General features: G+C 75.0%; 57 protein-coding genes and 2 pseudogenes. 27 read left to right on the plus strand and 32 right to left on the minus strand.

Translation table 11 applies throughout. From position 1 onward, the window contains the following. Positions 1-202 (minus strand): annotated as a pseudogene (locus ABL57_RS05210) (lytic transglycosylase domain-containing protein); the annotation flags it as partial. An 83-nt stretch (positions 203-285) separates the two neighbouring features. Between ABL57_RS05210 and ABL57_RS05215 the strand changes: the two are divergent. Beyond that, positions 286-786, plus strand: coding sequence for a DUF456 domain-containing protein (locus ABL57_RS05215; protein WP_047802395.1), 501 nt, complete (start codon positions 286-288; stop codon positions 784-786). A 103-nt stretch (positions 787-889) separates the two neighbouring features. Here the strand turns inward: ABL57_RS05215 and ABL57_RS05220 are convergent, their stop codons facing one another. The 6 genes from ABL57_RS05220 to ABL57_RS05245 all read right to left on the minus strand — a co-directional run bounded on the left by ABL57_RS05220 (position 890) and on the right by ABL57_RS05245 (position 5,130). Further along, positions 890-2,254 (minus strand): molybdopterin molybdotransferase MoeA, encoded by a 1,365-nt coding sequence (locus ABL57_RS05220; protein WP_053004759.1) that lies wholly within the window; start codon positions 2,252-2,254, stop codon positions 890-892. Continuing rightward, a complete protein-coding gene (locus tag ABL57_RS05225; RefSeq protein WP_053004760.1) occupies positions 2,254-2,550 on the minus strand; it encodes a DUF6457 domain-containing protein in 297 nt (98 codons plus the stop codon). Before ABL57_RS05225 ends, ABL57_RS05220 begins: the two co-directional genes overlap by 1 nt. Before the next feature lie 38 nt (positions 2,551-2,588). Continuing rightward, a complete protein-coding gene (locus ABL57_RS05230) occupies positions 2,589-3,182 on the minus strand; it encodes a molybdenum cofactor guanylyltransferase (RefSeq protein ID WP_047802396.1) in 594 nt (197 codons plus the stop codon). 4 nt (positions 3,183-3,186) lie between these two features. Beyond that, entirely contained in the window at positions 3,187-3,456 is a 270-nt protein-coding gene (locus ABL57_RS05235; protein WP_047802397.1) for a MoaD/ThiS family protein, read from the minus strand. Positions 3,457-3,461: 5 nt separating this feature from the next. Further along, on the minus strand, positions 3,462-4,619 hold the full coding sequence (locus ABL57_RS05240; RefSeq protein WP_047802398.1) for a GTP 3',8-cyclase MoaA: 1,158 nt from the start codon (positions 4,617-4,619) through the stop codon (positions 3,462-3,464). Positions 4,620-4,800: 181 nt separating this feature from the next. Next, on the minus strand, positions 4,801-5,130 hold the full coding sequence (locus ABL57_RS05245) for a hypothetical protein (protein ID WP_047802399.1): 330 nt from the start codon (positions 5,128-5,130) through the stop codon (positions 4,801-4,803). A 63-nt stretch (positions 5,131-5,193) separates the two neighbouring features. Here ABL57_RS05245 and glp point away from each other — a divergent pair, with 63 nt between their 5' ends. Beyond that, positions 5,194-6,423 carry a gephyrin-like molybdotransferase Glp gene (gene glp / locus ABL57_RS05250; protein ID WP_047802434.1) on the plus strand — a complete coding sequence of 410 codons (1,230 nt, stop codon included), beginning with the start codon at positions 5,194-5,196 and terminating at the stop codon, positions 6,421-6,423. Positions 6,424-6,547: 124 nt separating this feature from the next. Continuing rightward, a complete protein-coding gene (locus tag ABL57_RS05255; RefSeq protein ID WP_047802400.1) occupies positions 6,548-6,931 on the plus strand; it encodes a hypothetical protein in 384 nt (127 codons plus the stop codon). A 4-nt stretch (positions 6,932-6,935) separates the two neighbouring features. Here ABL57_RS05255 and ABL57_RS05260 read toward each other — a convergent pair whose 3' ends face one another. Continuing rightward, positions 6,936-7,802 (minus strand): alpha/beta fold hydrolase, encoded by an 867-nt coding sequence (locus ABL57_RS05260; protein WP_082157242.1) that lies wholly within the window; start codon positions 7,800-7,802, stop codon positions 6,936-6,938. Continuing rightward, entirely contained in the window at positions 7,795-8,262 is a 468-nt protein-coding gene (locus ABL57_RS05265; protein WP_047802401.1) for a pyridoxamine 5'-phosphate oxidase family protein, read from the minus strand. Before ABL57_RS05265 ends, ABL57_RS05260 begins: the two co-directional genes overlap by 8 nt. A 169-nt stretch (positions 8,263-8,431) precedes the next feature. On the opposite strand from ABL57_RS05265, the gene moaC reads away from it, so the two are divergent. From moaC to ABL57_RS05290, 5 genes are all read left to right on the plus strand, one after another. Continuing rightward, the gene (moaC, locus tag ABL57_RS05270) at positions 8,432-8,929 is read left to right on the plus strand and encodes a cyclic pyranopterin monophosphate synthase MoaC (protein ID WP_047802402.1); all 498 of its coding nucleotides are present in this window, start codon (positions 8,432-8,434) and stop codon (positions 8,927-8,929) included. After that, positions 8,926-9,549 (plus strand): MogA/MoaB family molybdenum cofactor biosynthesis protein, encoded by a 624-nt coding sequence (locus ABL57_RS05275; RefSeq protein ID WP_338130220.1) that lies wholly within the window; start codon positions 8,926-8,928, stop codon positions 9,547-9,549. Before moaC ends, ABL57_RS05275 begins: the two co-directional genes overlap by 4 nt. Continuing rightward, on the plus strand, positions 9,546-9,998 hold the full coding sequence (locus tag ABL57_RS05280; RefSeq protein ID WP_047802403.1) for a molybdenum cofactor biosynthesis protein MoaE: 453 nt from the start codon (positions 9,546-9,548) through the stop codon (positions 9,996-9,998). The genes ABL57_RS05275 and ABL57_RS05280 overlap by 4 nt, the downstream gene beginning before the upstream one ends. 5 nt (positions 9,999-10,003) lie before the next feature. Continuing rightward, positions 10,004-11,194: a molybdopterin-synthase adenylyltransferase MoeB gene (moeB, locus tag ABL57_RS05285; RefSeq protein WP_047802404.1), complete on the plus strand. Its 1,191-nt coding sequence runs from the start codon at positions 10,004-10,006 to the stop codon at positions 11,192-11,194. Positions 11,195-11,308: 114 nt separating this feature from the next. Next, the gene (locus tag ABL57_RS05290; RefSeq protein WP_047802405.1) at positions 11,309-11,767 is read left to right on the plus strand and encodes an SRPBCC family protein; all 459 of its coding nucleotides are present in this window, start codon (positions 11,309-11,311) and stop codon (positions 11,765-11,767) included. A gap of 58 nt (positions 11,768-11,825) precedes the next feature. Here the strand turns inward: ABL57_RS05290 and ABL57_RS05295 are convergent, their stop codons facing one another. Together ABL57_RS05295 and ABL57_RS05300 are read right to left on the minus strand one after the other, a co-directional pair. Continuing rightward, complete coding sequence (locus ABL57_RS05295; protein ID WP_047802406.1) at positions 11,826-12,278, minus strand: VOC family protein; 453 nt, start codon at positions 12,276-12,278, stop codon at positions 11,826-11,828. Continuing rightward, positions 12,260-12,700: a VOC family protein gene (locus tag ABL57_RS05300; RefSeq protein ID WP_047802407.1), complete on the minus strand. Its 441-nt coding sequence runs from the start codon at positions 12,698-12,700 to the stop codon at positions 12,260-12,262. Before ABL57_RS05300 ends, ABL57_RS05295 begins: the two co-directional genes overlap by 19 nt. Before the next feature lie 196 nt (positions 12,701-12,896). Between ABL57_RS05300 and ABL57_RS05305 the strand changes: the two genes are divergently transcribed. Next, positions 12,897-13,826 carry an NADP-dependent oxidoreductase gene (locus ABL57_RS05305; RefSeq protein WP_047802408.1) on the plus strand — a complete coding sequence of 310 codons (930 nt, stop codon included), beginning with the start codon at positions 12,897-12,899 and terminating at the stop codon, positions 13,824-13,826. A 114-nt stretch (positions 13,827-13,940) separates the two neighbouring features. Here the strand turns inward: ABL57_RS05305 and ABL57_RS05310 are convergent, their stop codons facing one another. Beyond that, on the minus strand, positions 13,941-14,612 hold the full coding sequence (locus ABL57_RS05310) for a hypothetical protein (RefSeq protein WP_047802409.1): 672 nt from the start codon (positions 14,610-14,612) through the stop codon (positions 13,941-13,943). A gap of 181 nt (positions 14,613-14,793) precedes the next feature. Between ABL57_RS05310 and ABL57_RS05315 the strand changes: the two genes are divergently transcribed. From ABL57_RS05315 to ABL57_RS05325, 3 genes are all read left to right on the plus strand, one after another. Next, positions 14,794-15,591 carry an SDR family oxidoreductase gene (locus ABL57_RS05315; protein WP_047802410.1) on the plus strand — a complete coding sequence of 266 codons (798 nt, stop codon included), beginning with the start codon at positions 14,794-14,796 and terminating at the stop codon, positions 15,589-15,591. A gap of 277 nt (positions 15,592-15,868) precedes the next feature. Beyond that, positions 15,869-17,149: a glycosyltransferase 87 family protein gene (locus tag ABL57_RS05320; RefSeq protein WP_053004761.1), complete on the plus strand. Its 1,281-nt coding sequence runs from the start codon at positions 15,869-15,871 to the stop codon at positions 17,147-17,149. After that, positions 17,142-18,365: an MFS transporter gene (locus tag ABL57_RS05325; protein ID WP_047802411.1), complete on the plus strand. Its 1,224-nt coding sequence runs from the start codon at positions 17,142-17,144 to the stop codon at positions 18,363-18,365. The genes ABL57_RS05320 and ABL57_RS05325 overlap by 8 nt, the downstream gene beginning before the upstream one ends. A gap of 24 nt (positions 18,366-18,389) precedes the next feature. Here the strand turns inward: ABL57_RS05325 and ABL57_RS05330 are convergent, their stop codons facing one another. The 5 genes from ABL57_RS05330 to ABL57_RS20610 all read right to left on the minus strand — a co-directional run bounded on the left by ABL57_RS05330 (position 18,390) and on the right by ABL57_RS20610 (position 22,085). Next, complete coding sequence (locus ABL57_RS05330) at positions 18,390-19,142, minus strand: PIG-L deacetylase family protein (protein ID WP_047802438.1); 753 nt, start codon at positions 19,140-19,142, stop codon at positions 18,390-18,392. A 59-nt stretch (positions 19,143-19,201) separates the two neighbouring features. Continuing rightward, positions 19,202-19,819 carry a signal peptidase I gene (locus ABL57_RS05335; RefSeq protein WP_053004762.1) on the minus strand — a complete coding sequence of 206 codons (618 nt, stop codon included), beginning with the start codon at positions 19,817-19,819 and terminating at the stop codon, positions 19,202-19,204. Continuing rightward, on the minus strand, positions 19,816-20,781 hold the full coding sequence (locus ABL57_RS05340; protein ID WP_047802412.1) for a hypothetical protein: 966 nt from the start codon (positions 20,779-20,781) through the stop codon (positions 19,816-19,818). Before ABL57_RS05340 ends, ABL57_RS05335 begins: the two co-directional genes overlap by 4 nt. Positions 20,782-20,797: 16 nt before the next feature. Next, positions 20,798-21,400: a hypothetical protein gene (locus ABL57_RS05345; RefSeq protein ID WP_047802413.1), complete on the minus strand. Its 603-nt coding sequence runs from the start codon at positions 21,398-21,400 to the stop codon at positions 20,798-20,800. Positions 21,401-21,494: 94 nt separating this feature from the next. Further along, positions 21,495-22,085 (minus strand): alternate-type signal peptide domain-containing protein, encoded by a 591-nt coding sequence (locus tag ABL57_RS20610; RefSeq protein WP_053004763.1) that lies wholly within the window; start codon positions 22,083-22,085, stop codon positions 21,495-21,497. A 383-nt stretch (positions 22,086-22,468) separates the two neighbouring features. On the opposite strand from ABL57_RS20610, the gene fdhD reads away from it, so the two are divergent. The 4 genes from fdhD to ABL57_RS05370 all read left to right on the plus strand — a co-directional run bounded on the left by fdhD (position 22,469) and on the right by ABL57_RS05370 (position 26,608). Next, positions 22,469-23,332, plus strand: coding sequence for a formate dehydrogenase accessory sulfurtransferase FdhD (gene fdhD, locus ABL57_RS05355; protein ID WP_047802414.1), 864 nt, complete (start codon positions 22,469-22,471; stop codon positions 23,330-23,332). A gap of 40 nt (positions 23,333-23,372) precedes the next feature. Continuing rightward, positions 23,373-24,107, plus strand: coding sequence for a glutamine amidotransferase (locus ABL57_RS05360; protein WP_047802415.1), 735 nt, complete (start codon positions 23,373-23,375; stop codon positions 24,105-24,107). A 68-nt stretch (positions 24,108-24,175) separates the two neighbouring features. Beyond that, positions 24,176-25,273 (plus strand): CPBP family intramembrane glutamic endopeptidase, encoded by a 1,098-nt coding sequence (locus ABL57_RS05365; RefSeq protein ID WP_152683290.1) that lies wholly within the window; start codon positions 24,176-24,178, stop codon positions 25,271-25,273. A gap of 9 nt (positions 25,274-25,282) precedes the next feature. Next, positions 25,283-26,608, plus strand: a complete 1,326-nt coding sequence (locus ABL57_RS05370; protein WP_047802416.1) for a M18 family aminopeptidase — start codon at positions 25,283-25,285, stop codon at positions 26,606-26,608. Between the two features lie 123 nt (positions 26,609-26,731). Here ABL57_RS05370 and ABL57_RS05375 read toward each other — a convergent pair whose 3' ends face one another. Beyond that, positions 26,732-28,183, minus strand: coding sequence for a glyceraldehyde-3-phosphate dehydrogenase (locus ABL57_RS05375; protein WP_075871209.1), 1,452 nt, complete (start codon positions 28,181-28,183; stop codon positions 26,732-26,734). A 203-nt stretch (positions 28,184-28,386) separates the two neighbouring features. On the opposite strand from ABL57_RS05375, the gene ABL57_RS05380 reads away from it, so the two are divergent. The 4 genes from ABL57_RS05380 (at position 28,387) to ABL57_RS05395 (ending at position 32,245) form a co-directional block, all read left to right on the plus strand. Beyond that, positions 28,387-29,316 (plus strand): carbohydrate kinase, encoded by a 930-nt coding sequence (locus tag ABL57_RS05380; RefSeq protein WP_047802417.1) that lies wholly within the window; start codon positions 28,387-28,389, stop codon positions 29,314-29,316. 120 nt (positions 29,317-29,436) lie between these two features. Continuing rightward, positions 29,437-30,318, plus strand: a complete 882-nt coding sequence (locus tag ABL57_RS05385) for an HAD family hydrolase (protein ID WP_238985983.1) — start codon at positions 29,437-29,439, stop codon at positions 30,316-30,318. A gap of 10 nt (positions 30,319-30,328) precedes the next feature. After that, positions 30,329-31,153 (plus strand): glycerophosphodiester phosphodiesterase family protein, encoded by an 825-nt coding sequence (locus tag ABL57_RS05390; protein WP_047802418.1) that lies wholly within the window; start codon positions 30,329-30,331, stop codon positions 31,151-31,153. Positions 31,154-31,192: 39 nt separating this feature from the next. Next, positions 31,193-32,245, plus strand: coding sequence for an enoyl-CoA hydratase/isomerase family protein (locus ABL57_RS05395; RefSeq protein WP_047802419.1), 1,053 nt, complete (start codon positions 31,193-31,195; stop codon positions 32,243-32,245). A gap of 18 nt (positions 32,246-32,263) precedes the next feature. On the opposite strand, the gene ABL57_RS05400 is transcribed toward ABL57_RS05395, so the two are convergent. Then, positions 32,264-32,818, minus strand: coding sequence for a hypothetical protein (locus ABL57_RS05400; RefSeq protein ID WP_047802420.1), 555 nt, complete (start codon positions 32,816-32,818; stop codon positions 32,264-32,266). A 256-nt stretch (positions 32,819-33,074) separates the two neighbouring features. On the opposite strand from ABL57_RS05400, the gene ABL57_RS05405 reads away from it, so the two are divergent. From ABL57_RS05405 to ABL57_RS05415, 3 genes are read left to right on the plus strand one after another with little or no spacing between them, the layout of a single operon-like run. Beyond that, positions 33,075-34,424 carry a phosphoribosyltransferase gene (locus ABL57_RS05405; protein ID WP_203225557.1) on the plus strand — a complete coding sequence of 450 codons (1,350 nt, stop codon included), beginning with the start codon at positions 33,075-33,077 and terminating at the stop codon, positions 34,422-34,424. Beyond that, positions 34,421-35,746: an erythromycin esterase family protein gene (locus ABL57_RS05410; protein WP_047802421.1), complete on the plus strand. Its 1,326-nt coding sequence runs from the start codon at positions 34,421-34,423 to the stop codon at positions 35,744-35,746. Before ABL57_RS05405 ends, ABL57_RS05410 begins: the two co-directional genes overlap by 4 nt. A 32-nt stretch (positions 35,747-35,778) precedes the next feature. Further along, on the plus strand, positions 35,779-36,207 hold the full coding sequence (locus ABL57_RS05415) for a universal stress protein (protein WP_047802422.1): 429 nt from the start codon (positions 35,779-35,781) through the stop codon (positions 36,205-36,207). 50 nt (positions 36,208-36,257) lie between these two features. On the opposite strand, the gene ABL57_RS05420 is transcribed toward ABL57_RS05415, so the two are convergent. The 5 genes and pseudogenes from ABL57_RS05420 to ABL57_RS05440 all read right to left on the minus strand — a co-directional run bounded on the left by ABL57_RS05420 (position 36,258) and on the right by ABL57_RS05440 (position 40,936). After that, entirely contained in the window at positions 36,258-38,162 is a 1,905-nt protein-coding gene (locus tag ABL57_RS05420; RefSeq protein WP_053004765.1) for a heavy metal translocating P-type ATPase, read from the minus strand. Beyond that, positions 38,159-38,596 (minus strand): annotated as a pseudogene (locus ABL57_RS05425) (putative PEP-binding protein); the annotation flags it as partial. The gene ABL57_RS05420 and the pseudogene ABL57_RS05425, both read right to left, overlap by 4 nt. A gap of 196 nt (positions 38,597-38,792) precedes the next feature. Next, positions 38,793-38,975 carry a hypothetical protein gene (locus ABL57_RS05430; RefSeq protein ID WP_053004766.1) on the minus strand — a complete coding sequence of 61 codons (183 nt, stop codon included), beginning with the start codon at positions 38,973-38,975 and terminating at the stop codon, positions 38,793-38,795. A gap of 44 nt (positions 38,976-39,019) precedes the next feature. Beyond that, positions 39,020-39,427: a hypothetical protein gene (locus ABL57_RS20615; protein WP_053004767.1), complete on the minus strand. Its 408-nt coding sequence runs from the start codon at positions 39,425-39,427 to the stop codon at positions 39,020-39,022. Positions 39,428-39,574: 147 nt separating this feature from the next. Further along, positions 39,575-40,936, minus strand: coding sequence for a uracil-xanthine permease family protein (locus ABL57_RS05440; protein ID WP_047802424.1), 1,362 nt, complete (start codon positions 40,934-40,936; stop codon positions 39,575-39,577). A gap of 196 nt (positions 40,937-41,132) precedes the next feature. Here ABL57_RS05440 and ABL57_RS05445 point away from each other — a divergent pair, with 196 nt between their 5' ends. Both ABL57_RS05445 and ABL57_RS05450 read left to right on the plus strand, forming a co-directional pair. After that, the gene (locus tag ABL57_RS05445; protein WP_047802425.1) at positions 41,133-42,194 is read left to right on the plus strand and encodes an iron-containing redox enzyme family protein; all 1,062 of its coding nucleotides are present in this window, start codon (positions 41,133-41,135) and stop codon (positions 42,192-42,194) included. Next, a complete protein-coding gene (locus tag ABL57_RS05450) occupies positions 42,191-42,445 on the plus strand; it encodes a CDGSH iron-sulfur domain-containing protein (RefSeq protein ID WP_238985984.1) in 255 nt (84 codons plus the stop codon). The genes ABL57_RS05445 and ABL57_RS05450 overlap by 4 nt, the downstream gene beginning before the upstream one ends. 15 nt (positions 42,446-42,460) lie before the next feature. Here the strand turns inward: ABL57_RS05450 and ABL57_RS05455 are convergent, their stop codons facing one another. From ABL57_RS05455 to ABL57_RS05475, 5 genes are all read right to left on the minus strand, one after another. Then, a complete protein-coding gene (locus tag ABL57_RS05455; protein WP_238985985.1) occupies positions 42,461-43,360 on the minus strand; it encodes an ABC transporter permease in 900 nt (299 codons plus the stop codon). Continuing rightward, positions 43,357-44,538, minus strand: coding sequence for an ABC transporter substrate-binding protein (locus ABL57_RS05460; protein WP_047802426.1), 1,182 nt, complete (start codon positions 44,536-44,538; stop codon positions 43,357-43,359). The genes ABL57_RS05455 and ABL57_RS05460 overlap by 4 nt, the downstream gene beginning before the upstream one ends. Next, positions 44,535-45,293 (minus strand): ABC transporter ATP-binding protein, encoded by a 759-nt coding sequence (locus ABL57_RS05465; protein WP_238985986.1) that lies wholly within the window; start codon positions 45,291-45,293, stop codon positions 44,535-44,537. The genes ABL57_RS05460 and ABL57_RS05465 overlap by 4 nt, the downstream gene beginning before the upstream one ends. Continuing rightward, positions 45,269-46,360 carry an acyl-CoA dehydrogenase family protein gene (locus ABL57_RS05470; RefSeq protein WP_053004768.1) on the minus strand — a complete coding sequence of 364 codons (1,092 nt, stop codon included), beginning with the start codon at positions 46,358-46,360 and terminating at the stop codon, positions 45,269-45,271. Before ABL57_RS05470 ends, ABL57_RS05465 begins: the two co-directional genes overlap by 25 nt. Before the next feature lie 128 nt (positions 46,361-46,488). After that, complete coding sequence (locus ABL57_RS05475) at positions 46,489-47,025, minus strand: DUF4242 domain-containing protein (RefSeq protein ID WP_047802427.1); 537 nt, start codon at positions 47,023-47,025, stop codon at positions 46,489-46,491. A gap of 227 nt (positions 47,026-47,252) precedes the next feature. On the opposite strand from ABL57_RS05475, the gene ABL57_RS05480 reads away from it, so the two are divergent. Beyond that, positions 47,253-47,918, plus strand: a complete 666-nt coding sequence (locus ABL57_RS05480) for a metal-dependent transcriptional regulator (protein WP_047802428.1) — start codon at positions 47,253-47,255, stop codon at positions 47,916-47,918. Positions 47,919-47,934: 16 nt separating this feature from the next. On the opposite strand, the gene pgm is transcribed toward ABL57_RS05480, so the two are convergent. Continuing rightward, a complete protein-coding gene (pgm, locus tag ABL57_RS05485) occupies positions 47,935-49,569 on the minus strand; it encodes a phosphoglucomutase (alpha-D-glucose-1,6-bisphosphate-dependent) (protein WP_047802429.1) in 1,635 nt (544 codons plus the stop codon). Between the two features lie 189 nt (positions 49,570-49,758). Between pgm and ABL57_RS22195 the strand changes: the two genes are divergently transcribed. Beyond that, positions 49,759-49,917, plus strand: a complete 159-nt coding sequence (locus ABL57_RS22195) for a hypothetical protein (protein ID WP_158041167.1) — start codon at positions 49,759-49,761, stop codon at positions 49,915-49,917. A 119-nt stretch (positions 49,918-50,036) separates the two neighbouring features. Here the strand turns inward: ABL57_RS22195 and ABL57_RS05490 are convergent, their stop codons facing one another. After that, on the minus strand, positions 50,037-51,521 hold the full coding sequence (locus ABL57_RS05490) for an amidase (RefSeq protein WP_047802430.1): 1,485 nt from the start codon (positions 51,519-51,521) through the stop codon (positions 50,037-50,039). 72 nt (positions 51,522-51,593) lie between these two features. Beyond that, positions 51,594-52,443, minus strand: an 850-nt coding sequence (locus ABL57_RS22910; RefSeq protein ID WP_047802431.1) for an aminotransferase class III-fold pyridoxal phosphate-dependent enzyme, incomplete at its 5' end; no start/stop codon positions are given.

Here is a 52,443-nt window from a genome sequence, read left to right on the forward strand (position 1 = left end):
CGGGCACGGGAGCGGTGCGGCTCGGCCCGCCGGTCCCGGCGGGGTCCGGGCCGCGGTCGGAGGTGTTGGCGTGGATCAGTCCTCCCGTGCCGATCAGCAGCAGCAGCACCGAGGCCAGCAGGAACCACGAGGAGCTGCGCGCGGGGCGCTCCTCGGGCTGCTCGGCGTCCGGGCGTGCCGGCTGCAGGACGGTGGTGGACATCCGTCCCAGGGTAGGAGCGACGGTGGGGGCAGGTCTGCGGCCTCTTGGGGGGACAGCCGGCCGCGACCGCCTACGATGAGGGCGTGACCGCCGAGATCATCGCCACCCTCATCACCGCCGTCCTGCTCGTCGTCGGATGCCTCGGCGTCATCGTCCCGGTCCTGCCGGGCTCGATCCTCATCGTCGTGGGGCTACTGGTCTGGGCGCTCACGGTGCAGGCGGTGGAGGGGTGGACGGTGCTGGTCGTCGGCTCCGTGCTGGCGGTCATCGGGATGGCCGCGAGCGCGGTGCTCACCGGCGCCCGGCTCAAGCAGCGGCAGATCCCCAACCGCTCCCTGCTGTACGCGGCGGCGGGCGCCGTGGTGGGGCTGTTCGTGATCCCGGTCGTGGGGATCTTCGTGGGCTTCTTCGTCGGCCTGCTGCTGAGCGAGACCGCCCGTCAGCGCGACCTGCGCACCGCCCTGGACTCCAGCTGGGCGGCCCTCAAGGCCGCGGGCCTGGGCATCGTGGTCGAGTTCGGCTGCGCGCTCGCCGCCTCCAGCGTGTTCGTCCTGGGCGCCCTGGTCCTCTTCCTCACCGCCTGAGCGGCCGCCGCGCGGCGAGGGAGCGGGCCCCGCGGGGAGGACCCGAGGACGGAGGAGGGCCCGGGCACCCCGGTGCCCGGGCCCTCCTCCACCCGGTTGCGGGTCAGCGCCAGGGCAGGGGCACGACCTCGACGTCCTGCCCGGCGGCCACCCCGCCCGGGGGCACCACGATGATGACGTCCGCGTGCGCGAGCCCGCGCAGCATGTTCGCGCCGACCCGGTCCCGCGGGGCGACCGTCCCGTCCTGCAGGTAGCCGGGCACCAGGGCGGTCACCTTCTGGCCCGGCAGCTCCTCGGCCGCGGGCAGAGTGCGCGTGGTCGGGGCCGGGTCGCCGTGCAGCCGGGCCAGCAGCGGCTGGGCCACCGTGAACATGCTCGTCATGGCCGCCAGCGGGTTCCCGGGCAGCCCGACGACGAAGGGCCCGTCCTCGGGCAGGCGGGCGAGGAACGTGGGGTGGCCCGGACGCTGGGCGAGGCCGTCGAGGAGGAAGACCGCCCCGAGCTCCTCCAGCGCGGAGCGCACGTGGTCGGCGTCGGAGTGGCCGGTCCCGCCGGTGGTGATGACCACCTCGGTGCGGGCGTCGAGCACCGAGGCCATGCCGGAGGGCGCCTCGGTGAGGGCGGAGAGCATGGCCTTGGCGGTGTCCTCCACGCGCCGCAGCTGGTCCACGGACCCGCCCAGCATCTCCACGAAGGTGGGCAGCTGCGGGCCGAAGGCGTCACGGACCTGGCCGGGCTCGGGGATCCCGTCCTCGACCACCTCGCTGCCGGTCAGCAGGATGGTCACGCGCGGGCGGCGGCGGACGGGGAGCATGTCGTGGCCGCTGATCGCGGCGAAGGCGATGTGCGCCGGGTTGAGCAGGCACTGCCCGTGCAGGATGACGTCCCCGGCGGCCACCTCCTCGCCGGTGCGGCGGATGTTCTGCCCGTAGGGGATGTCCTCGGCCGAGGGGGCGTGGGCGGCGATGGTCAGCACCGTGCCCTCCTCGGACAGGTGCGCGAACTCGTCCCGCAGCACCGCCCGGGCACCGGCGGGGACGAGCCCGCCGGTGACGATGCGCGTGGCCTGCCCCGGCTCCAGGTTGAGCACCGGGCGGTAGAGGTCCTTCGGGGGGATCGTGAGCATCTTGCGGGGATCGGTCTCCACGGGCTCCGGGAAGACCACGGTCCACGGCTGCGGGCCGGCCACCGCGTAGCCGTCCATGGCGGAGGAGGCGTAGTGCGGCACGGGGATCGGTGCGGTGACGTCCTGGGCGAGGACCCCGCCGAGGGCCTCCTGCAGGGGCAGCCAGTGGCTGGGGAGGGCGGTGGCCACGTCGTAGGAGAACTGCCGGGCCCGGTGCCACTCGGCGTCCTGGAGGGTCTCGACCTCCACGGGCGCGGGCGCGGGGGCGTCGTCGTCCTCGATCACGGGCAGCGCGTGCGTGTAGGGGCTGTTGGTGTCGTGGGGCAGGGGCAGTCCGGACATCAGTTCTCCTCGGGGGTTCGGCGGGCGGCGGGGACGAGGTCGCCGACGGTGCGGAGGGCGCGGCGCAGCGCGTCGTGCTCCTCCTCGCCCGCGGCGACCGCCCGGGCCACGTGGTAGCCCAGCAGGTAGGCGGTGGGCGGGACGGCCGGTCGCACGGTGCGGTGGGCCACCCGCCCGGTGAGGCCCAGCACGGCGTCCAGCGGCAGCTCGGTGTCGGGGACGTCCAGGGCGGCGCGCACCGCCGCGAGCCACTGCTCGAGCGTCTCGTGCTCCGCCGGGCTCAGGTCCTTGGGCATGCCGTGCTCCTCCCGGGCGGGGGACCGCCCGTTCGTGGTCAGGTCAGGTGGTGCCTCCGCACATCGTCCCACGTATCCACGTCCGCGGTGGCGTCCTCGGCCACGGTGACGTCGTGCAGGCGGAGGTGGCGCAGGAAGGAGAACACCGAGCGGTCCGCGGGGTCCTGGCCCGCGTAGGCCGCGCGCAGCGCCTCCGAGCGGTACAGGGCCGCGAGGGGCTGGCGGCGGCCGTCGGGCGGGACGCCGACGTGCCCGTCCGTCCCTGGCACGATCCTCGCGGCCTCCAGCAGCAGCGGGACGGCACGGGCCACCCCGGGCATGTCGCAGGCGAGGACCAGGGTCCACGGCGCCTCGGGCAGCGCCTGGAGGGCGCGCAGGCCCGCCGCGATGCCCGCGGCCGGTCCGGAGAACGGCGGGTCCTCCCGGGCGCGCAGCACGCCCGCGGGGACGGCGAGCTCCGGGGGCCCGACGACGACGATCCCGGCCGCTCCCCGGACTGCGTCGAGCGTGAGCTCCACGAGGGTGCGCCCGTCCTGCCGCAGGCCCGCCTTCGGCCGCCCGCCCAGCCGGGAGGAGCGCCCGCCGGCCAGGACGACGGCGTGGAAGACCGGGGCCGGGTCCGTGGCGCCCACCCGTTCACCCCCCGGAGAAGGGCGGCAGGACGTCGAGCACCGCCCCGGCCGGGACCGGGGTGGCCGGATCGGGGCAGGCCACGCCGTCGAGCAGGAAGCTCGACCGGGCCAGCACCTCGGCCAGCGGCGGCTGCCCCGGCGGCGGCTGCGGGTGGGCCCGGACCAGCAGGGCCTCCACGTCCCGGCGGGTGCAGGGCCGGTCGGCCGGGACCGCCAGGGTCTCGGCCTCGGTGCCGGCGGCGGCCCGGGCGGCGGCGAAGTAGCGGATCAGCACGCCCCTCAGCCCCCGATCGCGCTCATCGTGCGGGCGGGCTGGACGTAGTCGGCCGAGTCCAGGCCGGTGTGCTCCATCCCGTGCGCGGCGGGTTTGACCCACATCGCCGCCCGCCAGCGCTCGGCCAGCTCCGCGTCGGTCGCCCCGGCGCGCAGCAGCGGGAGCAGGTCGACCTCCTCGTGGGAGAACAGGCAGGAGCGGATCCTGCCCTCGGCGGTGATCCGGGTGCGCTTGCAGTCGGCGCAGAAGGGCTCCGTGACCGAGGCGATCACTCCCACGGTGCCCAGCGGCTCGTCGTCGCCACCGGAGCCCACGGCGGGATCCAGCGCGGGTTCCTGGGCGGGATCCTGCGCGAGAGCCGCGGCGGAGGGCGCGCGGTGCACGTCCCAGAGCTCGGCCGGGGCGCCGTCACGCTTCCCCGGGTGCGGGACGAGCCGGAACCGGGTGGCCAGCCGGTCGCGGATCTGCGCGGCGGTGACCATGTCCGCCCGGGTCCAGCCGTGGTCGGCGTCCAGGGGCATCTGCTCGATGAAGCGCAGCGCGAAGCCGTGCTCGAGCGCCCAGGCCAGCAGCTCGGGCGCCTCGTGGTCGTTGATCCCGCGCATGAGCACCGCGTTGATCTTCACCGGGGTCAGCCCGGCCGCCGCGGCGGCCTCGGCCCCGGCCAGCACGTCGGCGAGCCGGTCGCGGCGGGCGAGCCGGCGGAAGGTCTCGGCGTCCAGGCTGTCCAGGGAGATGTTGATCCGGGTCAGCCCGGCCCGCGCCAGGGCGGGTGCACGGGCGGCGAGGCCGATGCCGTTGGTGGTCAGCGAGATCGGCAGGTCCCGGTGCGCCGCGCGCACCCCGGCCACGACGTCCTCGAGGTCGCGGCGGACCAGGGGCTCCCCGCCGGTCAGGCGCAGCTCGGTCACGCCGAGCTGCCGCACCCCGACGCCGACGATCCGGAGGATCTCGCCGGGGGTCATCAGCTGGGCGGCGGGCAGCCAGGGCAGGCCGTCGGCGGGCATGCAGTAGGTGCAGCGCAGATTGCACTTGTCGATCACCGACAGCCGCAGATCGGTGGCGCGGCGGCCGTGGCGGTCCAGGAGCCCCGTTCCGGCCGGGGCTCCGCTCGGCGCCGGTCCCGCACTGCGGATCTGCGGAAGTCCCAGGGAAACGCTCATGTCACCGCCTCGGTGGTCGCGTCCGGCCCGCACGGTGCTCGGCGTGCCGGGATGGTCCGCCCAGTGTAATCAGTCCCCAGCATGCCGAGAATGTCCGGTGCGCCGGCCGGGTCCTCCACCGGCGGTCCGCGCCGTGTCCGCGCCGCGCCCGTCCTGCGCCTGCACCGCGCCCTGGCCGGGGTCAGGCCGGCTCCGGCGGGGCCTGCTCGTCCAGCCGCGCGAGGGCCTCCGTCCAGCGGGCCTCCCGTTCGGCCGGGCTCTGCTCCCACCAGGGCGTGCCCCGTTCGCCCAGGCCGCGCTTCGCCAGCCCGACCCGGTCCCGCACGGCCCGCAGCCGGTCCTCCGAGCCCTCCCGGCGCGCGGTGCGCACCGCCGCGCGGGCACGCCCCAGGTGGGATCTGAGCCGGACCGCGACGTCGTCCGGCAGCGCGGGATCCTGCCGCCGCCAGCGCCGCCCGTCCACCACGATCCACCGCCCGTCCGGCGTGTGCTCCACCTCCCGCTGTGCCATGCCACCGATCCTGCCAGGTCCGCCCGCCGCGTGCGCTCCGCGGCGGGCCCCTACGCTGGGGGCATGAGCAGGCACGCGCAGCACCCGGTCCGCAGCGTCGACGAGCACCGCCGTGCGGTCACCGAGGCCCTGCGCGGGATCCGCCCGCGCGGGGAGACCGTCCCCCTGCGGGAGGCCCTGGGCCGGGTCCTCGCCGAGGACCTCGTGGCGCCCCTGAGCCTGCAGCCCTTCGAGAACTCGCAGATGGACGGATTCGCGGTGCGCGCCGCCGACACCCGGCGGGCGCCGGGGGAGCAGGACGCGCGGCTCGTCATCGTCGCCCCCGTCCCGGCGGGCCACGTCCCGGGGCCCCTGGCGGCCGGGGAGGCGGCCCCCGTCATGACCGGTGCGCCGCTGCCGCCCGGGGCGGACGCCGTGGTCCCGGTCGAGGAGACGCTGCCGGGCGGCTTCCCGGCTCCCGGGACCGTGCTGCGCGTCCCGGCCGACCAGCCGGCGGGCCGGTTCGTGCGCCGGGCGGGCGAGGACCTGCTCGAGGGCACGACGGCGCTGTCGGCGGGGCAGCGGCTCACACCCGCCCGGATAGGCCTCGCCGCGGCCCTCGGGTGCGCCGCGCTGCGCGTGCGGGCCCGGCCCCGGGCCGTGGTCTACACGACCGGGGACGAGGTCGTGGCCCCGGGGGCCGAGCGCGGTCCCGCCCAGATCTTCGACGCGAACGCGGCGATCCTGGCCGCCCAGCTCACGGAGGCCGGCGTGGAGGTGCTCGCCGCCCACCTGGTTCCCGACGACGCCGGGGCCTTCGCCGCGCGGCTGGCCGCCGACGCCGCCCGGGGACCCGACCTCTTCGTCTCCTCCGGCGGCGTCAGCGAGGGCGCCTACGAGGTCGTCCGCCAGGTGCTCGGGCCCCACGGCGAGTTCGTGCACGTGGCGATGCAGCCGGGCGGGCCCCAGGGGCTCGCCCTCCGGGACGGGGTGCCCTTCGTGTGCCTGCCCGGCAACCCCGTGAGCACGCTGGTGTCCTTCGAGATGTTCCTGCGGCCGGCGCTGACGGAGACCGTGGGCGCCCCCGTCCCCCGCCCGCTCCGCACCGCGCGGCTCGCGGAGGCCGTCCGCCCGCTGCCCGGCAGGACCCAGGTCCGCCGGGGCGTCTGGGACGGCGCCGTGGTGCGGATGGCGGGCGGTCCCGGCTCCCACCTGCTGGCCGCCGCGGCCCGGGCCAACGCCCTCGTCCTGCTGCCGCCGGGGGACGCGGAGCTGCCGGCGGGTGCTCCCGTGGAGCTGCTCGCGCTCGACTGACGGTGGCCGGGACCGTCCGCCCCGCTGACTAGACTGGCCTGCGCCCCTCGCCCGGCCGCCCGGCCCGGGACCGGGGAACCCCGTGTCGACCGATCCCGTGACGACCGCTACAGAACAGGCCCTCATGAAGTCCCTTCCCGCGCCCCTGCTGCTCGCCGCCACCGCCGTGATCCAGGCGCTCGGCCGCTACGAGTACCACCAGAACGCGATCACCGTGGTGGGCCAGATGCTGTTCCCCATCTTCTTCGCCGTGCTGGCGATCTTCCTCGCCCGGCGCGGGACGGAGGGCGCCTTCGGCACCGTGCACCTCGTCCTCCTCGTGGCCGGCGCGCTCCTGTTCGTGCTCAGCCTGGTGGGCCGCAACGGCACCGTCCCGCAGCTCTACCCCTCGGTGTGGGTCTACTACACCGCGTTCGCGCTCGTGGCGGTCGAGGCGGCGCTGCGGATCGCCGGCACTCCCGGCCGGGGGCGCGGCACCCCCAGGGACGAGGGGCCCGCCCGGCGCTGAGGGGCTAGCCGGTCCCGCCGGCACGCGCCACGACGAGCGCCGCCAGCTGCTCCGGGCGGGTCTCGGGCAGGCAGTGCCCGGCGTCCAGCTCCACGAACCGGTACGGGCCGCGCACGTGCTCGGCCGTCAGCTCCGCGGCCCGGCGGCCCAGGGCGGGATCCCGGTTGCCCCACGCGTAGGTGGTCGGGACGTCGACCGGCCCCGTGCGCAGCCGCGACAGCGGCACGGCGCGGTACCAGTCCAGGGCCGCGGTCAGCGCGCCCGGCTGCCGCATCCGGGCGGCGTAGCGGGCTGCCTCGGCGGCGGGCAGGCCGGAGCGGCGCAGCAGGTCCTCGAGCCGCGGGCCCAGCGCCGTCTCCGGGAGCCGGGGCAGCTGGAAGGCGGCCACGTAGGCGGAGCGCAGCCCCTGCCCCGATCGGACCAGGGACCGGGACAGCGCCCGCGGATGCGGCACCGAGGCCACGGTGAGGGACGCCGTCCGCTCCGGACGGTGCGCCGCGAGGGCCCACGCCACGATCCCGCCCCAGTCGTGGCCGAGCACGTGCGCGCGCTCCACCCCTGCGGCGTCGAGCACCGCCACGGCGTCCTCGACGAGCAGCTCCAGCCGGTAGGCCCCGCGGCCGCGGGGCCGCGCCCCGGGGGAGTAGCCGCGCTGGTCGGGGGCCAGGGTGCGCAGGCCCGCGGCGTGCAGCGTGGGCGCGAGGCTGTCCCAGCTCGTGCGGTCCTGGGGGAAGCCGTGCAGCAGCAGCACCGGGGGGCCGTCGGCGGGCCCCTCGTCGCGGACGTCGAGCAGCAGGCCGGCCGACGGGCACCGGGCGAGCCGCTCCGGCCCGCCGGGGCGGACGGTCCCGTCGCCGACCCGCTCACTCATCCGGGGCCCGCCGCGCCTCCGACACCGGGGTGCGCCACTCTCCCGGGTCCGCGACCGGGAACCGGCGGCCGGTCACGAGACCCGGCACGACGCGCACGAAGCTGCCCTTCCGGCCCGACTGCCACGGGAACAGCGGCAGGTCCAGGGTGTCCGTCAGCTCCTGGATCTGCTGGATGCGCTCGGCCCGGCCCTTGAGCACCACGCTCCACCCCTGGGCGGAGGACGCGTCGTACCCGTCGATCTCCACCGCCACCGGGACGCCGGTCAGGGCGGCCGCGAGCTTCGTCCCCTCGGCCGAGCGGAAGACGAGCGTCCCGTGGTCCACCACGAAGTTGATCGGGAAGATGTCCGGGTGGTCCTCCACCCACACGGCGAGGCGGCCGACACCGGCGTCCCGCAGCAGCTCCCAGCAGGTGTGCACCGGCAGGTCCTCGACGTGGCTGGCGTGCTCGTCCGTCATCGTGTGCTCCTTCGCAGGTCGGCGGCATCGGCGGCGCGGGAGGGCGTGCGGCCAAGCTAGCACCGCGCCCGACCCGGAACCAGGCCCGGCCCCGGAACGGACGCGGGCCGGAGCAGTGGGCCAGAATAGGAGGACGCACCGACCGGAGACCCGAAGGGACCGCACCGAGATGACCGATCAGCAGCAGGGCCTCACGCACGTCCGGGCGGACGGCTCCGCGCACATGGTGGACGTCTCGCACAAGGACGTCACCACCCGCGAGGCCACCGCGACCGCCACGCTGCGCACCCGGCCCGACGTCGTCGAGCAGGTCTTCGCCGCGGACCTCCCCAAGGGCGATGCCCTGCCGGTGGCCCGGGTCGCGGGGATCATGGCGGCCAAGCGGACCCCCGAGCTCGTCCCGCTGTGCCACCCCCTGCCGATCAGCAAGGTGGTGGTGGACTTCGAGCGCCTGGCGGACGGGGTGCGGATCACGGCCACCGTGCGCACCCGCGGGGTGACCGGCGTGGAGATGGAGGCGCTGACCGCGGCGTCGGTGGCCGCGCTGACGCTCTACGACATGATCAAGGCCGTGGACAAGCTCGCCGAGATCGACCGGGTCAGGGTGCTCGCCAAGTCCGGCGGGAAGTCGGGGGACTGGGCACGGAACGGCGGGGACCGCGCATGAGGAGCGCCGCCGTCATCGTCGCCTCCACCCGCGCGGCCGCCGGGGTCTACCGGGACCGGAGCGGGCGGATCGCCGCGGACTGGTTCGGCTCCCACGGCTTCACCGTGGAGGGCCCCTTCGTGGTGGCCGACGGCGAGGACGTCCGCGCCCAGCTCGAGCGCCTGCTCGTGGCACGGGCGCCGGAGGACCGGCCCAGCGTCGTGGTGACCAGCGGCGGCACCGGCCTGGCCCCCGACGACCTGACCCCGGAGGTCACCCGCCCCTTCCTCGACCGGGAGCTGCCGGGGATCATGGAGGCGCTGTGGGCGGAGGGCCGGAGGACCACGCCCCTGGCGGTGCTCAGCCGCGGGCACGCCGGCGTCAGCGGGCACACCTTCGTCGTCAACCTCCCCGGCTCCACGGGCGGGGTGTGGGACGGGCTGAAGGTGCTCGAGCCCCTGCTCGACCACGTCTGCGACCAGCTCGAGGGCCACCGCGACCGCGGGCACACCGACCCCGGGCACACCGCCCCCGGGTCCCGGCACCACGCCTCCGCCCCGCAGACCCCCGAGCAGCGGGCCCGGCCGCCGCAGACCCCCGGACCGCAGCACCCCGAACCGCACGAGGAGAACGACCGATGAGCACTCCCGGACCCATCCAGGCCGACACCGCCGTCGTCGCGGCGTTCGTGACGGACGAGCCGCTGGACCACGGACAGGCGGTCTCGGCCGTGCAGGACGAGCGCACCGGCGCCGTGGTCTCCTTCAGCGGCGTGATCCGGGACCACGACGGCGGCCGTTCCGTCACGAGCCTGGACTACACCTGTCACCCCGGCGCCGACCGGGCGGTCAAGGACGTGGCCCGGGCGGTCGCCGAGGAGTTCCCGGGCACCCGGATCTGGGCGGCCCACCGGATCGGCCACCTGGAGGTCGGGGACTCCGCCCTGGAGGCCGCCGTCGGCGCCGCCCACCGCAAGCTCGCGTTCGCCGCCTGTGACGCGCTCGTCGACCGGATCAAGACCGAGGTGCCCATCTGGAAGGAGCAGTCCTTCGCCGACGGCTCCACCGAGTGGGTCGGACTGGACGCCTGAGCGCCGTGGACCTGACCCCGCTCGTCGACCCCGCCCCCGAGCTCACCGACGCCGAGCTCCGCCGCTACGCCCGGCACCTCACCGTCCCCGAGATCGGGGAGGAGGGCCAGCGGCGGCTGAAGAACGCCCGGGTGCTGTGCGTGGGCGCGGGCGGACTGGGCTCCCCGGCGCTGCTCTACCTCGCCGCCGCGGGGGTGGGGACCCTCGGGATCGTCGACGACGACGTGGTGGACTCCTCCAACCTCCAGCGCCAGGTGATCCACGGGGAGGCCGTCCTGGGCGCGCCCAAGACGGTCTCGGCCGCGGCGCGGATCGCCGACCTCAACCCGCTGGTGCACGTGGTCGAGCACCGCGAGCGGCTCACGGCGGCGAACGCGCGGCGGGTCCTGGCCGGCTACCACCTCGTGCTGGACGGCTCGGACAACTTCGGGACCCGCTACCTCGTCTCGGACGCGTGCGAGCTCGGCGGGATCCCGCACGTGTGGGGCTCGATCCTGCGCTTCGACGGCCAGTACTCGGTCTTCTGGGGCGCGCACGGGCCCACCTACCGGGACCTCTACCCGGTGCCGCCGGCGCCGGGCACCGTGCCCAGCTGCGCCGAGGCCGGGGTGCTCGGTGTCCTGCCGGGCCTGCTGGGGACCGCCATGGCGGTCGAGGCCGTCAAGCTGGTGACCGGGATCGGCGCCACCATGCTGGGCCGGGTGGCCACCTACGACGCCCTGTCCGCGCGCTGGTGGGAGATCCCGCTGGCGCCCACGCCGGGACGCCCGCCCGTGCGCTCCCTGCAGGACGACGCCGGGACTCCCCCCTGCGTGGCGCCCGCCCCGGCGCGGCCGGCGGGGGAGGGGCCGGCCGCGCCGCTGCCCACGGTCACGGCGCCGCAGCTGGCACAGCTGCTCGCCGCCCGGGAGCGCGGCGAGGCGCAGTTCGAGCTCCTCGACGTGCGCGAGCCCTACGAAGCCCGTCTCGCGGCCATCCCGGGTGCGCGGCTGGTCCCCCTGGCCCGGTTCGAGTCCGGCGAGGCGCTGGCGGGGATCGACCCGGGACGCCGGGTGCTGCTGCACTGCAAGGCCGGGGCGCGCTCCGAGCGGGCGCTGCGGTTGCTGCGGGCGGCCGGGCACGCGGACGCCGCCCACTTGGAGGGCGGGGTGCTGGCCTGGATCGAGCAGGTGGATCCCGCCCAGCGGCCCTACTGACCGTCCGGGGCGCCCCGCCGGCCCGGGTACGCGGGGAGCGGAATGCGCTGGCGGGTCCGCCCCTGCACATGCCTACGGTGGGGCCGTACCGTCCCGACGAAAGGAACATCCCGCATGTCCGAGAACAGCATCTCCGCCAGCCGCCTCATCGACGCCCCCGCCGACGCCATCTTCGACGTCCTCAGCCTCCCGTCCCGGCACCAGCAGATCGACGGCTCCGGCACGGTGGTCTCCGGCGACGACCAGCGCATCCAGCAGGTCGGCCAGGTGTTCGTGATGAACATGAACGGTGAGCACATGGGCGGCGACTACGTCATGGAGAACACCGTCTCGGGCTTCGACGAGAACAAGCTCCTGGCCTGGCGGCCGAAGCCGCAGGGCGCCGAGCTCGAGGGCTGGGAGTGGATCTGGGAGCTCGAGCCGCAGGGCCCCGGCGCGACCCTGGTCACCGAGACCTACTCCTGGGAGCACGCGACCCCGGAGGCCAAGAAGGCCGTGTCCTTCCCGCTCTTCGAGGAGGGCGCCCTGGAGGGCTCCCTCGAGCGGCTCGCGGCGGCCGTCTCGGAGGAGTGACCGGCTGATCCGCGCCGCCCGGTCGCTCCGCGGCCGGGCGGCGTGCGTCCGGCGCCGCTCAGGCGTGCCCGGAGCCCTCCAGGGGGTACTTCTGCTGCACCGCCGTCCAGTTCCCGGAGCTGGCCAGCGGGTCCATCCACACGATCTCCCAGAGGTGGCCGTCCGGGTCCTGGAAGCTGCGCGAGCGCAGGAAGTCCTGGTCCTGGGGGCGGCCCTCCGGGGCGCCGGCGGCCACCGCGCGGTCGACGAACACGTCGACCTCCTCCGGGGTCGCGACGGACAGGGACGTGATGACCGAGGCGCAGCGCCTGGTGTCCGTGATGTCCTTGTCCGCGCGGCCGCGGAACGTCAGGTGGTCGAGGAGCACGACCCACAGGCCCTCGCCGGCCACGACGGTCACGGCGTGCTGGTCGGAGAACCCGGGGTCGGGAGTCCATCCGAGTGCGGTGTAGAAGCTCCGGGACGCCGCGAGGTCGACCACCGGCAGGTGGATCAGGACGGACGGCGCCACGGCTGCTCACCCGCCCCGCCGGCCCGGACCGGCGCCTGATCCACCCACAGGACCTCCCAGTGGTGCCCGTCCGGGGCCTGGAAGCCGCGCGAGCGCAGGAAGCCGTAGTCCATGATCTCGCCCTCCGTCGCACCGGCGCGGACGGCCCGCTCGACGACGGCGTCGACCTCCGCGGGAGACTCCACGTCGATCGCGGTGACGACGGAGGAGTCGGCCGCGGTGCCGGGTGACTCCGGGCCCACCGGGTGCCGATGACGGTCCTCGCTGAGGACCATGACGTGCGCCGCGCCCCGCACCAGCATCGTGGCGCCCGCCGGGACGTTCCGGCTCGGGGGGCCCAGCTCCCAGCCGAGACGGGCGTAGAAGCGCCTCGCCCGGTCCAGGTCTGCGACGGGCAGGGCGACGTAGTCTGCCGTGATCATGATGTCTCCTCCAGAGTGCGGCTGAGCCCGGCTCCAGGATGGTCCCGGGGTGTGTGCCCCTGCAACCGTGTGACGGGGGATCGGCGTGCATGTCGCAATGGCAACGGCACGGCATCGGCACGTCGTCGCGACGTCGTCGGGACGTCTTCGGGCGGGGCTCCGGAATGGGCGCAGGACCGCCGCCGTTGGAACGGTCATGCTGGTCATCGGAGTCACGTCGTTCGGAGGGCCGGAGGCCCTCGCCGCCCACGAGGTGCCGGATCCGCACCCGGGCCCCGGCGAGGTGCGGATCCGGGTGCGGGCCGCGGCCGTCAGCCCCACGGACACCGTGCTGCGCGCCGGCGGACAGCCGCTGGGCGAGCGGCGCCCGCCGTACGTGCCGGGCATGGACGCGGCCGGGACCGTCGACGAGGTCGGCGAGGGCAGCGCCTGGCGGGTGGGGGACGCCGTGATGGCGATCGCCCTGCCCCGCGGCGAGCACGGGGGCGCCTACGCGGAGCTGCTGGTCGCCCCGGACGACTCGATCGCCCGGATCCCGGCGAACACGGACTTCGCCACGGCCTCGACCCTGCCGATGAACGGGCTGACGGCCCTGCAGATCCTCGAGGAGCTCGACCTCCAGCCGGAGCAGACCCTCGCCGTCACCGGGGCCGCCGGCACCCTGGGCAACTACGTGGTGGAGCTGGCCAAGCACCAGGGGCTCACCGTCGTGGCGGACGCCGCCGACCGGGACCTGGAGCTCGTGGAGAGCCTGGGCGCCGACCACGTGGTCGCCCGCGGCGACGACGTGGCGGAGCGAATCCGGGAGTTCTTCCCGGAGGGGGTGGACGCGCTCGTGGACGCCGCTGTGCTGAACGAGAAGGCCGCTCCGGCGGTGCGCGACGGCGGCCGTTTCGCGACCGTCCGGCACTGGGACGGGAACCCGGGCCGGGACATCACCGTGCACCGGATCAGCGTGCCGCGCGAGTACCGTTCCGGCCACAAGCTCGAAATCCTGCGCCGCTGGGTGGAGGAGGGAGTGCTGACCCTGCGCGTGGCCGGCGTCCTGCCCGCCGCGGAGGCCGCCGAGGCCCACCGCCGGCTCGAGAGCGGCGGTGTCCGGGGGCGGCTGGTCCTGAGCTTCTGACCACGGGACGGCACCGCCCGGGACCTCACTGCCCGGGACCTCACCGCCCGGGACCTCACCGCCCGGGACCAGGCCTCCGGTGCCTCAAGGTCCGGTGCCTGAGGGGCCGGTGCCTCAGAGACCGGAGCGGTACTGGTGGTCGATCCCGGCCTGGTCGACCCTGCGGTGGAAGCGCATCCCGGCGAGTCCGCCGAGGATCGCGGCGACCAGCGGGATGACCACGGCGACGACCAGGGCGACGATGCCCCCCGTGGTCAGGGCGCCCTCGCCGATCGGGATCCGCGGGAAGCCGTTGAGGTCCCGCAGGACGTTGAACTGGCCGCCCGCCACGGCGCCCACGACCGCCAGCACGATCGCGATGACGACGGCCCAGACCCACACGGCCACGCCCTGCTTGGCGCCGTCGAACCGCGCCATCCGGCCGGCCACGTAGCCGCCGGCGAAGTAGGCGACGAACAGGATCACGGCCAGGACGATGCCGCTGACGATCCCCACGGTGCCGGCGTTCTGCCCGACCTGGTCCGCGATCTCGGCCGGATCGGTGCTGGTCGCCACGCCGACGCCCGCCCCGATCGCGGTCAGCAGGGCGGTGAGCAGCACGGCGATGCCGGTCGCGGTCATCCAGCCGAAGAACGCGCAGCCGAACTTCACACCCCCGTACTGCTGCTTCTCCGCGGCGACCACGTCCTGGCGACGCCCCCGGGGCGTCGTGGCGCCCGCACCGTTCGGGACGCCTCTCCCGGCACCCTCGGGAACGGACGCTCCTGCCGGCTCCTGGTGCACCATGGCGCTCTCCTCACGTCCTATCATCAGCTTGCTTAACAGTTTCCTCCGAACGTACGGGACCCGCAACCGTCCGTCACGGACTCGACGGGGCCCGGTGCCGCCGCCCGGAATCAGTAGTAGGCTGATGGTTCCGGCAGCACCTCGGGAACAGCCCGCCGGCGGCGGGCGGAGAGGCACGACCATGGACTTCACCCCTCGCACCGCCATCGTGACCGGCTCGGACTCCGGGATCGGCCGCGCGACGGCCGTCGCCCTGGCGGCGGCCGGGATGGACGTCGGCATCACCTGGCACCAGGACGAGGCCGGTGCACAGAGCACGGCGGAGGAGGTCCGCTCCTACGACCGCCGCGCCGTGGTCGCCCGGCTGGACACCACGGAGCTCGACGGCTGCGGCGGTGTGGTGGACGACCTGGTGGAGCAGCTCGGCGGGCTCGACGTGTTCGTGAACAACTCCGGCACGGGGGCGAACGTCCCATTCCTGGAGACCTCGCTGGGCACCTGGCGCAAGGTCGTGGCCACCGACCTGGACGGGGCGTTCGTCTGCCTCCAGGCGGCCGCCCGGCACATGGTCGCCGCAGGGCGCGGCGGACGGCTGATCGCCGTGACCAGCGTGCACGAGCACCTGCCGCGGGTCGGCTCCAGCGCCTACGACGCCGCCAAGCACGGGCTGGGCGGGCTCGTGAAGACCATCGCCCTGGAGCTGGGGGAGCACGCGATCACGGCGAACGCGGTGGCCCCGGGGGAGATCGCGACCCCCATGACGGGCCAGGAGGACGAGAACCCGCAGCGCACCCATCGTCCCGGCGTTCCGCTGGGCCGGCCCGGGGACGCCCGGGAGATCGCCTCGGTCATCGCCTTCCTCGCCTCCCCGGCCTCCGCCTACGTCACCGGCGCGTCCTGGGTGGTCGACGGCGGCATGGTGCAGATGGGGCCGCAGGCCGGCTCCCACCTGACGAACGACGACTGGCGCCGAGGCTAGGCCGGCCGGGCCGGGACGCTCGAACCGCCCGGCGGCGCCGGCGGAGCCGCCACCCTCGCGGCCCCGCGCACGGGCCGACGGACCCCCGCGCCGGACGGCGCGGGCCCCTCCTGCGGCGGGCTTAGAGTAGGGACCGCCCCGCCCGCCGCACGAGGAGTCCCGCCATGCGCGCCAGCACGACCGCGACCGGTCCCGACCACCACGGGATCGTGGCCGCGGTGGCCCGCGAGTGCTCTCGCTCCCGGGCCGGCCTCCCGACCCCCGAGCCGAGGCCCCGGTGACCGTTCCCTCCGGCTCCGCCGCCGTGGCCTCCCGCCCCCGGCGCTCCGCGCCGCTCACCGGGCTGGTCTGGCTGCTGCTGGCGGGGGCCCTGGTGCGGTCCGTCTGGCTGGTCTTCGACGGCAGCATCGACCTGGACGTCTACCGGTTCGGCGGCATGGCCGTGGTGGACCGCCACGGGTTCGACGACGAGCTCTACGGGCCGGGCCTGAGCCCGGACGGCGACGGGGGCCTGCCCTTCACCTATCCGCCGTTCGCCGCCCTGCTGTTCGTGCCGCTGGCCTACCTGCCCGAGTGGCTCACCGAGCTCGCCCTGGCGCTGTTCACGATCGGCTTCGCGGCCGGGCTCTCGTGGATGCTCCTGCGCTACGCGGCGGACCGCGGCCGGCCGCTGCTGACCCGCCTGGATCCGGTCACGGCGGTGGCGGCGGGCACCGCCGTGCTGCTGTGGTCCGGGCCGTGGATGCGCAACGTCGGCCTGGGACAGATCAACGCCCTGATCCTGGCCCTCGTGCTCTACGACCTCCTGCGCACCTGCGACGACAGCCCGCTCGGCCGGGTGCCGCGCGGGTTCTGGATCGGGCTGGCCGCCGGGATCAAGCTGACTCCGCTGGCCTTCGGGCTGGTGTTCCTGATGCGCGGGCAGCTGCGGTCGATCCTCACGATGGGCCTCACCTTCGCCGCGACCGTGCTCGCCGGGTTCCTCGTGCTGCCGCGGGACGCGGTCGTGTTCTGGACCCAGGCCGTGGTCAGCGACGAGCGGGTGGGCAACCCGGCCTACGTGGACAACACCTCGCTGCAGGGCGTGCTGCTCCACCTCGGCGTTCCCGGCGGCCTCGAGCCCCTGCTGCGCTGGGGGCTGCTCCTCGTGCTGCTGGTCGGCGCCGCCCTGCTGATCCGGGTCCTCGCCGCGCGCGGGATGGTCCTCTCCGTGGTGGCCGTGAACGCCCTCGTCATGCTCTACCTGTCACCGGTCACCTGGTCCCACCACCACCTGTGGTGGGGACTCGTGCTGACCGCGCTGTGGGTGGAGGCCTGGCCCGCGTTCCTCCGGGACGGCCCGCGCCGGCTGGTCCCGGCGCTGGGCGGAGTCGCCCTGGTGGGCCTGTACGTGGGCCCGATCCGCTGGGACGCCTGGCTGCGCCCGCTCGGCGCCTCCGGTCCGGTGATCGACGTGGTGGCCACCCTGCCCTACCTCGCGCTGCTGCTGCTCCTGGCCCTCTGGGTGGTCACCGGGCTCCGGGCCGGGGTCCCGGCGGCCGGCGCCGGTCGTGGCTGAGCACGTCCCGCCGGGGACCTGGACCGGCTACGACCGCGGCAGCCGGGGTTATCGCCGGGTCCTGCTCGCCCTGCTGTGCGCCGGCGTCGCCACGTTCGCCCAGCTCTACTCCGTGCAGGGCGTCCTGCCGCTCATGGCGGCCGACCTGCGGATCGACGCCGCCCGCGCGTCCCTGGGCGTCTCGGCCGCGACCTTCGGACTGGCCGTGGGCGTCCTGCCCTGGTCCGTGGTGTCCGACCGCTGGGGTCGGCTGCGGACCATGGTGATGGCGGTCGTGGCCGCCACGGCCTTCGGGCTCGTGATGCCCTTCGCCCCGACCTTCGAGTCCGTGGTGGCGCTGCGCTTCGTGGAGGGCGTGGCCCTCGGCGGCATCCCCGCCGTGGCCATGGCCTACCTCGCCGAGGAGCTCGACCGCCGGCACGCGGCCGTCGCCGCCGGCACCTACGTGGCGGGCACGAGCCTGGGCGGGCTGGCCGGGCGCATCATCGCCGCCCCCGTGGGCGACGCGTTCGGCTGGCGGACCGGCACGGTCACCGTCAGCGTGCTGGCCGCGCTCGCCGCCGTGGTGTTCGTCCTGATCGCCCCGCGCCAGCGCGGCTTCGTCCGCCAGACCGTCCGGCTGACCGGGCCGTCCGGGCTGCTGCGCCGGCTGGGCGCCAACCTCGCGGACCGGGGCCTGCTGGTGCTGTACCTGCAGGGCTTCCTGCTCATGGGCGGGTTCGTGGCCATCTACAACTACCTGGGCTTCCACCTGGGCGAGGAGCCGTTCGGCGTCTCCCAGACCGTGGTGAGCCTCCTGTTCCTGGCCTACCTCTCCGGCACCTGGTCCTCGGGGACGGCCGGGCGGCTCGCGGCCGCCCACGGCCGGAGGTCGGTGCTCGTGAGCAGCGGAGTGGTCATGCTGGCCGGGCTGCTGGCCACCCTCGTCCCCTCGATCCCCGTGATCGTGGCGGGGCTGCTGCTGTTCACCGCGGGCTTCTTCGCGGCCCACGCGGTGGCCTCGGGCTGGGTGCCGGTGCGCTCGCGCACGGGCAAGGCCCAGGCGTCGTCCCTCTACACGCTCTTCTACTACGGGGGCTCGTCCGTGCTCGGCACGGCCGGCGGCGTCTTCTACACCGCCGGCGGCTGGTCCGGGGCGGTCGCGTTCGTGGCGGCGCTCGTCGTCGTCGCCGTCCTGCTCGTGCTGGTGGCCCTCCGGGACCCGGAGCGGGCCTGACCCGGCACCGGGCCGGGGGAGCCGTCAGTCGTCCGCGCCGCCCCACTGCAGGGGGAACACCTCGAAGGCGCTCGCGAGAGGCACCCCGGCCCGTTCGCCCACGGCCTGCGCGTTGCCGCGCAGGAACGCGTCCGGGTCGAAGTCGGCCCAGCCCAGGCCGTCCAGGTACGCCTGGTGGGCGCGCAGGGACGCCACACCGGTGTCGAAGTCGTCCGTGACGTCCACGGCGTGCCGTGCCTGCGGGGAGCCTGCGGCCCACACGGCCACGACCCCCGGCCACGGCGCCAGCCCGGACTCGACCTGCTCCGGGAAGATCCACCGGTTGCCGGCATCGCGGGCGGCGTCCAGGGTGGCGCGGCCCACCGCGATGTGGTCGGCCTGGTTGAGGTTCGTGGCGCCGTCCCAGGTGTCGCGGAAGTTGTTGGTGACCACGACGTCCGGCCGGTGCCGGCGGACCACCTCGGCGATCCGGCGGCGCAGCGCCACCCCGTACTCCAGGACCCCGTCCGGGAGGCGCAGGAACTCGACCTCGTCCACGCCCACCACCCGGCAGGACTCCCGCTGCTCGTCCTCACGCAGCGGGCCCGCCTCCGGCGGGGCCATCCCGTCGATCCCGGCCTCCCCGCTGGTCACGAGGCAGTAGACCACGTCCTTGCCCTGGCCGGTCCACCGGGCCACGGCGGCCGCGGCGCCGAACTCCATGTCGTCCGGGTGGGCGACCACCACGAGGGCGCGGTCCCAGTTCTCGGGCAGGGCGGTGAGCGGCGTCTCGGTCATGGTGCCCATCATGGCCCGCCCGGCGCCGACCGGCAACGGCCGTCCGGCCGCCGCGGCGCTCAGCCGGCGACGGACCCGGCGGTCACCACGGACAGCTGCTCCGTCCGTGCGTCCTGCGGCGGCGCCGGTGCCGCGGCCCCGGCCGGGCGCCCGCCCCGGTCCCGGGCCGCGCCGACGAGCTGCCACAGGGCGTAGCCGAACAGGGCCGCGGCGACCAGCACGACCCCGCCGCGCTTCTGCTCCGCGTCCAGCAACGTGGCGGCGTGACCGGCCCAGGGCACGTGGTACTTCACCACGCCGCGCAGCTGGGTGGCGGTGACCGGCTCCGCGTCCGGGGCGGCGTTGGCGTCGCCCTGCGTCGTGAAGCTGCGCCGGCCCTCACCGTCCACCGCGACGGCCACGATCCGGTGGGTGACGAGGGTGTCGTCGTCGGGGCGGGGCATGAACGTCACGACGTCCCCGGTGCTCAACCGCGCGGCGCCGCCCTCGCCCTCGAGGGGCTCGACGACGACCTGGCTGCCGGTCGGGACGGTCGGCTCCATCGAGCCGGAGAGCACCGTCAGGGGCACCCAGCCCAGGGCCAGGGGCACGACGACGACGGCCAGCAGCAGCGCGGACACCGCGGCCAGGAGCACGACGAGCAGCGGGTGGAGGGCCTTGCGGACCATGGCGGTCATGACGGGAGTCCTTCACAGTTGATGTTGTCGCTGGCGCCGGCGATCTTGATCGTCCAGGCGTAGGCGCTGTCCACGTGATGACCGGTCCCGGGTCCGAGCACGGCCCGGACGAGGGCCTCGTACTCCTGGTTCTTCTCGTACCCCGCGATCCGCCGAAGGTCCGTGGCCGTCAGCGGGATGTCCCGCGTGGCGGCGCCCGGCACTCGCTTGACCAGCGTGGGTGCTCCGGTGCTGCCTCTGGGGCGCACCAGGACCTGCCACTCCGTGACGGCCGGAGCGCCGGACGCGCCGCTCCAGGTCCACCGCAGGGACGCCGTGTTGTCGGCCGCCCGGCACTGCGCCGCATCCGCCGGCACCGGGGGCATGGGCGCGGTCACGGGCGGGAGATCCACCGTGAACGGCATGGTCCACGAGCGGGTCGCCGACCAGGAGCCCCCGTCGAGGGTGGTCGCCTCCACCTGGGTGACCACCTGCAGGGGCCGCCCGGCCAGGAGGCGCAGCGCGTCCTCGGCGACGTCGTCCGTGGACACCGTCAGGCACAGCTCCGCGGGCCGGTCCCGCTCGAGGGGTGCCCGGGTGCTCCCCGGGACGGCCACCGCGGCGGACCCGCCCGGCGCGACGGCGGCCCAGGTCGCCGGGGACTCCGGGGCGCCGCAGTCCGTGCCGGTGCGGTAGGCGAGGCGCAGGCCGGCCGGCGGGGCCACGGGTGCCCCGCCGTCGAGGACAGAGATCTGCACCGGCCGGTACCGGACCCCGAACCCGGAGGCGTTGGTCAGGGTCGCCGAGCTCCCGGTCCCGGCGACGTCGAACCCGACCACGCCCATGGTGAGGGCGGGCACCTCGGCCTGCCCGGTGGCGGACCAGCGCGCACGGGTGGCGCCGTTCGGCGTCGTGAGCACGACGACGACCAGCAGGAGGAGGACGGCGAGCGCATAGGCCGCGGGGGGGCGGTACTTGCTCATGGGATGCTCCCGGGGGTCAGTTCTGGACGAGGGCGACCGTCAGCGGGCCCGGCGCGAGGGCCGTGCCCTGTGCCGACGGATCGGCGGGGACGTCGTAGGAGACGGTGATGTCGTAGACGGCGCCGTCCTGGGCCGCGGTCACGGTCCAGGCGGATGGGCCGGGACCGGGGGACAGGGGCGCCGTGCCGGGGGCCGGCGCCAGCTCCACGCGTGGGGCGACCGCGCCGCCGGCCGGCCCTCCGGGGTCGACCGTGAGGGTCGCGGTGAGGTTCGTGCCCGCGAGGTCGAGGTGCGCGCGGGTCGTGACGACGACCGTGTCGCCGGGCGCCAGCGCCGGAACGGCGTCCGGGGACCCGGTGAGGTCGGTGGTCCCGCGCTGCACGGCGCCGGTCACCGGGTCGAAGTCGGTGTGCTCGAGGGCCGTCCGCGCCGGCTCGAGCACCAGGCCGAGGTTGCCGGTGCTGACGGCCTGCGTCTCGAGCGGGACGGCGTCGGACCACCGTGCCGCCGTGCCCATGCTGTTGCCGAGCAGCGTCAGGGCGAGCAGGGAGGCCGCGGTGGCCGCGAAGGCGCGGCCGGCGGCCGAGGGGCGGGGGCGGGGGCGGACGGGATGTGTCACGGGAGCCTCTGGGGGTGAGACGGAGTCTGTGAGGGTGGGGTCCCCGGTGCGGCGGCGCCGTACCGGGGACCCTGGGGCCGACCGGCCCCTGCGGTCACTGCTGCGTCAGGACGAGCTTGGTGCCGGTCAGCGACGTGTCGGCGTTCTCGCCGAAGCTGTCGGTGGTCTTGTCCGCATCCCAGGTGAACGTCGCGATGGCCTCCACGACGTGCCCGTTGTCGTTCTTGGTGATGGGGTACGAATCCTGAGTGGTCTTCGCCCCGCTGCTGAACGTGACGTCATAGGACACGTAACCGGCCTCGGCGAGCTCATCGATCTCCTTCTGCAGCTCTGCCGGGAACTGCAGCTCCAGAGCGCCTTCGAGGGTGTCCCCCTTCGCAGTCACAGTCGTCGAAGCATGCAGCTCGATGGTGTCGCCCGGAACGATCCGGTAGGTGTCGGGCTCGATCGTCCGGCCGGTCCCATCGGTCCAGAAGACCGTCGGGGTCGACATGGAGAGTTCGCCGGCGGTGATGATGTCGTCGGAGGCGATGGCCTTCTCCTCGGACCACTTGGAGAAGGTGCCGCCGCCGGCGGCGAGGAGACCGACGGCCACGACGCCGGCCAGGACGGCCTTGCCGGTGTGGCGGTTCCTGGCGCCCCGCGCGGGGGACTCGGACGGGAGGTGCTGTGCTGCAGAGGACATGGTTCCGCCTTCGTGCGAGAGGGGTGGGAGGAGAGGTGCGCGGGATCGGTGCGCGGCGCGCGGCATCCGGTGCGGGGCCCGGTGGAGCGGGGGACACCGGCCCCGGGATCAGGGGAGCCGGCGTCCCGGTGCAACGACCGCGCCCGAGGGCGCGGGTCCGCGGGACCGCGGTGGATCGCCGGGCGAACCGCCGGTAGCCCTACCGCCGGATCGCCTTGACGCGTCAACTCTAGACAAAAGTCTATGTATTCGAACAGAGTTCGGTTGTCCCCACTTCACCCGACGTTACTACTGGGTAATGAAGGCGTTCCGGCCGGTCCGGCCCCGGGCCTAGGATGCCGGGGGAGGGCTCCCACCCGGAGGGCCCGGAGCGGAGGACCCCCATGACCCGAGCATCCCAGCGACGCCGGGTGCACCGGTACACGGCCGAGGGCGACGGGGGCGGCCGCGCGGACACCCTGGCCGGGGAGGAGCCCCTGGAGATCCGGCTCCACGGCAGCCCCTTCACCGTCACCATGCGCACCCCGGGGCACGACTTCGACCTCGTGGCCGGCTTCCTCGTCTCCGAGGGCGTCGTCCGGGCGCCGTCCGAGCTCGTGCAGATGGACTACCGCAGCGGCATCGGTCCCGACGGGCAGCGCACCTACAACGTGGTCGACGTCCGGCTCGCCCCGGGGGTCGCCCTGCCGGACACCTCCATGCAGCGGCACGTCTACACGTCGTCGTCGTGCGGGGTCTGCGGCACGGCGTCCATCGAGGCCGTCACCAAGGTCTCCTCCTTCGACCCCGCGGCGGACCCGGTCCGGCTCCCCGTGCCCGGGCTGCTCGCCCTGCCGGACCGGCTGCGCACCGGGCAGAAGCTGTTCGCCACGACCGGCGGCGTCCACGCGGCCGGCCTCTTCCGCTGGCCCGCGCACTCCGCCGGGGCCGGCGACGGTCCGGCCGAGCCGGAGCTGCTGTGCGTGCGCGAGGACGTCGGGCGGCACAACGCCGTGGACAAGGTCGTGGGCTGGGCGCTGCGGGAGGGCCTGCTGCCCCTGCGCGGCACCGTCCTGCAGGTCTCCGGGCGCGCGTCCTTCGAGCTCGTGCAGAAGGCCTCCATGGCCGGTGTCCCCGCGCTCGCGGCGGTGTCGGCGCCCTCCGCCCTCGCGGTCGACCTCGCGGACGAGGTGGGCATCACGCTGCTCGGCTTCAGCCGGGGGACGTCGTTCAACGCCTACGCCCACCGGGAGCGCCTCGTCCCCTGAGCGGGCGGGGGAGCACCCCGGCGCTGGCTACGATGGGGTCATGAAGCCCTTCCTGCTGCTCGCCACCCGCGCCGAGGACGACGTCGCGGACGAGGAGTACGAGACGGTCTGCCGCTTCAGCGGCCTGCAGGAGGGTCTGCTCCACCGGGTCCGCCTGGAGGCCGGGCCCATGCCGCCGATCGACCTCGAGCGCTACTCCGGGGTCATCATCGGCGGCTCCCCGTTCAACTCCTCCGACCCTCCCGAGCTGAAGTCGGAGACGCAGCGGCGCGCCGAGTCGGAAATGCGGGACCTGCTCGACGAGGTCGTCGCCCGGGACTTCCCCTTCCTGGGCGCCTGCTACGGCGTCGGCACCCTCGGCACCCACCAGGGCGGGATCGTGGACCGCACCCGGGGCGAGGAGATCGGCGTCATCGAGGTGACCCTCACCGAGGAGGGGCGGCGGGACCCGCTGCTCCGGGACTTCCCGGGCACCTTCCACGGATTCGTGGGGCACAAGGAGGGCACGCGCACGCTCGCGCCCACCGCCGTCCTGCTGGCCACCGGCACGGGCTGCCCCGTCCAGATGTTCCGGGTCAGGCAGAACCTCTACGCCACCCAGTTCCACCCCGAGCTCGACGCCCCCGCCCTGCTGAACCGGATCGAGGCGTACAAGGAGCACGGCTACTTCCCGGTCGGCGAGGCCGAGGAGGTCAAGGACCGGATCCGCCGGGGCCCGCCCGTGACCGAGCCGGCGAAGCTGCTCGCGGCGTTCGTGGACCGCTACGCGCGCTGAGCCACGGACGGGTCCGCCCCCGGAACTGCCGCGTGTCCGCGGGGCGCCGGGGCCGATAGCGTAGGGACATGACCATGCGCGCCGCCCCGTGGAGCCCGGGCCCTCTCGACGACCACCGCCCGGAGCCCGCCCCCCGAGTCCTGCCGTACCACCGCCTGGCCCACGCCGACCCCGAGCACCGGTGGTGGAAGCCCCTCGTGGAGCTGCTGCTCTTCGGCGCCTTCTACCTGGTGCTGACGGTCGTCCTCGGCATCGTGTGGGCCGTCGGCCTGATGGCGGTGCGCGGGGAGGAGGCCATGGACGACCTCGTCCTCGACGCCACGGCCCTGGACATCATGGACCCGGCGATCTTCTTCATGCTCTTCTTCTCCCTGGTGCTCATGATCCCCGCGCTGCTGGCGGCCCGGGCGATCATGGGCCCCCGCCCCATCGGGCTGCTGCTGTCGGTCACCGGGCGGCTGCGCTGGGGCTTCCTGGCCCGCTGCCTGCTCGTGGCGTTGGGGATCTACGCGCTCGGCCACGCGGCCGCGCTCCTGCTGGAGCTGGCGACGCTCGGGGCGCCGCCCCCGCCCCGGCCGGTCGAGGGCTTCTGGTGGCTGATCGCGATGATCGTGCTCGTGGTGCCGCTGCAGTGCGCGGCCGAGGAGCTCGTCTTCCGCGGCTACCTGCTCCAGGCCGTCGGCCGCTGGCTGCGCCGGCCCGTGTTCGCCATCCTCCTGCCGGTGCCGCTGTTCACCTTCGGGCACCTGTACGACGTCTGGGGCCTGCTGGCCGTGGCCGTCATGGCGGTCGTCGCCGGGTGGCTGACCTGGCGCACGGGCGGGCTCGAGGCCGCGATCGCGCTGCACGTGGTCAACAACGTGGTGGCGACGCTCTTCGGGGCCTTCGGCCTGGCGGATCCGGACGCCCAGGAGTCCACGGGGCTGGCCCTCGCGCTCTCGGCGGCCATGCAGGTGCTCTTCGCGTGGCTCGTGGTCCGCGCCGCGCGCAAGCACGAGGTGGAGGTCACCCGCACCGTGCGCCCGCCGCGCCCGGCCGTGCTCGGCCCCGGCGCGCCGGCGTGGGGCGGGCCCGGGGCCGGCGCCTGGGTGTGCCCCGGTCCTCCCGCCTGCCCCGGCCACTGGGCCGGCCAGGCTCCCGGGACCGTGCCGCAGCGCCTTCCGTAGACTGACGCCATGGACCCCCGCCGCGCTCCCACCGCCGATCCGCTGTCCACCGCCGAGGACCTCGGCCGCTACGTGCTGGACTCGCCGAGCTCCTTCCACGCGGCCCACGCCGCGGCCGCGCGGCTGGAGGAGGCCGGCTTCACCCGGCTCGACGAGACCGTGGACTGGTCCCGGACCGGCGTGCGCGGGCGGCGCTACGTGCTCCGCGACGGGGCCCTCATCGCGTGGGCCACGCCGGCGGACGTCACCCCGGCGGCGGGCTTCCGGATCCTCGGCGCGCACACCGACTCGCCGGGTTTCAAGCTCAAGCCCCGGCCCACCACCACCGCCCACGGCTGGTACCAGGCGGGCGTGGAGGTCTACGGCGGGCCGCTGCTGAACTCGTGGCTGGACCGCGAGCTGCGCCTGGCCGGGCGGCTGGTGCTGCGCGGCGACGACGGCGCACCGGTCGAGCGGCTCACCGCGACGGGTCCCGTGGCGCGGATCCCGCAGCTGGCCATCCACCTGGACCGCGAGGCCAACAAGGGGCTGCAGCTGGACCGGCAGCAGCACGTGCAGCCGATCTGGGGGGTGGGGAGGCCGGAGGACGCCGACGTCCTGGCGCTGCTGGCCGAGCACGCCGCGGGCGGGCCCGTGGACCCGGCGCAGGTCCTCGGCTACGACGTGGTGCTGGCGGACGCCCAGCCGCCCGCCGTGTTCGGGCACGGCGGGACCCTGCTCGCCTCCGGGCGGCTGGACAACCTCTCCTCCGTGCACGCCGGGCTCAGCGCCCTGCTCCGCGAGGCCGGGGCCGTCGAGGCCGGGCGCCACATCGCGGTGCTCGCCGCCTTCGACCACGAGGAGATCGGCTCCGGCACCCGCTCCGGGGCCGCCGGACCGTTCCTGGAGGACGTGCTGGTGCGCGTCGCCGACGGGCTGAGGCGCACCGCGGCCGAGCACCGCCGGGCGCTGGCCGGGTCCGTGTGCCTGTCCGCCGACGCCGGGCACCTGGTGCACCCCAACTACCAGGGCCACCACGACCCGGTGAACCGGCCCGTCCCGGGGGCGGGTCCGCTGCTGAAGATCAACGCCGACCAGCGCTACGCCACGGACGCCGTGGGCGCCGGGATCTGGGCCGAGGCCTGCGGGCGCGCCGGGGTCGGCTACCAGGAGTTCGTCTCGAACAACCGGGTGCCCTGCGGGTCCACGATCGGGCCCCTCACGGCCGCTCGGCTGGGCATCCGCACGATCGACGTCGGGATCGGCCTGCTGTCCATGCACTCGGCCCGGGAGCTGTGCCACGTGGACGACGTCGCGGCCCTCGGCGCCGTCGCCGGGGCCTTCTTCACCGGCTGAGCCGGGCCCCGGTCCGTGGCTGGGCCATGCCCCGGTCACCGCCCGGGGCGGGTCCCGCAGACGCGAGGAGGGGCCGTGCCCGGGTGGCACGGCCCCTCCTCGCGGGCACCGCCCGGGAGCGCATCAGCCCGACAGCGCGCCCACCGCGACCCGCTCGGCCGGGAACTGCGGCATGGCGATGTCGGCCATCCGGGCGAGCACCCGCACCACCTGGCAGGAGTAGCCGAACTCGTTGTCGTACCAGACGTAGAGCACCAGCGAGCTGCCGTTGACGATCGTGGCCAGGCCGTCCACGACGCCCGCCCGGCGGGAGCCGACGAAGTCGGTGGAGACGACCTCCGGGGAGTCGGTGTAGTCGATCTGCTTGCGCAGGGACGAGTTCAGCGAGATGTCCCTCAGGTACCGGTTGACGGCGGCCTCCGACTCCGGTGCCTCCTCGAGCTGGAGGTTCAGGATGGCCATGGAGACGTCCGGGGTGGGCACGCGGATCGCGTTGCCGGTCAGCTTCCCGGCCATCTCCGGCAGGGCCTTGGCCACGGCCTTGGCGGCGCCGGTCTCGGTGATGACCATGTTCAGCGCGGCGGAGCGGCCGCGGCGGTCGCCCTTGTGCCAGTTGTCGATGAGGTTCTGGTCGTTCGTGTAGGAGTGCACCGTCTCGACGTGGCCCTGGGCGATGCCGTACCTGTCGTTGACGACCTTGACCACCGGGGTGATCGCGTTGGTGGTGCAGGACGCGGCGGAGAGGATGGTGTCCTCCGGGGTGATCATGTCGTCGTTGACGCCGCACACGATGTTCTTCAGCTCGCCCTTGCCCGGGGCCGTGAGCAGGACCTTGGCGACGCCCTTGGACTGCAGGTGCTTGGACAGGCCCGCCTCGTCGCGCCACACGCCCGTGTTGTCCACGACGATCGCGTTGTCGATGCCGTAGGCGGTGTAGTCGATCTCGGAGGGGTCGTTCGCGTAGATGAACTTGATCGCCACGCCGTTGGCGGTGATGACCTCGTTCTCCTCGTCGACGTGGATCGTCCCGTCGAACTTCCCGTGCACCGAGTCCCGGCGCAGCAGCGAGGCGCGCTTGACCAGGTCGTTGCCGGGCTTCTTGCGCACCACGACGGCGCGCAGGTTCAGCCCGGTGCCGTCGTTGCGGTTCACCAGGATGCGGGCGAGCAGACGGCCGATGCGGCCGAACCCGTAGAGGACCACGTCCTGGGACTCCGGGAGGTTCTGCGCCTTGCGGTCCACCACCGGGGCGAGCTCCTCGCGCAGGAACGCCTCGAGGTCCTGGTCCGACTCCCGGGCCAGCCGGTTGAGCTTGCCGAGGTCCACCGCGCAGGTGCCGAGGTTGAGCCCGGACATCACCTCGAGCAGGCGGGTGGTGTCCTCCAGCGGAAGCTCCTGGCCGTCGATGCGGCGGGCGAAGCGGTGCGCCTTGAGGATCTGGGTGACGGACTTGTGCACCAGCGAACGGCCGTAGACGGTCGGCACGACCTTGTTCTCGCGGTGCAGGCGGCCGACCAGGGGGACCATGAGCTCGGCGAGGGCCTCGCGGTCGGACCAGCTTTCGGGAGTGCTCAAGAATGACTCTCTTCCTCGGCCGGGGACGTCATCGTGTCCGGCCGTGACAGGCCGCGCCTCGTTGCGCGGTCTCGGGTGCGCGCGCCGCTGCGGGTCGCGCACGGTGCCACCGCCCATTCTAAGGGCACCGCGGCGCCGGGACGGGGCCGCGTTACGGCCCCGGACGCCGGTGCGGCGGGAGCCGCGGGTGCTACCGTGAGGACATGCTGACGGTGATCGGTGAGGCGCTCGTGGACGTGGTCTCGAAGCGCGGACAGGAGCCCCGCGCGCACGCCGGGGGGAGCCCGATGAACGTGGCTGTGGGCCTGGCCCGCCTCGGGCACCGGGTCCAGTTCCTGGGTCGCTACGGCGAGGACGAGTACGGCGCCCAGGTCGAGGCCCACCTGCGGGACAACGGCGTGCTCCTGCCGTTCGAGGCCGACGCCCGGCCGACCTCCGTGGCCGAGGCCGTCATCGGCGACGACGGCGCCGCGACCTACGACTTCCAGCTGGACTGGTCCCTGGACCTCGGCGACGAGCAGCTGGGCGAGCTGCTCCGGGACACCACCCTGCTGCACGTCGGGTCGATCGGCGCGATGCTCGAGCCCGGGGCCTCGAAGGTTCGCCACGCCGTGGAGCTGGCCCAGGCCACCGCGCTCGTCTCCTACGACCCCAACTGCCGGCCGTCCATCATCCCCGACTCCTCGCGGGCCCGGGCGCGAGCCGAGCAGCTCGTGGCCCTCGCCGACGTCGTGAAGGCCTCGGACGAGGACCTGCTGTGGCTCTACCCCCACCGCAGCGTCGAGGAGAGCGCCGCGGCCTGGCTCCGCGCCGGCGCGGAGCTCGTCGTCGTCACCCGCGGCCCCCTGGGGCCCTGGGCCCTCACCCGCGCCACCGGCCCGCGGGGGGCGCAGGTGCCCGCCGCCCCTGCCGAGGTGGTGGACACCGTGGGTGCCGGCGACTCGTTCATGGCCGCGCTGCTGGCCTGGCTGACCGACCACGGCTTCACCGGGGCGCCGGCCCGCGAGCGGCTCGACGACCTCGACGCGGAGCAGGTGGGCGAGCTGCTGCGCTACGCCGCCTCGGCGGCGGGCGTCACGGTCTCGCGCGCCGGCGCCGACCTGCCGCGCGCGGACGAGCTGCCCTCCTCCTGAGCCGCACCGAACCGATCCGTCCGTGCCCGACCGACAGGAGGCCGTCGTGCCCGACCGCGCACCCTCCGCCGGCCCGCGTGCGTCCGGGCCGGCGCCGCGAGGAGCCGTGATCCCGCGCCCGTGACCCCGCCCCTGGAGGTGCCCGGCGACGCGGCACCCGTCAAGCTGATCGCCAGCGACCTGGACGGCACCGTCCTGGGCGACGACTTCCGGTTCCGCCCCCGCACCGTCGAGGCGATCCGGGCCGCCCAGGACGAAGGTCTGCACGTGGTGTTCGTGACGGGCCGCCCCATGCGCTGGCTCGATCCGCTGCGCGACCAGCTGGCGCACCAGGGCGTGGTGATCTGCTCCAACGGCGCGGTGGTCTACGACCTCACCGCCGACGTCGTGGTGGAGTCCAGCCTGTTCCCGGTCTCCGAGGCCTTCGCGGTCATGGAGGAGGTGGCCGCCCGCCATCCCGGCACGCTGTTCGCCGCCGAGACCCTGGACGGCGTCTACACCGACCACGGCTGGGCCCGCACCGACCGCATGGAGATCGGCGCCCCGCGGGTCGGCCCGCTGCGGGAGCGCCTGCCCGCCGGCACGGGCCTCGTGAAGTTCCTCGCCAAGCTGGACTCCGCCGACCCGCAGGAGTACTACCGGGCGCTCACCGACCTGGTGGCCGGACGGCTGTCCGTCACGCACTCGGTCGCGGCCGCCCCGCTCGTGGAGATGGGCCAGCGGGGGCTGACGAAGGCCCGCACCCTCGAGCAGTACGCGGCCGAGCGCGGGATCCTGCCGCACGAGGTCATGGCCTTCGGGGACATGCCCAACGACCTCGAGATGCTGACCTGGGCCGGCCACGGCTACGCGATGGCGAGCGGGCACCCCGCCGTCGCCCGGGCCGTGGGCCGCACGGCCCCGCCCTTCGCGGAGGACGGGGTGGCCCAGGTGATCGAGGCGCTGCTGCACGCCCGCCGACCCGGCGCGTCACGGGCGGGACATTCCGCTACCACGGGGTAACAATGGGGATGTGACCCCTCCAGCGCGCCGGCGCGACATCCCCGCCGCCCTCGCCCACCGCGGTTTCTCGCGCGAGGGCGCCGAGAACACCCTCGACGCCTTCCGGGCGGCCCGCGACCTCGGCTACGAGTGGATCGAGACCGACGTCAACACGACCGCCGACGGCGTGGTCCTGTCCTTCCACGACGGCACGCTCGACCGCGTGACCGGCGACGCCGGGGAGGTCTCCCGCCTGACGTGGGAGCAGATCCGGTCCCGGCGGGTGGCCGGGGCCGGCGGCATCCCGCGACTCGCCGACCTGCTCACCGAGCTCCCGGAGCTCAAGCTCAACATCGACGTCAAGGACGAGGCGTCGGTGACCGCCCTGCCCCCGCTGCTCCACGCGCTGGGGGCCGTGCACCGGGTGCGGGTGACGTCCTTCTCCGAGAGCCGGCGCCGGCGCACGCTGCGCCGGCTCCACGAGCTCGCCGGGCGGCCCGTGCCCACCTCCTCCGGCCAGGGCGGGATGCGCCTGCTGCTCGTGTGCTCCTGGCTGGGCGGGCCGAGCTGGCGTCTGGCCCGGCGGGCCGCGGCCCGGTGGATCGCGCCCTTCGACACCGTCCAGATCCCGCGGCGGCACCGGCTCCGCGGCGGGGCCCAGCTCGAGCTCGTCACCCCCCGCTTCCTGGACTTCGCCCACCGGCACGGCATCGACGTGCACGTGTGGACGATCAACGACACCGCCGAGATGGCCGAGCTGCTGGAGCTGGGCGTGGACGGGATCGTCACCGACCGCGCCGATCTCCTCGCCGAGCTGCTGGCCGAGCGGGGGCAGTGGCCGCCGTCGGGCGTGTGAGCCATGACACGCCCGGGTGCCGCGTGGCAGGGTGGGGCCATGACCCACACCGCCGCCCCGCCCGCGGACACCGACCAGCACGTCCTCGCCGAGGTCCGCAACGGGACCGGGCACCTCGTGCTCAACCGTCCCCGCCAGCTCAACGCGCTCACCGCGCAGATGTACCACGACCTGAAGGCCGCCCTGGACGCGTGGAAGGACGACGACGCCGTGCACCACGTCCTGGTCACCTCGGCCTCCGCCAAGGCCTGGTGCGCCGGCGGTGACATCCGGCAGGTGCGGGACGCCGTCCGCGAGGGCCGGCTGGAGGCGGCGACGCAGGTCTTCGCCGTGGAGTACGCCCTCGACTGCCTGATCGCGGACTACCCCAAGCCCTACGTGGCGCTCATGAACGGCATCTGCATGGGCGGCGGCATGGGCATCTCCGTGCACGGATCCCACCGGGTGGTCGGCGGCTCGACCGTCATGGCGATGCCGGAGACGAAGATCGGCTTCTTCACCGACATCGGCGCCTCCTGGTTCCTGCCGCGCGTCTCCCGCCCGGACCGCCGGGGGGAGCCCAGCCTCGCCGTGGGGCGCTGGCTCGCCCTCGGCGGGCAGCGGATCAGCGGCGCGGACGCCGTGGCCCTCGGGCTGGCCGACGTCCTCGTGGCCGACGAGGACTTCCCCGACCTCGCGGCGGCCGTGGTGGAGGAGGGACCCGCCGACGCCCTCGCCCGCTTCGCGCGCGAGCCGGAGCCCTCGCCCGTCGTGGCCCGGTGGGAGCAGATCGAGGACCGCTACGGGGCCCCGACCCTGCAGGAGATCGTCGCCGCAGCCCCCGAGGACCTCACGAGCATGAGCCCGTCCTCGCTGGTGCGCACCTTCGAGCTGCTCGAGCGCGGCGCGGCCGAGGACGGTGTGCGCTCCTGCCTGGAGCGGGAGCTGCGCCTGGCCGCGGACACGATCGCCCGGCCCGACTTCGCGGAGGGCGTGCGCGCGGTGCTCGTGGACAAGGACAACGCCCCGGTGTGGGAGCACGCCTCCGTCGCGGACGTCGACGCCGACGCGGTCCGGGCCGTGCTCGGCGAGAAGCTCCCGCTGCCGCTCTGACCGGCCCGCCCGGCGCGCTCAGCGGTGGGAGGGGTCCTTGCCGTTGCGGCTGACCACCACGCGCACCGGGCCGGCCGTCCCCACGGAGCCGGAGGGCCGGTCCACGAAGCGGCGGTAGCCGAGGAACAGGACCAGCACCAGGGACACCGTGACCACCCCGAAGGTGACGAGGGTGTCCTGGGAGATCAGGCTGCGCACCACGCTGTGGAGCAGGGTGAACAGCCCGCCCAGCAGGATGCCGTTGGCCAGCACCGGCCCGCGCCGCTCGACCAGCAGGCCGAGCCCGAGCAGCCCCACGGCCACGACCAGGGTGGCCACGCCCACGTCCCGGCTGTGCCGCATGGACTGCTCCTCCCACTCCTCACGCTCGACCAGGTGCTCCGCCCACTGCTGCTGCTCCTCCGCGGTGAGCTCCCGGACCTCCTGCGCGGCGACGAGCTCCGGGGACGCCTCCGGCTCCCGGGGCCCGGGGTGGACCGTGCCGACGCCGAGACCCACGAAGAGGGCGATCAGCGCCCCCAGGAAGAGCGCGTAGACCGTTCCCATGGTCCGGGTCTGCATGCGGTCGCCCATGCGGTGTGCTCCGTCCTCCCGCCGTGCGGGCTGGTTCGTGCGGGGTGGTTCGTGCGGGCCGTAGCCGGCCCCGGGTGCTCGCATTATCGGCCCGACCCGCGGCGATGTCCACGTCCGTCACCTGGCGGGCGGGTCTTCCACCGCGTTGTGCCCCTGCCTACGCTGGGAGCATCCGCTCCGGCGTCCGATCCCCGGTGCAGGCGGCACCGGGACGAGGCGGCGCCGGGACGCGCCCGCCGGAGGGGTGGTGGAAGACATGGTGGTCTTCGAGAACAGGGCCGACGCCGGACACCGGCTCGGCAGGCGGCTGATGCCCCTGCGCGGCCGGGACGTGGTGGTGCTGGGACTGCCCCGCGGCGGAGTGCCGGTGGCCTATGAGGTGGCCCGGATGCTCGACGCCCCGCTCGACGTCATCGTGGTCCGCAAACTGGGTGTCCCCTCCCAGCCGGAGCTGGCGATGGGCGCCATCGGCGAGGAGGGCGCCCGGGTGCTCGACGAGCGCACCCTGCAGTACTTCGGCGTGACGGACGCGCAGCTGGAGCGGATCGAGGAGCGGGAGCGCGCCGTGCTCGAGGCCCGGACCGCCCGGTTCCGGGAGGGGCGGGAGCGGATCGACCTCACGGGCCGGACCGCCCTCGTCGTCGACGACGGCATCGCCACCGGCTCCACCGCGCGCGTGGCCTGCCGGATAGCCCGCCAGCTGGGCGCCGGGCGGGTGGTGCTCGCGGTGCCGGTCGCCCCGGAGGAGGCGCTCGGCCGGGTGACCGAGGCCGACGAGGTGATCTGCCTGGCCACCCCGCCCTACTTCGCGGCCGTGGGCCACCACTACCGCGACTTCTCCGCGACGGAGGACGACGAGGTGGTCGCCCTGCTGGACGCCGCCCGCCGCCGGCACGAGGCGCAGCTGCCCCCCGCGCGCAGCGCCGACGCGCCCGGGGATCCCGTCGACGCCGACGTGCGCATCCCGGCCGGCTCGACGCGGCTCGAGGCCCACCTGCACCTGCCGGCTCCCGGCGCCGGGGTGGTGGTCTTCGCCCACGGCAGCGGCAGCGGCCGGCACAGTCCGCGGAACCAGTACGTGGCCTCCGTGCTGCAGCGGGCCGGCCTGGGCACCCTGCTGCTCGACCTGCTCTCCGACGAGGAGGAGGCCGAGCGCGCCAACGTCTTCGACATCGAGCTGCTCGCCCGCCGGCTGCTCCTGGCCACCGCCTGGCTGCGGGAGCAGCCCGGCTCCGCCGCCTCACCGGTCGGCTGGTTCGGGGCGAGCACCGGGGCCGGTGCCGCCCTGTGGGCGGCGGCCGAGCCCGGGGCGCCGGTCGCGGCCGTCGTCTCCCGCGGCGGCCGCCCCGATCTCGCGGGGGAGCGGCTGCGCCGCGTGCAGGCGCCCACCCTGCTGATCGTCGGCAGCCGGGACGTCGAGGTGCTGGGCCTGAACCGCTGGGCGCAGGAGTCGATGCAGTGCCCCACCCGGCTGGCCGTCGTGGAGGGCGCCGGGCACCTGTTCGAGGAGCCCGGCACGCTCGACGAGGCCGCCGGGCTGGCCCGGGACTGGTTCCTCCGGCACCTGGCAGCGGTCCGGGAGCACACCGGCGGAGACCTCCGGTGACCCCCGCCGCGCACGAGCGGACCCGGGCCGCCGGGGTCCTCGCCGAGATCCGTTCCCTGGCCGCTCCGCTGGCGGGCGCCCCGGACCTCGACCTGCTCGTCGAGCGCTGCGCCGGGGCCCGGTTCGTGGCCGTGGGGGAGGCCTCGCACGGCACCCACGAGTACTACCGGTGGCGGGCGCTGCTCAGCCGCCGGCTCATCGAGGAGCACGGCTTCACCTGGGTCGGGGTGGAGGGCGACTGGCCCGACTGCTGGCGGCTGAACCGGTGGGTGCGCGGACAGGCCGAGCAGGACCGGGACGCCCGCGGGGTCCTGGCCGGCTTCGGCCGCTGGCCCCGCTGGATGTGGGCGAACGAGGAGGTCGCCGAGTTCCTCGACTGGCTGCGGGAGGAGAACGCGCGCCGGCCGGAGGCGGAGCAGGTGGGCTTCTACGGGCTGGACGTCTACTCGCTGTGGGACTCGCTGCGGGAGATCATCACCTGGCTCGAGGCCAACGAGCCCGAGGCCCTGCCGGCCGCCCTGCAGGCGTGGCAGTGCTTCGTCCCGTTCCACGAGGACCCGCACGAGTACGCGTGGAGCACCCGGATCGTGCCCGAGAGCTGCGAGGCCGACGTCGTCGCCCTCCTGGCGGAGGTCCGTCGGCGCACGCTCGGCCGGCTGGAGGACGACCCCGCCGCGTTCGACGCCGCGCTCAACGCCATGGTCGCCACCGACGCCGAGCGCTACTACCGCACCATGGTCCGCGGCGACCGGCAGTCCTGGAACGTGCGCGACGAGCACATGGCGGACACGGCGGAGCTGCTCTCCCGGCACCACGGCCCCGGCGCCAAGGGTCTCGTGTGGGAGCACAACTCGCACGTGGGGGACGCCCGGGCCACGGACATGTTCGACGCCGGGCTGGTCAACGTGGGACAGCTGCTGCGCGAGCGGCACAGCGCCCCCGAGGTGGTGCTCGTCGGCATGGCGGGCTGGAGCGGGACCGTGGTCGCGGCGGAGTCCTGGGGGGCGGCCGAGGAGGTCGTGGCCGTGCCCGAGGCCCGCTCCGGCTCCGCCGAAGACCTCCTGCACCGGGCCCTCGGCGGGCCGGCGGCCCTCGTGTTCGGCCGGGACCGCTCCGGGACCTGGCTGTCGGGGCGGTTCGGCCACCGGGCCATCGGGGTGGTGTACCACCCGTGGCGCGAGGCCGGCAACTACGTCCCCACCCGCATGGGGGAGCGCTACGACGCCCTGCTCTGGTTCGAGGAGACCTCCGCGCTGCGCCCGCTGGGCCACGAGCCGCCGCCGGAGGAGCCCGAGCTGGAGACCGAGCCCTCCGGCTTCTGAGACCAGTGGCACCGGAACGGAGGAGGACGGCTGTGGTGACAGGAACCGGACGAGAGGTCCTCGTCGGCGTCGACGGCTCCGACGCCTCGCGGGAGGCCCTCCGCGCGGGAGCGCGGATCGCGCGCGGGCTGGGCGTTCCGCTCGTCGCGGTCATGTGCTGGGAGGGACCGCGGATCTACGAGGGCTGGCAGGCCGTGGACCCCGGCCGTCCGCCCGCGGGGACCGAGGAGCGGCTGCGGTCCGCGGTCGCCGACACGTTCGGGGCGGAGCTGCCCGAACGGTTCGGCGCACGCCTGGTCCACGGCCGGCCGGCGGCCCGGCTGGTCGAGGAGAGCCGGGACGCCGCGCTGCTCGTGCTCGGCCGCCGCGGACACGGCGGGATGCCCGGCGCGGGCCTCGGCTCGGTCTCCCGCGCCTGCGTGGCCCACGCCGGCTGCCCCGTGCTGGTCGTCACGCACTGACGGACGTCCCTGCCCCCTGCCCCCTGCCCCCGGCATCGGACGGGCGGCCGTCACCGGGCGGGGAGCCCGCGCTCGCGGCGCGGTCCGCCCAGGGCGCGCAGGGCGTTGAGGATGGCCAGGAGGTCCACGACCTCCTGGCTGAGGGCCCCGGCGACCGCCGGGACCGCCCCGGTGGCGGCCACGAGCATGAGCACCACGGACAGGGCGATGCCCAGACAGATGCTCTGCAGCGCCACCTGCACCGTGCGCCGGCCGATCCGTACGGCGCCGGCCGTCCGGGCGAGGTCCTCGGTGAGGACCACGACGTCGGCGGACTCGCTGGCGGCCGTGGCGCCCCGGGCGCCCATCGCGACGCCGACGTCGGCGGCGGCGAGCACGGGGGCGTCGTTGACGCCGTCGCCGACCATCAGCACCGGCCGTCCCGGGGCGTCACGCACGGCGCGGACCTTGTCCTCGGGCAGACACTCGGCCAGCACCCGGGGAATGCCCAGCGCCGCGGCGACGTGCTCCACGGTGGCGCGGGCGTCACCGCTGAGCACGAGGATCTCCCGCACCCCGAGCCGGGCGAGGTCGGCCATCGTGGCGGCGGCGTCCTCGCGCACCTGGTCGCTCATCACCAGGGTGCCGGCGAAGCGGCCGTCCACGGCCGCGTAGACGGCCAGCTCACCGGGGCCCAGCGCCCGCTCCACCACGTCCGGGGCGGAGCGGGCCACGTGGGCCGGCTTGCCGACCACCACCCGGCGCCCGGCCACGGTGGCGGTGACCCCGTGGGTGGCCTCCTCGTGGGCGTCCTCGGCCGGGACCGGGACCAGCCCCCGGGCGAGCGCGGCCTCCCGGACGGAGGACGCGAGCACGTGGGAGGAGTACTGCTCGGCCGAGGCCGCCAGGAGCAGCAGCTCGTCCGGGCGGAACGGAGGACGGGCGTGCACGGCCAGCAGCTCCGGGCGGCCGTAGGTGATGGTGCCGGTCTTGTCGAAGGCGGCGGTGCGCACCGTCGCGAGCCGCTCCAGGGTGCCGGCGTCCTTGATGATGACGCCGTTGCGGGCGGCCCGGCTCATGCCTCCCAGGAACGCCACGGGAGCCGCGATCAGCAGCGGGCAGGGGGTGGCCACCACGAGGACCTCGGCGAAGACCACCGGGTCCCGGTGGTACCACCAGGCCAGACCGGCCACCAGGAAGGCGAACGCGGTGAAGGGCACGGCGTAGCGGTCGGCCAGGCGCACCACCGGTGCGCGGGACGCGGCGGCCTCGCGCACCATCGCCACGATCCGGGAGTACTGGCTGTCGGCCACGGTCGCGGTGGCCCGCAGCATCACGGCCCGCTGCTCGTTGAGCGCGCCGGAGAGCACCGGCTCCCCGGCGCGGCGGGTCACGGGCAGGCTCTCCCCGGTGATGGAGGACTCGTCGAAGTCGGCGTCCGCGCCGACCAGCTCCCCGTCCACGGGCACGACCTCGGCGGGGCGGACCATCAGCTCGTCCCCGGGGCGGACCTCCTCGACCGGGACGTCCTGGACGGACCCGTCCGGGCGCATCCGGTGGGCGAGGACCGGGGCGCGCTCGAGCAGCGCGTTGAGCTCCCTCCGGGCCCGGTTCGCGGCGTAGTCCTCCAGGGCCTGCCCGCCGGTGAGCATGAGGACGACCACGAGGGACGCCAGGTACTCCCCGACCGCCACGGTGGAGCCGATCGCGGTGACGGCCAGCAGGTCCACACCCCAGTGCCCGGCGAGGACGTCCTCGACCATGCCCCACGCCACCCGGGCGGCCACGGCCAGCGCCCAGCCCGAGCCCAGCCACTGGGCCGGCACCGGCTGCCCGGCGGCCAGCAATCCCAGGACAACGGCGAGCACGGCCAGGGTCACGGCCACCAGCGGATGGCGCCGCGGGAACGCCAGCCACCGGCCGGCGCGGTCCGGGTCGACGTCGGTGTCCGGGCGCGAGCCGACGGAGAGCGTCATGACTCCATGGTCCTCCTGCGCTCCCTCGCGGGTTCGTGGCCGATCCCCTGCTCCGTCTCGGCGATGCGCCGGACGGTCCGGAGGAAGCTGTCCGGGTTCAGGGAGACCGAGTCGATGCCCTCACGCACCAGGAACTCCGCGAAGTCCGGGTGGTTGCCGGGCCCCTGATCGCAGATGCCGATCGGGATGCCGGCGGCATGGGCCTTGCGGATCGCCTCGCTGATCGTCCGGGTCACGGCCTCGTCGCGCTCGTCGAACAGCGCGCGCAGGGCCCCGGCGTCCCGGTCCACGCCCAGGACGAGCTGCGTGAGGTCGTCGGAGCCGATGGACAAGCCGTCGAACCGTTCGGCGGACTGTTCGGCCAGGACCACGTCGGCGGGGCTCTCGCCCACCATGCGGACCTTCGGCCCGTGTCGCGCTCCTCGAGCCGCTCCCGCAGGGTCGGGCCGATCCTGTTGGCCGTGACGTGGGCCCGGTAGGCGCCGGAGGAGGTCGCGAAGCCTCCCGGCACGCGGCCCCCGGGTAGTCGGCTCCCGCACCCTCTCCCCGAGGGAGGCGTTCTTGCCGCTCACCCGGGCGACGACCGACATCCCGAGCTCCTCGAACCGGAACACCTGGGGCGCGTCCACGTCAGCTCCTGCGCGCCAGCAGCTCCGCGACGGCCTCCTCCTCCACGCGGGCGTCGGCGGCGATCAGGCACACCTGGGCCGTCTCGACGCACGCCTCGAGGCACTCGGAATCCTCCGAGCGCTCCTGGCGGGGGAGCTCCGGCGCGGCGGGGTGGGCCGTCAGGGCGCGGCGGATCGTGCTCACGGGCTTCTCCTCCAACGGACGGGACCGGGCGGGACGGCCCCGGGTCAGCCGGCGAGCCGGGCCCGGGGCGCGGTGCGGCGCCGTGCGGGGTGCCGCGGCCCCACGGGCTCGGGGGCGTCCCGGCCACGGCGGGCGGGCGTCCAGGTGGCGAGCCGGGTGACGGCGCCGTGGGCGGGCAGCTCGTCGGGCAGCACGAACTCCACGGGCGGGGTGCCCTGCACGGCGTCGTCGTGCTCAGCGGCCCAGCGCAGCAGGTCCACGGCGGCGGGCTCGATGTGGTGGGCGGAGGAGGCGTCCACGACCACCGCGATCCCCGGCACCAGGGTGCGGGCACGCCGGACCAACGGGCACAGGGCCCGGTGGTTGACCTCGGTGACGCACCCGGTGACGACGAGCCGGACGTGCCTGCCGTCCAGGTCGACCTGGACGAGAACGGACAGTTTGTGGTGCATGTGGTTTCTCTCCCCGCAGCGGATCGTGCGTGGCCGGCTGCTCGGCCCCCGCACTCCACGCTAGGGGAGAGGTGACGGACGTCACCAAAATATCCGGCCACTGGCGCGCATATTTCCTCTACCGACGGGTAGGCGGACGCCGGTCGCTCAGCCCAGCGGGGAGGGCATGCGCGTGGTGTCCGGGGCGAGCGGATCGCTGCCCACCGTGCCGCGTCCGCGGGCCAGGGCCGCCATGAGGTGGTAGACCACGAGCGTGGCGGCGGTGCCCAGGGCGATCCCCGCGAACTGCAGGCCGAAGGCCTCCCACGTGTAGTCCGCGATGCCGATGATCATGGCGACCGCGGCGGTGGTGAGGTTGACCGGGTTGGAGAAGTCCACACGGTTCTGCACCCAGATCCGCACACCCAGCATGCCGATCATCCCGTACAGCACCGTGGCCGCCCCGCCGAGGACGCCGGCAGGGACCGTGGCCACGGCGGCACCGAACACGGGGAAGACGCTCAGCAGGATCGCCACGAGGGCCGCCACCCAGTAGGCCGCCGTCGAGTAGACGCGCGTGGCGGCCATGACGCCGATGTTCTCGGCGTAGGTCGTGGTCCCGGAGCCGCCGCCCGAGCCGGCGATCACGGTGGCCAGCCCGTCGGACATGATGGCCCGCCCGATCCAGGGATCGAGGTCGTCGCCGGTCATCAGGGCCACCGACTTCACGTGCCCGATGTTCTCCGCCACCAGGACCAGGATCACCGGGATGAACAGGCCCATGAGGGGCAGGTGGAACTCGGGGGCCTGGAACGGGGGCAGCCCGAAGAGGCCCTGCTCCCGCCACACGGCGCCGAGCACGGAGAAGTCCACCTCCCCGCGCAGCACCGCGGTGACGTAGCCGAGGCACACGCCGAGCAGGATCGACAGGCGCCCGGGCAGGCCGCGGAAGAGCACCGAGATGAGGACGATGGAGGCCAGCGTCACGAGCGCGGTGACGGGGGCGGCCATGAAGTTCTCCTTGGCGGAGGGGGCCAGGTTGAAGCCGATGAGCGCCACGATGGTGCCGGTGACCAGGGGCGGCATGAGCCGCTGGAGCCAGGACGTGCCCGCGAACTGCACCACGAGACCGATCAGGAACAGCGCCGCACCGGCCATCAGGACGCCGCCGAGCGCGCCGCCGGGGCCGTACTGGTTGGTCGAGGCGCTGATCGGGGCGATGAACGCGAAGGAGGACCCCAGGTAGGAGGGCACCCGTCCCGCCGTGATCACCAGGAAGAGGATCGTGCCCACTCCGGAGAAGAAGAGCGTCGTGGAGGGCGGGAACCCGGTGATCAGCGGCACCAGGAAGGTGGCGCCGAACATGGCCACCACGTGCTGCGCGCCGATGGTGACGGTCCGGGGCCAGGTGAGCCGTTCGCGGGGGGTGACGACCTCCCCGGCGGTGACGGTGCGGCCGTCGCCGTGCAGGCGCCAGCCCAGTCCGAGACGGGCGGCGGCGGTGGTCTGTCCGGGCACGGGGGAACTCATGCGGGTCTCCTCGACGGCGGGGTGCAGCCCGGAGCCGGGCCCCCACCACTGTACTCGGTGCCCGTGCGATGCCCTGGGCGGTGCTGCCCGGCGCCCCGGGGCACGGCACGTGTCGGACGCCCTCCATATGATCAGCACGGTGATGGAAACTATGATGGTGGCCGGTTCACCCCACCGGACGAACAGGAGTCGACACATGCGTCAGCCACAGCCACGAGGCCCGCTGGGCGAGGACCTCCTCGCGGCGTTCCGGGAGGCACCCGGCACCCCGGCGGCGGAGTCCCGGGCCGCGGCGCTGCCGGACGCCGCCCGCGCCGCCGTGTCCCGCGCAGGCAGCGTCCTCGCCGACGACGACGTCCAGCTCGGCCTGTTCCTCCTGCACGCCCTGCACTACCAGGGGATCGACGAGGTCGACGACCGCTGGGAGAGCGACCCCGAGCTGCTGCGCACGCGGGGGATCCTCTCGGACGCGCTCGAGGCGCAGCTGCGCGCGGAGCTGCCCGCCGACACCGTGCCGGACACCCCGCAGTCGGTCGCGGACGCGCTGTTCGCCATGGCCGCCGACGACGACGGCCCGAGCCTGGCACGCCACCTCTCCGGCCGGGCGGACGCCGGGCAGGCACGGGAGTTCCTGCAGCTGAAGTCCGTCTACCAGCTCATGGAGGGCGACCCGCACACCTGGGGGATCCCGCGGCTGAGCGGGCGGGCGAAGGCCGGCCTGATCGAGATCCAGATCGACGAGTACGGGGGCGGCAACGCCGCCCGGATGCACGCGGCCCTGTTCGCGGCCGGGATGCGCGAGGCCGGCCTCGACGACTCCTACGGCAGCGCCGTGGACCGGGTGCCCGCGGAGTGGCTCGCCGGTGTGAACACCGTCAGCATGTTCGGCCTGCACCGCCGGCTGCGCGGGGCGGTGGTGGGGCACCTGGCGATGTACGAGATGACCTCGTCGGTGCCCTCCAAGTTCCTGGCGCGCGGCTTCCACCGCCTGGGCCTGCCGGCCGCGGCCGCGTTCTACGACGAGCACGTCGAGGCCGACGCCGCCCACGAGCAGATCGCCGCCCGGGACATGGCCGGGGGGCTCGTGGTCGAGGACCCCGCCGTCGCGGCGGACGTCTTCTTCGGCGCCCGCTGCGTGCTGCACCTGGACGCGCTCGCCGCCCGTCAGGCGCTGGCCCGCTGGGAGGCGGGGGAGTCCGCGCTGCGCCCGGCCCCGGCGGAGTCCTCCCGGTCCGGTGCTGCGGAGCTGGTGCGGTGAGCGCGGAGCGCCCCGCCGAGGACCACGAGCCGGTCCTGGACCCCGGGCCCGGCGGACCCACCGAGCCGGTGTCGATCACCGTGTGCCCGGACGGCCCGCTGCTCGTGCGCGGCGGCTACGAGCTGCTGGACGGGGACGACCGCCCCATCGACCCCGGGCGGGCCACCGTGGCGCTGTGCCGGTGCGGAGCCTCCTCCATCAAGCCCTTCTGCGACGGCTCGCACAAGCGGGCCCGCTTCCGGGCCCGCTGATCCGCCCGCCGGCGCTCAGCGGCGCGGACGCGGCTCGCGCAGCAACCACTGCGCGAGCCCGTCCAGGGCCATGCCCAGCAGACCGATGACGAGGATCACCACGAGCATCTCGTCGTAGGCCAGCCGGTCGCGGGCGTTGAGGATCTCGTAGCCCAGGCCGCTGCTGACCCCCAGCATCTCGGCCGGGACGATGACCACCCACGAGATCCCCAGGGCCAGCCGCACGCCGGTCATGACGAACGGGCGGATGCTCGGGAGCACCACGGTGCGCAGCCGCTCGGCGGGGGTGGCCCCGAGCGTCTCGGCGACCCGCAGGTGCAGCGGGTCCAGGGCCGCGACGCCCGCGGCCGTGTTCATGGTGATCGGCCAGACCGCGGCGGCGGCCACCAGGAAGATGACGGGCGCGTTGCCGACCCCGAGCAGCGCCACGGCCACCGGCGCCCAGGACAGCGGGGAGACCATGCGCAGGAACTGCACCACCGGGGCGCTGGTCCACCGGAAGCGGCGGTAGGAGCCGATGAGCAGGCCCAGGGGCACGCCGAGCCCGGTGGCCACGCCGAGCCCGCACAGCAGGCGCCACAGACTGGTCAGGCCGTCCTGGACGACCACGCCCCGCTCGAACAGCGAGGCCACGGCGCCGGGCATCCGCTCGGGCTGGAACGCGGCGATCATCGTGCTGGCGCCCGCCGCGGCGTGCGTGAAGGCCCACCACACGGCGACCGTGACCAGCACCCCGAAGAGCCCCCAGGCCGGGCCGGCCCAGCGGGACCGCGGGCGCGGGGCGGGCCGCGCCGCAGCGGAACGGGCCGGTCCGGAGCGGGGCGGGCCGGTGCGGGACGGGTCCGTCCGGGCGGCGCCGTCGAGGTCGGTGGGGAAGCCCGCGGCGTCCTGCGGGGTCCGGTGCGGGGCGCTCATGGGGCGATCTCCTCGGTGCGGGTCGTGCCGGTCAGGCCGAAGACGCTCAGCCCGCCGGCCTTCTCGATGCTGCGGGTCACGAGCGTGTCCTCGACGAGTTCGCGGTGGGCGGCGGCCGGGTCCAGCCCGTCGAGGAACCCTGCCGGGGCGTCGACGACGGTCTCCTGCATGGCCCGCACCAGCTCCTCGGTGAAGCTGGCGTACGGATACGGGCGGAAGTCCAGGCGCTCGCCGCTCCACGCGGGGTGGTGCAGAGCGTCCTGGTGCGCGGCGGCGGAGTAGGTCAGGGCCTTCTGGATCACGGGCCGGGGCTGGGGGAGGTAGCCGGCGGACAGCAGCGCCGCGGTCTCGGGGCGGTTGTCCCGGGCCCAGGCCTGCGCCCGGACGAGGGCGTCCATGAATCCCTGGGCCTGCGCCGGGCGGTGGCGGATGAGCTCGCCGCGCATCATGGTCACGCAGCACGCGTGGTCGTGCCAGACGTCGCCGAGGAACCGGTGGATGGTCCCCACCTCCTTCGCCTCGGCGGCCGCGTTGAACGGGTCGGCCACCACGTAGCCGCCGATCACCCCGTTGTTCAGGGCCGGGAGCATGTCGGAGGGGGCCATGGGCAGGAGGGCGACGGTGCGGTCCTGCCGGGACGGGGTCTCGCGCATCACCGGGGTGAGGCCGGCTTCGCGCAGCATCTTCTGCACGATCACGTTGTGCACGGACCACCACGCCGGGATCGCCACCGACTCCCCGGACAGGTCCCCGAGCCGGTGCACGTCCGGGCGCACCGTGAGCGCGGACCCGTTGATGTGGTTCCAGGCGGTGATGCGGACGTCGGCCCGCAGCCCGTAGCGCATGTACAGGGCCATGGGCATGAGCATGTGGATCACGTCGACCTTGCCCGCCACGAAGGCCTCGGACAGGGAGGCCCAGCTGCGGAAGAGCACCGGCTCGGCGACCGGCACGGCGGCGTCCTGGTAGTACCCGTTGGCGTGGGCGACCAGCAGGGGGGAGGCGTCCGTGATGGGGAGGTACCCGATCCGCACCGGGCGCGCCGGCCCGGACGCCGCCCGGGCGTCCTGCTGGCGGTCGGCGTACAGGGCCCCGGCTCCCCAGCCGAGCCCGGTGAGCGCCGCCGCCCCGGCCCCGGCCCGCAGCAGCACCCGCCGGCTCGGCCCGCCGGTGCTCATATGACCCAGTTCCCGGAGCCGTCGTCGGCCCCGCGGTAGTGGGCGAGGATCTGCTCGGCCGTCGTGCCGTCCTGCGCCGGCACCCACTGCTGCCGGAATCCGCGCGGACCGGCGAAGAAGCCGATCCGGTCGCCGAGGGTGATGGCCTCGTCGACGTCGTGGGTCACGAGGAAGACCGTCAGCTCCAGCTCGGTCGTCAGGGCGCGCAGCCACAGCTGGAGGTCCTTGCGGGTGGCCGGGTCCAGGGCGCTGAACGGCTCGTCGAGCAGCAGCACGTCGGGGTCCACCGCGAGCGCGCGGCCCACCGACACGCGCTGGGCCTGCCCGCCGGAGAGCTCCTGGACGGGGGTGTGCGCGAGCTGGGCCAGGCCGAGGATCTCGAGCAGCTCGTCCACCCTGGAGTCCTCGAAGCGGTCGCGGTTGCGCCGGTACCGCCCGCCCAGGGCGATGTTCCGGCGCACCGACAGCCAGGGGAACAGCCCGGGGTCCTGGAAGACCACGGCGAAGCGGTCGTCGGCGTCGCCGAACTCGATGCTGCCCCCGTCCAGGGGTTCGAGCCCGGCGATGGCCCGCAGCAGGGTCGACTTCCCGGAGCCGCTGGGGCCCAGCACCGCGAGGGTCTCGCCGTTGCGCAGGGTCAGGTCCACCCCGTCGAGGGCGGGGGCGGAGGCCCCCGGGTAGCTCTTGCGCAGCCCGCGGACGGTGAGCGCGGGCCGCGGGGCGGCGCGGCTCAGGCGAGGTTCTGCAGCACCCACCGCAGGTGACCTTCCGTGGGGGACTGCACGGGCAGGAACGCGGCCTCGCGGGCCCGGCGCGCCGTGGGGGAGGACATGGCGTAGCCGCGCCCGCCCACCACCTTCCCCTCGATCCGGGTGGCCCGGCCGGTGAGCAGCGCGGCGTCCAGCCGGAGGGAGAACAGCTCCCGGGGCCCCGCCTCGCGGGGTGCCTCCGCGAGGCGCAGCAGCTCGGCCCGCAGCCGCCCGTGGTCGGCGGTCGCCTGCTCCAGCTCCTCCCGGAACACGTCCGCCACGCCCTGCATGCTCTCGTGCGCGGCGGTCAGCGCGGCGGCCGAGAGGCCGAGGCAGAACGCGGTCTGCAGCAGCAGGAACGGGCCCCGGACGGCGGTGAGGAAGGACGGGACGTCCTCGCTCAGCAGGTCCTCGGCGAGGTCGACGGGCACGTCCTCGAGCACGAGCACGCCCGAGGCCGTCGCGTTGAGCGCCATCAGGTCCTCGAGCAGCCGCACCGTCACGCCGGGCGCCGCGACCCGGGTGCGGAGCACCGCGCGCGAGCCGTCCTCCCGCACGGCGGGCAGCACCACGACGCCCTCGGGGTACAGGTTGGAGGCCCACGGCACGGTGCCGTTGAGGACCGGTCCCGCGGCGCCGTCGGTGAGGGTCACGGGGATCTCCCCGATGCCGGCGGCGTCCTTGAACGCCGGGGCCATCGCCGAGCACCCGGGCACGGCCCCGGACCGCACGTCCGCGGGGATCTCCGTCCCGGTGGCGGCCAGGTACTCCACGGTCGCACGGTGCGCCCACAGGGAGAACGCCGTGGCGGTGCACTCGGTGGCCAGGTCGAACACGACGGCGGCCTGCTGGGCCAGCGACCCGCTCAGCCCGAGGTCCAGCAGCCCCCGGGCCCCCAGTTCGCGCAGGGTCTCCCACGGGGACTCGACGGCCGTGTCGACGTCGTGCGCCCGTGCCGCGGCCGTGCGGCGGACGACGTCGTGGTCGGGGTAGTCGACCAGCGGTGCGAGCAGGGGCCGGCCGCCGGGGGCCGGCCCGCCGGGCGCGGACGGAGGGCGGGTGGACTGGGTCATGGTCTTCCGTTCTGCCGGGGTGTGCGGGGCGGGTCCGGTGCGCACGGCGGGGCGGGTCCGGGGGCGGGACGCACGACGGCGGCCCCCGGGTCGTGGGGGCCGCCGTGCCGCCGAGTGCTGCGGTCCGCTCAGACGTTGAGCTTGAACAGCCGGTCGAACGGGGTGCCCACGGCCTGGCGGGCCCGCTCCACGGACGCCTCGTCGGGGGCGTTGTAGAAGCACAGGCACTTGGCGGTGTCCTCGCGCACGTACGTGCGCAGGAAGGAGACCTCGGGCACCTCGGCGTACTTCGGGGAGTTGGCCTTCTTGCGGGCCAGGTACTGCTCCATGGTGATCTCGGCGGGAATGTCCCACTCCACCAGGTACTGGGCGTCGCCCCGCAGCTTCTTGATGTCCTCGAGCTCGGCGCCCACGAGGCGCACGGCGTCGGGACCGGTGACCTCCGTGGCGGCGTCACCGGCGGCGGAGCGCACCGTCCCGGCGAGGCCCTCGACGGCGTCCTCGGCCTCGACGATCACGAAGACCCGTCCGTGATCGGCCGTGACCTGGGACTCGATGACCTCGGCGCCCGCCGCGGGGACGGCCTCGGAGACCGTGGCGATGAGCTGGGTCACGGCGTCCTTGGACGGGGAGGCGGGCACGATCTCGAGCAGGTGGAGAGACATGGGATTCCTTCCGGGGAGGACGGGGACCGCGGCGCCGGGGCCGCTCGGGCACTGCTCCCAGGCTAGGCTCCGGCGTCCGGTGTGTCCGGGGCGGCGTCACAGTGCGCAACACGAAAGATTCCGAATGGTTCTTCGTGACACGGGGGGCCGCCGCGTGGACAATGCGCCACCACGTCCGGCTCCCGGCGGCCGGGTGCTGCCGCTCCGCGGGTCGCTACCCTGGTGGGATGCGCGCGGAGGAGCTGAACCGGTCCGTCCAGGACTGTCTGAAGACTGTCTGGCTGGCCCAGGAGTGGTCGGCCGACCCGGTGACCACCACCGGCCTGGCCCAGCGGCTGGGCCTGTCGCCGTCGACCGTCTCGGAGGCCGTCAAGAAGCTCACGGCGCAGAACCTGCTGGGCCGCACCGAGCACGCGGGGATCGTGCTGACGGACCGGGGCCGGGAGGTCGCGGTGCAGATGGTCCGGCGCCACCGGGTCCTCGAGGCCTTCCTCGCCACCCGGCTCGGCTACGCGTGGGACGAGGTGCACGAGGAGGCCGAGGTGCTCGAGCACGCGGTGAGCGAGAGGTTCATCGCCCGGGTGGACGCCCTCCTCGGCCACCCGGAGCGGGACCCGCACGGGGACCCCATCCCGCGGCCGGACGGCACCGTGCCGCCGGCCACGGCCGTGCTGCTGGCCGAGGTCCCGCCGGGCACGACCGCGGTGGTGGCCCGGGTCTCCGACGCCGACCCGGGCCGGCTGCGCCGGCTCGGCGAGGCCGGCATCCGCCCCGGGACGGAGCTCGTGCTGGGCGAGGTCCTGCCCCGGGGCGTGGCCGTGACGGTGGGCGGGGCCGTCGTGGAGGTGGGCGTCCTGGCCGCCGAGGCGGTCTGGGTCCGGCCGCGGCCCTGAGGCGGCCCGGGCCGCCTCAGGAGATGACGTCGTCCACCAGGGCCTTGGCCTCCTGCTGCACCTGCGCCAGGTGCTCCTCGCCGAGGAAGGACTCCGCGTAGATCTTGTAGACGTCCTCGGTGCCGGACGGGCGCGCCGCGAACCACGCGTTCTTGGTGGTGACCTTCAGTCCCCCGATCGCCGCGCCGTTGCCGGGGGCGTTGGTGAGCTTGGCGGTGATCTGCTCCCCGGCCAGGGTGTCGGCCTCCACCTGGGCGGGGGAGAGCTGCTTCAGCGCGGCCTTCTGCTCGCGGGTCGCGGGCGCGTCGATGCGCTGGTAGACGGGCGCGCCGAAGTCCGCCGTGAGCTCGGCGTAGCGCTGGGACGGGGTCTTCCCGGTCCGGGCCGTGATCTCCGAGGCCAGCAGCGCGAGGATGATCCCGTCCTTGTCCGTGGACCACACGGAGCCGTCCGTGCGCAGGAAGGAGGCGCCGGCGGACTCCTCGCCGCCGAAGCCGATCGAGCCCTCCATCAGCCCGGGCACGAACCACTTGAAGCCGACCGGCACCTCCACGAGCTCGCGGCCCAGGGAGGCCGCGACCCGGTCGATGATCGAGGAGGACACCAGGGTCTTGCCGACCCCGGCCTCCGGGGACCACCCGGTGCGGTGCCGGAAGAGGTAGTCGATCGCCACGGCGAGGTAGTGGTTCGGGTTCATCAGGCCGGCGTCCGGGGTCACGATGCCGTGGCGGTCCGTGTCGGCGTCGTTGCCGGTCGCGATGTCGTACTTGTCCCGGGCGCCGATGAGGGAGGCCATGGCCGAGGGCGAGGAGCAGTCCATCCGGATCTTCTCGTCCCAGTCCAGGGTCATGAACGCCCACTGCGGATCCACCGACGGGTTGACCACCGTCATGTTCAGCCCGAAGCGCTGGGCGATCTCGCCCCAGTAGGCCACGGAGGCGGAGCCCATGGGATCGGCGCCGATGTGCAGGCCGGAGTCCCGGATCACGCCGAGGTCGATGACCTCCGGCAGCGTCCGCACGTACTCCTCGAGGAAGTCGTAGCCGCCGGTGGTCCCCGCCGCACGGGCCTGCGCCAGGGGCACCCTGCGGACCCCCGCCATGCCGTTCTCCAGGAACTGGTTGGCGCGCCGGGCGATCCACTCGGTGGCGTCGGTGTCGGCGGGGCCGCCGTTGGGCGGGTTGTACTTGAAGCCGCCGTCGGAGGGCGGGTTGTGCGAGGGGGTGATGACGATGCCGTCGGCCATGCCCTCGACCCGGCCGCTGTTGTGGGTGAGGATCGCGTGGGACAGCGCCGGGGTGGGCACGTAGCCGTCGCGGGAGTCCAGCAGGACGGTCACGTCGTTGGCGGCCAGCACCTCGAGCGCGGTGTCCTGGGCGGGCCCGGAGAGCGCGTGGGTGTCCTTGCCCATGAACAGGGGCCCGGTGATCCGCTGGCCGGCGCGGTACTCCACGATCGCCTGCGTGATCGCGGCGATGTGCTGCTCGTTGAACGAGCCCTTCAGGGACGAGCCCCGGTGCCCGGACGTGCCGAAGGCCACGCGCTGGTCCGGGTCGGACGGGTCCGGCACGACGTCCGTGTAGGCGTCGAGGAGCTTGCCGAGGTCGACGAGGTCACTGGGTTGGGCGACGGTGCCCGCACGATTGGTCATGCCGCCCAACCTACCGCCAGCCTCCGCGGCGCGCGGAGGCTGGCACGCGATCACGTCGCCAGGTTTCGCCGATTCCGCTCTGCGCGAGGCGCGCGCGGGAGACCTGGAGGAATCGGGGCCGGTGGGACAGGATGAGGGCACCAGCGAGCGCACGACCCAGCGACACGACCCAGCAAGGAGGCCGGCAGCATGAGCGAAGCACCCGACGAGACGAACGAGGACTCGGGCAAGGGCCCGGAGGGCACCGTCCCCGACAACGAGCAGGGCATCGGGCTGACCACCGACGAGGACCGGACCGGCTTCGAGCCGGAGGAGGACCCCGAGGCGGCCACCACGCCGGACGCCTGAGCCCGCCGCGGACCCAGCGCGCCCGCCGGCCGTGCCACGGCCGGCGGGCGCTCGCGTGCGGCAGGTCCGCCGCGGGTGCGGGCGCGGTGGGCCGGGGCCGCGTCCGGGTGCCGGGCGACTCAGTGCGGGGCGTCCTCGAGCTGCGCGACGACGGCGAGCAGCTGCGCCTCCGCGCTGGGGCGGCCGATGAGCTGGACCCCCATCGGGACGACCGGCCCGCCGACCGCCGGGCTGGTCCACAGCGTCGGGACGGTCACCGCGGGCAGGCCCACCACGTTCACCACGGAGGTCCACGGCGTGTACTGGCACTGACGCCTGTAGTCCTGGTCCGCGCCGGCGGGGTCCTCCTGGTCGTGCCCGGCCCAGTACCAGCCCAGGGGCCGCGGCGTCATGGCGAGCGCGGGCGTGAGCACCATGTCCCAGGCCCCGTACGCCCGGATCACGTCCTGTTCGATCCGGCGCAGCGTGCCCACGGCGCGCGCGAGCTCGACGGCCGAGCGGCGCAGGGCGCGGGCGCGGAACGCCGCCGCCAGGCCGGTCAGCCGCTGCGCCTGTTCGTGGTCCAGGGGCGCGGTGCCCATCGAGGTGGTCCAGACGTCGAAGAATGCCCCGGGATACTCGGGGTCGTAGCCGATCGAGGCCTCGCCGACCTCGTGCCCGGCCGCCCGCAGTCGGGCGACCCCCGCGTCGAGGGCGGCCCGCGCCTCGGGGGAGACCTCGATGTCGTGGACGGTGTCGAACGGCGAGGCGGTGCTCACCCCGATCCGCAGCGGCCGCCCGCCCCAGGGCAGGTCCCCCCGGCGGGCGGCCCGCACGCTCTCGAGGAAGGATGACTGCGGTGCGGCGGCCACCGCCCGGTGCACCACGTTGCCGTGGGCCGGTCCGCGGGCCGGGGCGCAGAGCACGTCCAGCAGCAGGGCCGCGTCCTCCGCGGTGCGGGCGATGGGTCCGTTGACCACGAGCTGCGCGGCGTCCGACTGCGCGTCGGCGGTGGGCACCCGCCCGCGGTTGGGCTTCAGGCCCACCAGACCGCACGCCGCCGCCGGGATGCGCACGGAGCCCCCGCCGTCGGAGCCCGGGGCCAGGGGGAGCATGCCGGCCGCCACGGCAGCGGCCTGGCCGCCGGAGGATCCGCCGGCGCCGGTGGTGGGATCGTGCGGGTTCCGCGCGGGCGGGGCCACGAGGTTCTCGGAGTAGCAGTTGAGGCCGAACTCGGGGACCTGGGTCTTGCCCAGGCACACGGCGCCGGAGGCCGTGAGCACGGCCACGAGGTCGTCGTCCTCGGCGGCGGCCGCCGCCCCGGTCCCCGGGTCCGCCACGGCCGCGGAGCCGTAGCCGGTGGGCATGCCGGCGACGTCGTGCAGGTCCTTCACCGCGAGCGGCACCCCGTGCAGCGGCCCGCGGGGCGCACCGGCGGGCAGGGCGTCGAGGGCGCGGGCCCGTGCGAGCGCCGGTCCGTGCGCCACGTGCACGAACGCGCCCAGCTGCGGATTGCGCTCCTCGATCCGGGCGAGGAAGAACTCCGTGGTCTCCGTGGCGCCCAGCTCCCCGCGCGCGAGCGCGTCCCTCAGCTGCACGGCGGTGAGGTCCCCGATCCCGGTCACGGCGGCTCCTGTCTCGGCCACGGCGGTCCGGGGACGGCGGTCCGGGACACACTGTGGGGCGTGGTGCCCAGGCTAGTAGGGTGAGGGCGCCCGGACCGCGACCGCGGTCCCCGATCCGCACAGGAGGGCCCCCGTGCCGACCTCCCGCCCGCCCCGTTCCGCCGCGGCCCGTGCCGCGGCGGCGTCCGCCCTGCTCCTGGCCCTGACCGGCTGCTCCCTCTTCGACCGCGAGGCCGAGCCCGGCGCCCCGGCGCCGTCGGCCTCCGGCAGCGCGTCGGCCCGGGCCTCCGGCGGCGCCTCGGACCGGGCCTCGGTCAGCACCGTGGAGGAGACCTGCGCCCGGGTGCTGGAGGCGGCCCGCACCGCCCCGGAGCGGCTGCAGGAGGACCCGGCCGGGCTGCTCGCCGAGGTCGAGGACCTCGCCGCCACCGCGCCGCCCGAGCTCTCCGGGCAGATCGCCTCGGTCCGCCAGGCCGTCGACGAGTACCGGCAGGGCGAACGGTCCATGCTCAGCGTCGCCCGGGAGGCCCGGGCCCTGCAGGAGCGCTGCTCCGGCTGACCGCATCCGGTGCCGACCGGCGACGAGCACGAGGGGCCGTCGCGCAGCAGGTCCTCGCCGATGACCAGCGGGGGCAGCAGGCGCACGATGTTGCCGAAGGTTCCGCAGGTCAGGATGATGACGCCCTGCGCCAGGCACTCCGCGGCGATGGCCTTGGCGGCGTCCGCGTCCGGCTCCTTGCCGCCGGGCAGCACGAACTCGAGCGCCATCATGCCGCCGCGGCCGCGGATCTCCCCGACGATGCCGGTCTCCTCGGCCACCGGGGTGAGCTCCTCGCGGATGATCTCCTCGATCCGGCGGGCACGGGCGATGAGGTCCCACTCCTCGATGGTCTCCAGCGCCCCCAGGGCGGCGCTGAGCATG

Source organism: Kocuria sp. SM24M-10 (genome assembly GCF_001027955.1).
In the GTDB taxonomy this organism is placed as follows: Bacteria; Actinomycetota; Actinomycetes; order Actinomycetales; family Micrococcaceae; genus Kocuria; species Kocuria oceani.

Excerpts from the sequence above, each read along its gene's own strand:
- ABL57_RS05220 (WP_053004759.1), bottom strand. The coding sequence starts at position 2,254 with ATGTCCGGACTGCCCCTGCCCCACGACACCAACAGCCCCTACACGCAC.
- ABL57_RS05225 (WP_053004760.1), bottom strand. The coding sequence starts at position 2,550 with ATGCCCAAGGACCTGAGCCCGGCGGAGCACGAGACGCTCGAGCAGTGG.
- ABL57_RS05240 (WP_047802398.1), bottom strand. The coding sequence starts at position 4,619 with ATGAGCGTTTCCCTGGGACTTCCGCAGATCCGCAGTGCGGGACCGGCG.
- ABL57_RS05245 (WP_047802399.1), bottom strand. The coding sequence starts at position 5,130 with ATGGCACAGCGGGAGGTGGAGCACACGCCGGACGGGCGGTGGATCGTG.
- glp (WP_047802434.1), top strand. The coding sequence starts at position 5,194 with ATGAGCAGGCACGCGCAGCACCCGGTCCGCAGCGTCGACGAGCACCGC.
- ABL57_RS05255 (WP_047802400.1), top strand. The coding sequence starts at position 6,548 with ATGAAGTCCCTTCCCGCGCCCCTGCTGCTCGCCGCCACCGCCGTGATC.
- ABL57_RS05260 (WP_082157242.1), bottom strand. The coding sequence starts at position 7,802 with ATGAGTGAGCGGGTCGGCGACGGGACCGTCCGCCCCGGCGGGCCGGAG.
- ABL57_RS05265 (WP_047802401.1), bottom strand. The coding sequence starts at position 8,262 with ATGACGGACGAGCACGCCAGCCACGTCGAGGACCTGCCGGTGCACACC.
- moaC (WP_047802402.1), top strand. The coding sequence starts at position 8,432 with ATGACCGATCAGCAGCAGGGCCTCACGCACGTCCGGGCGGACGGCTCC.
- ABL57_RS05275 (WP_338130220.1), top strand. The coding sequence starts at position 8,926 with ATGAGGAGCGCCGCCGTCATCGTCGCCTCCACCCGCGCGGCCGCCGGG.
- ABL57_RS05280 (WP_047802403.1), top strand. The coding sequence starts at position 9,546 with ATGAGCACTCCCGGACCCATCCAGGCCGACACCGCCGTCGTCGCGGCG.
- ABL57_RS05290 (WP_047802405.1), top strand. The coding sequence starts at position 11,309 with ATGTCCGAGAACAGCATCTCCGCCAGCCGCCTCATCGACGCCCCCGCC.
- ABL57_RS05300 (WP_047802407.1), bottom strand. The coding sequence starts at position 12,700 with ATGATCACGGCAGACTACGTCGCCCTGCCCGTCGCAGACCTGGACCGG.
- ABL57_RS05305 (WP_047802408.1), top strand. The coding sequence starts at position 12,897 with ATGCTGGTCATCGGAGTCACGTCGTTCGGAGGGCCGGAGGCCCTCGCC.
- ABL57_RS05310 (WP_047802409.1), bottom strand. The coding sequence starts at position 14,612 with ATGGTGCACCAGGAGCCGGCAGGAGCGTCCGTTCCCGAGGGTGCCGGG.
- ABL57_RS05315 (WP_047802410.1), top strand. The coding sequence starts at position 14,794 with ATGGACTTCACCCCTCGCACCGCCATCGTGACCGGCTCGGACTCCGGG.
- ABL57_RS05330 (WP_047802438.1), bottom strand. The coding sequence starts at position 19,142 with ATGACCGAGACGCCGCTCACCGCCCTGCCCGAGAACTGGGACCGCGCC.
- ABL57_RS05335 (WP_053004762.1), bottom strand. The coding sequence starts at position 19,819 with ATGACCGCCATGGTCCGCAAGGCCCTCCACCCGCTGCTCGTCGTGCTC.
- ABL57_RS05340 (WP_047802412.1), bottom strand. The coding sequence starts at position 20,781 with ATGAGCAAGTACCGCCCCCCCGCGGCCTATGCGCTCGCCGTCCTCCTC.
- ABL57_RS20610 (WP_053004763.1), bottom strand. The coding sequence starts at position 22,085 with ATGTCCTCTGCAGCACAGCACCTCCCGTCCGAGTCCCCCGCGCGGGGC.
- fdhD (WP_047802414.1), top strand. The coding sequence starts at position 22,469 with ATGACCCGAGCATCCCAGCGACGCCGGGTGCACCGGTACACGGCCGAG.
- ABL57_RS05360 (WP_047802415.1), top strand. The coding sequence starts at position 23,373 with ATGAAGCCCTTCCTGCTGCTCGCCACCCGCGCCGAGGACGACGTCGCG.
- ABL57_RS05365 (WP_152683290.1), top strand. The coding sequence starts at position 24,176 with ATGACCATGCGCGCCGCCCCGTGGAGCCCGGGCCCTCTCGACGACCAC.
- ABL57_RS05370 (WP_047802416.1), top strand. The coding sequence starts at position 25,283 with ATGGACCCCCGCCGCGCTCCCACCGCCGATCCGCTGTCCACCGCCGAG.
- ABL57_RS05380 (WP_047802417.1), top strand. The coding sequence starts at position 28,387 with ATGCTGACGGTGATCGGTGAGGCGCTCGTGGACGTGGTCTCGAAGCGC.
- ABL57_RS05395 (WP_047802419.1), top strand. The coding sequence starts at position 31,193 with ATGACCCACACCGCCGCCCCGCCCGCGGACACCGACCAGCACGTCCTC.
- ABL57_RS05400 (WP_047802420.1), bottom strand. The coding sequence starts at position 32,818 with ATGGGCGACCGCATGCAGACCCGGACCATGGGAACGGTCTACGCGCTC.
- ABL57_RS05405 (WP_203225557.1), top strand. The coding sequence starts at position 33,075 with ATGGTGGTCTTCGAGAACAGGGCCGACGCCGGACACCGGCTCGGCAGG.
- ABL57_RS05420 (WP_053004765.1), bottom strand. The coding sequence starts at position 38,162 with ATGACGCTCTCCGTCGGCTCGCGCCCGGACACCGACGTCGACCCGGAC.
- ABL57_RS20615 (WP_053004767.1), bottom strand. The coding sequence starts at position 39,427 with ATGCACCACAAACTGTCCGTTCTCGTCCAGGTCGACCTGGACGGCAGG.
- ABL57_RS05440 (WP_047802424.1), bottom strand. The coding sequence starts at position 40,936 with ATGAGTTCCCCCGTGCCCGGACAGACCACCGCCGCCGCCCGTCTCGGA.
- ABL57_RS05445 (WP_047802425.1), top strand. The coding sequence starts at position 41,133 with ATGCGTCAGCCACAGCCACGAGGCCCGCTGGGCGAGGACCTCCTCGCG.
- ABL57_RS05455 (WP_238985985.1), bottom strand. The coding sequence starts at position 43,360 with ATGAGCGCCCCGCACCGGACCCCGCAGGACGCCGCGGGCTTCCCCACC.
- ABL57_RS05460 (WP_047802426.1), bottom strand. The coding sequence starts at position 44,538 with ATGAGCACCGGCGGGCCGAGCCGGCGGGTGCTGCTGCGGGCCGGGGCC.
- ABL57_RS05470 (WP_053004768.1), bottom strand. The coding sequence starts at position 46,360 with ATGACCCAGTCCACCCGCCCTCCGTCCGCGCCCGGCGGGCCGGCCCCC.
- ABL57_RS05475 (WP_047802427.1), bottom strand. The coding sequence starts at position 47,025 with ATGTCTCTCCACCTGCTCGAGATCGTGCCCGCCTCCCCGTCCAAGGAC.
- ABL57_RS05480 (WP_047802428.1), top strand. The coding sequence starts at position 47,253 with ATGCGCGCGGAGGAGCTGAACCGGTCCGTCCAGGACTGTCTGAAGACT.
- pgm (WP_047802429.1), bottom strand. The coding sequence starts at position 49,569 with ATGACCAATCGTGCGGGCACCGTCGCCCAACCCAGTGACCTCGTCGAC.
- ABL57_RS22195 (WP_158041167.1), top strand. The coding sequence starts at position 49,759 with ATGAGCGAAGCACCCGACGAGACGAACGAGGACTCGGGCAAGGGCCCG.